Annotated in this window: 53 protein-coding genes, 1 tRNA gene and 2 pseudogenes (2 of these 56 running past the window's edge); 25 read left to right on the top strand and 31 right to left on the bottom strand. The window is 67.3% G+C overall.

Translation table 11 applies throughout. The features are described 5' to 3' along the window. Window positions 1-106, bottom strand: partial view of a hypothetical protein gene (locus tag J0X25_RS36110; protein WP_207288702.1) — the start only. The gene continues 476 nt to the left of window position 1, outside the view; only the first 106 of its 582 coding nucleotides appear in the window; it begins with the start codon at window positions 104-106; its stop codon lies beyond the left edge, outside the window. A gap of 455 nt (window positions 107-561) precedes the next feature. On the opposite strand from J0X25_RS36110, the gene J0X25_RS36105 reads away from it, so the two are divergent. Beyond that, entirely contained in the window at window positions 562-1,206 is a 645-nt protein-coding gene (locus J0X25_RS36105; protein ID WP_207288701.1) for a hypothetical protein, read from the top strand. Here the strand turns inward: J0X25_RS36105 and J0X25_RS36100 are convergent, their stop codons facing one another. Together J0X25_RS36100 and J0X25_RS36095 are read right to left on the bottom strand one after the other, a co-directional pair. Then, a complete protein-coding gene (locus J0X25_RS36100) occupies window positions 1,207-1,794 on the bottom strand; it encodes an NADPH-dependent FMN reductase (RefSeq protein ID WP_207288700.1) in 588 nt (195 codons plus the stop codon). Window positions 1,795-1,899: 105 nt separating this feature from the next. Then, the gene (locus tag J0X25_RS36095) at window positions 1,900-2,862 is read right to left on the bottom strand and encodes an HhH-GPD family protein (protein ID WP_207288699.1); all 963 of its coding nucleotides are present in this window, start codon (window positions 2,860-2,862) and stop codon (window positions 1,900-1,902) included. A gap of 387 nt (window positions 2,863-3,249) precedes the next feature. On the opposite strand from J0X25_RS36095, the gene J0X25_RS36090 reads away from it, so the two are divergent. Further along, window positions 3,250-3,573 carry a ribbon-helix-helix protein gene (locus tag J0X25_RS36090; RefSeq protein WP_207288698.1) on the top strand — a complete coding sequence of 108 codons (324 nt, stop codon included), beginning with the start codon at window positions 3,250-3,252 and terminating at the stop codon, window positions 3,571-3,573. Between the two features lie 131 nt (window positions 3,574-3,704). On the opposite strand, the gene J0X25_RS36085 is transcribed toward J0X25_RS36090, so the two are convergent. From J0X25_RS36085 to J0X25_RS36075, 3 genes are all read right to left on the bottom strand, one after another. Further along, a complete protein-coding gene (locus J0X25_RS36085; RefSeq protein WP_207288697.1) occupies window positions 3,705-4,172 on the bottom strand; it encodes a response regulator in 468 nt (155 codons plus the stop codon). A gap of 203 nt (window positions 4,173-4,375) precedes the next feature. Further along, the gene (gene han, locus J0X25_RS36080) at window positions 4,376-6,280 is read right to left on the bottom strand and encodes a Hef-associated nuclease (protein ID WP_207288696.1); all 1,905 of its coding nucleotides are present in this window, start codon (window positions 6,278-6,280) and stop codon (window positions 4,376-4,378) included. A gap of 129 nt (window positions 6,281-6,409) precedes the next feature. Beyond that, the gene (locus J0X25_RS36075; RefSeq protein ID WP_207288695.1) at window positions 6,410-8,662 is read right to left on the bottom strand and encodes an NADP-dependent malic enzyme; all 2,253 of its coding nucleotides are present in this window, start codon (window positions 8,660-8,662) and stop codon (window positions 6,410-6,412) included. Between the two features lie 211 nt (window positions 8,663-8,873). Here J0X25_RS36075 and J0X25_RS36070 point away from each other — a divergent pair, with 211 nt between their 5' ends. Genes J0X25_RS36070 through J0X25_RS36060 form a run of 3 tightly spaced genes read left to right on the top strand, consistent with a single transcriptional unit; the run spans window position 8,874 to window position 9,992 of the window. After that, a complete protein-coding gene (locus J0X25_RS36070; RefSeq protein ID WP_207288694.1) occupies window positions 8,874-9,371 on the top strand; it encodes a Mov34/MPN/PAD-1 family protein in 498 nt (165 codons plus the stop codon). 1 nt (window position 9,372) lies between these two features. Then, window positions 9,373-9,564, top strand: a complete 192-nt coding sequence (locus tag J0X25_RS36065) for a hypothetical protein (RefSeq protein ID WP_226776973.1) — start codon at window positions 9,373-9,375, stop codon at window positions 9,562-9,564. Beyond that, the gene (locus J0X25_RS36060) at window positions 9,561-9,992 is read left to right on the top strand and encodes an FAD synthase family protein (RefSeq protein WP_207288693.1); all 432 of its coding nucleotides are present in this window, start codon (window positions 9,561-9,563) and stop codon (window positions 9,990-9,992) included. The genes J0X25_RS36065 and J0X25_RS36060 overlap by 4 nt, the downstream gene beginning before the upstream one ends. Before the next feature lie 47 nt (window positions 9,993-10,039). On the opposite strand, the gene J0X25_RS36055 is transcribed toward J0X25_RS36060, so the two are convergent. Continuing rightward, entirely contained in the window at window positions 10,040-10,774 is a 735-nt protein-coding gene (locus tag J0X25_RS36055) for a cohesin domain-containing protein (protein ID WP_207288692.1), read from the bottom strand. Between the two features lie 143 nt (window positions 10,775-10,917). On the opposite strand from J0X25_RS36055, the gene J0X25_RS36050 reads away from it, so the two are divergent. Continuing rightward, on the top strand, window positions 10,918-12,126 hold the full coding sequence (locus J0X25_RS36050; protein ID WP_207288691.1) for a YncE family protein: 1,209 nt from the start codon (window positions 10,918-10,920) through the stop codon (window positions 12,124-12,126). Between the two features lie 61 nt (window positions 12,127-12,187). Here the strand turns inward: J0X25_RS36050 and J0X25_RS36045 are convergent, their stop codons facing one another. Then, complete coding sequence (locus J0X25_RS36045) at window positions 12,188-12,343, bottom strand: hypothetical protein (protein ID WP_207288690.1); 156 nt, start codon at window positions 12,341-12,343, stop codon at window positions 12,188-12,190. Between the two features lie 294 nt (window positions 12,344-12,637). Between J0X25_RS36045 and ilvD the strand changes: the two genes are divergently transcribed. Then, window positions 12,638-14,374 (top strand): dihydroxy-acid dehydratase, encoded by a 1,737-nt coding sequence (gene ilvD / locus J0X25_RS36040; RefSeq protein WP_207288689.1) that lies wholly within the window; start codon window positions 12,638-12,640, stop codon window positions 14,372-14,374. A 103-nt stretch (window positions 14,375-14,477) separates the two neighbouring features. Beyond that, window positions 14,478-14,885: a DUF2178 domain-containing protein gene (locus J0X25_RS36035; protein ID WP_207288688.1), complete on the top strand. Its 408-nt coding sequence runs from the start codon at window positions 14,478-14,480 to the stop codon at window positions 14,883-14,885. Between the two features lie 69 nt (window positions 14,886-14,954). Here J0X25_RS36035 and mobA read toward each other — a convergent pair whose 3' ends face one another. The 3 genes from mobA to J0X25_RS36020 are packed head-to-tail and all read right to left on the bottom strand — an operon-like array spanning window position 14,955 to window position 17,205. Further along, window positions 14,955-15,581: a molybdenum cofactor guanylyltransferase gene (mobA, locus tag J0X25_RS36030; RefSeq protein ID WP_207288687.1), complete on the bottom strand. Its 627-nt coding sequence runs from the start codon at window positions 15,579-15,581 to the stop codon at window positions 14,955-14,957. A gap of 50 nt (window positions 15,582-15,631) precedes the next feature. Further along, window positions 15,632-16,441 (bottom strand): selenium cofactor biosynthesis protein YqeC, encoded by an 810-nt coding sequence (gene yqeC / locus J0X25_RS36025; protein ID WP_207288686.1) that lies wholly within the window; start codon window positions 16,439-16,441, stop codon window positions 15,632-15,634. A gap of 38 nt (window positions 16,442-16,479) precedes the next feature. Continuing rightward, window positions 16,480-17,205, bottom strand: coding sequence for a glycosyltransferase family 2 protein (locus tag J0X25_RS36020; RefSeq protein ID WP_207288685.1), 726 nt, complete (start codon window positions 17,203-17,205; stop codon window positions 16,480-16,482). A gap of 95 nt (window positions 17,206-17,300) precedes the next feature. On the opposite strand from J0X25_RS36020, the gene J0X25_RS36015 reads away from it, so the two are divergent. From J0X25_RS36015 to J0X25_RS35985, 7 genes are all read left to right on the top strand, one after another. Beyond that, window positions 17,301-18,278, top strand: coding sequence for a beta-ribofuranosylaminobenzene 5'-phosphate synthase family protein (locus tag J0X25_RS36015; protein WP_207288684.1), 978 nt, complete (start codon window positions 17,301-17,303; stop codon window positions 18,276-18,278). Between the two features lie 196 nt (window positions 18,279-18,474). Further along, window positions 18,475-19,311, top strand: a complete 837-nt coding sequence (locus J0X25_RS36010; protein ID WP_207288683.1) for an RAD55 family ATPase — start codon at window positions 18,475-18,477, stop codon at window positions 19,309-19,311. A gap of 76 nt (window positions 19,312-19,387) precedes the next feature. After that, entirely contained in the window at window positions 19,388-20,281 is an 894-nt protein-coding gene (locus J0X25_RS36005) for a hypothetical protein (protein WP_207288682.1), read from the top strand. Further along, window positions 20,278-20,739: a DUF8135 domain-containing protein gene (locus J0X25_RS36000; protein ID WP_207288681.1), complete on the top strand. Its 462-nt coding sequence runs from the start codon at window positions 20,278-20,280 to the stop codon at window positions 20,737-20,739. Before J0X25_RS36005 ends, J0X25_RS36000 begins: the two co-directional genes overlap by 4 nt. Before the next feature lie 56 nt (window positions 20,740-20,795). Beyond that, on the top strand, window positions 20,796-21,125 hold the full coding sequence (locus tag J0X25_RS35995) for a transcription factor S (RefSeq protein WP_207288680.1): 330 nt from the start codon (window positions 20,796-20,798) through the stop codon (window positions 21,123-21,125). 110 nt (window positions 21,126-21,235) lie between these two features. Further along, window positions 21,236-22,708 (top strand): DNA polymerase Y family protein, encoded by a 1,473-nt coding sequence (locus J0X25_RS35990; RefSeq protein WP_207288679.1) that lies wholly within the window; start codon window positions 21,236-21,238, stop codon window positions 22,706-22,708. A 198-nt stretch (window positions 22,709-22,906) separates the two neighbouring features. Continuing rightward, entirely contained in the window at window positions 22,907-24,217 is a 1,311-nt protein-coding gene (locus J0X25_RS35985) for a J domain-containing protein (RefSeq protein ID WP_207288678.1), read from the top strand. Window positions 24,218-24,297: 80 nt separating this feature from the next. Here the strand turns inward: J0X25_RS35985 and J0X25_RS35980 are convergent, their stop codons facing one another. Together J0X25_RS35980 and J0X25_RS35975 are read right to left on the bottom strand one after the other, a co-directional pair. Continuing rightward, window positions 24,298-25,149 (bottom strand): M14 family metallopeptidase, encoded by an 852-nt coding sequence (locus tag J0X25_RS35980; protein WP_207288677.1) that lies wholly within the window; start codon window positions 25,147-25,149, stop codon window positions 24,298-24,300. A gap of 97 nt (window positions 25,150-25,246) precedes the next feature. Continuing rightward, window positions 25,247-25,879, bottom strand: a complete 633-nt coding sequence (locus J0X25_RS35975; protein WP_207288676.1) for a uracil-DNA glycosylase family protein — start codon at window positions 25,877-25,879, stop codon at window positions 25,247-25,249. 138 nt (window positions 25,880-26,017) lie between these two features. On the opposite strand from J0X25_RS35975, the gene J0X25_RS35970 reads away from it, so the two are divergent. Next, window positions 26,018-26,509: a metal-dependent hydrolase gene (locus tag J0X25_RS35970; RefSeq protein WP_207288675.1), complete on the top strand. Its 492-nt coding sequence runs from the start codon at window positions 26,018-26,020 to the stop codon at window positions 26,507-26,509. Between the two features lie 49 nt (window positions 26,510-26,558). Here the strand turns inward: J0X25_RS35970 and J0X25_RS35965 are convergent, their stop codons facing one another. Further along, window positions 26,559-27,434 carry a COX15/CtaA family protein gene (locus tag J0X25_RS35965; RefSeq protein ID WP_207288674.1) on the bottom strand — a complete coding sequence of 292 codons (876 nt, stop codon included), beginning with the start codon at window positions 27,432-27,434 and terminating at the stop codon, window positions 26,559-26,561. Window positions 27,435-27,669: 235 nt separating this feature from the next. On the opposite strand from J0X25_RS35965, the gene J0X25_RS35960 reads away from it, so the two are divergent. Then, window positions 27,670-28,773: a M24 family metallopeptidase gene (locus J0X25_RS35960; RefSeq protein ID WP_207288673.1), complete on the top strand. Its 1,104-nt coding sequence runs from the start codon at window positions 27,670-27,672 to the stop codon at window positions 28,771-28,773. A gap of 122 nt (window positions 28,774-28,895) precedes the next feature. Here J0X25_RS35960 and J0X25_RS35955 read toward each other — a convergent pair whose 3' ends face one another. The 5 genes from J0X25_RS35955 to J0X25_RS35935 all read right to left on the bottom strand — a co-directional run bounded on the left by J0X25_RS35955 (window position 28,896) and on the right by J0X25_RS35935 (window position 34,145). After that, window positions 28,896-29,588: a helix-turn-helix domain-containing protein gene (locus J0X25_RS35955; RefSeq protein WP_207288672.1), complete on the bottom strand. Its 693-nt coding sequence runs from the start codon at window positions 29,586-29,588 to the stop codon at window positions 28,896-28,898. Between the two features lie 80 nt (window positions 29,589-29,668). Beyond that, window positions 29,669-30,757, bottom strand: coding sequence for a glutamate--cysteine ligase (locus tag J0X25_RS35950; protein WP_207288671.1), 1,089 nt, complete (start codon window positions 30,755-30,757; stop codon window positions 29,669-29,671). 171 nt (window positions 30,758-30,928) lie between these two features. After that, entirely contained in the window at window positions 30,929-32,527 is a 1,599-nt protein-coding gene (locus tag J0X25_RS35945) for a fatty acid--CoA ligase (protein WP_207288670.1), read from the bottom strand. A gap of 96 nt (window positions 32,528-32,623) precedes the next feature. Continuing rightward, the gene (locus tag J0X25_RS35940) at window positions 32,624-33,259 is read right to left on the bottom strand and encodes a fibrillarin-like rRNA/tRNA 2'-O-methyltransferase (RefSeq protein WP_207288669.1); all 636 of its coding nucleotides are present in this window, start codon (window positions 33,257-33,259) and stop codon (window positions 32,624-32,626) included. Next, complete coding sequence (locus J0X25_RS35935) at window positions 33,252-34,145, bottom strand: NOP5/NOP56 family protein (RefSeq protein WP_207288668.1); 894 nt, start codon at window positions 34,143-34,145, stop codon at window positions 33,252-33,254. Before J0X25_RS35935 ends, J0X25_RS35940 begins: the two co-directional genes overlap by 8 nt. A 285-nt stretch (window positions 34,146-34,430) precedes the next feature. Here J0X25_RS35935 and J0X25_RS35930 point away from each other — a divergent pair, with 285 nt between their 5' ends. Next, a complete protein-coding gene (locus J0X25_RS35930) occupies window positions 34,431-36,635 on the top strand; it encodes a CDC48 family AAA ATPase (RefSeq protein WP_207288667.1) in 2,205 nt (734 codons plus the stop codon). A 43-nt stretch (window positions 36,636-36,678) separates the two neighbouring features. On the opposite strand, the gene J0X25_RS35925 is transcribed toward J0X25_RS35930, so the two are convergent. After that, entirely contained in the window at window positions 36,679-37,638 is a 960-nt protein-coding gene (locus J0X25_RS35925; RefSeq protein WP_207288666.1) for a mechanosensitive ion channel family protein, read from the bottom strand. A gap of 136 nt (window positions 37,639-37,774) precedes the next feature. On the opposite strand from J0X25_RS35925, the gene trkA reads away from it, so the two are divergent. Then, window positions 37,775-39,109 carry a Trk system potassium transporter TrkA gene (trkA, locus tag J0X25_RS35920; protein ID WP_207288665.1) on the top strand — a complete coding sequence of 445 codons (1,335 nt, stop codon included), beginning with the start codon at window positions 37,775-37,777 and terminating at the stop codon, window positions 39,107-39,109. A 158-nt stretch (window positions 39,110-39,267) separates the two neighbouring features. Here trkA and J0X25_RS35915 read toward each other — a convergent pair whose 3' ends face one another. Together J0X25_RS35915 and J0X25_RS35910 are read right to left on the bottom strand one after the other, a co-directional pair. Continuing rightward, window positions 39,268-41,580, bottom strand: coding sequence for an amino acid permease (locus tag J0X25_RS35915; RefSeq protein WP_207288664.1), 2,313 nt, complete (start codon window positions 41,578-41,580; stop codon window positions 39,268-39,270). A gap of 255 nt (window positions 41,581-41,835) precedes the next feature. After that, window positions 41,836-42,072 (bottom strand): hypothetical protein, encoded by a 237-nt coding sequence (locus J0X25_RS35910; protein WP_207288663.1) that lies wholly within the window; start codon window positions 42,070-42,072, stop codon window positions 41,836-41,838. 215 nt (window positions 42,073-42,287) lie between these two features. Between J0X25_RS35910 and J0X25_RS35905 the strand changes: the two genes are divergently transcribed. Beyond that, window positions 42,288-43,835, top strand: a complete 1,548-nt coding sequence (locus J0X25_RS35905; RefSeq protein WP_207288662.1) for a TrkH family potassium uptake protein — start codon at window positions 42,288-42,290, stop codon at window positions 43,833-43,835. A gap of 414 nt (window positions 43,836-44,249) precedes the next feature. On the opposite strand, the gene J0X25_RS35900 is transcribed toward J0X25_RS35905, so the two are convergent. The 3 genes from J0X25_RS35900 to J0X25_RS35890 all read right to left on the bottom strand — a co-directional run bounded on the left by J0X25_RS35900 (window position 44,250) and on the right by J0X25_RS35890 (window position 46,890). Beyond that, a complete protein-coding gene (locus J0X25_RS35900) occupies window positions 44,250-45,371 on the bottom strand; it encodes a DUF63 family protein (protein WP_207288661.1) in 1,122 nt (373 codons plus the stop codon). Window positions 45,372-45,491: 120 nt separating this feature from the next. Next, complete coding sequence (locus J0X25_RS35895) at window positions 45,492-46,304, bottom strand: inositol monophosphatase family protein (protein ID WP_207288660.1); 813 nt, start codon at window positions 46,302-46,304, stop codon at window positions 45,492-45,494. A 76-nt stretch (window positions 46,305-46,380) separates the two neighbouring features. Then, window positions 46,381-46,890, bottom strand: coding sequence for a macro domain-containing protein (locus tag J0X25_RS35890; RefSeq protein ID WP_207288659.1), 510 nt, complete (start codon window positions 46,888-46,890; stop codon window positions 46,381-46,383). 115 nt (window positions 46,891-47,005) lie between these two features. On the opposite strand from J0X25_RS35890, the pseudogene J0X25_RS35885 reads away from it, so the two are divergent. Continuing rightward, window positions 47,006-47,296: pseudogene (locus J0X25_RS35885) on the top strand (MFS transporter); the annotation flags it as partial. A 62-nt stretch (window positions 47,297-47,358) separates the two neighbouring features. Next, window positions 47,359-48,327: pseudogene (locus J0X25_RS35880) on the top strand (formate/nitrite transporter family protein); the annotation flags it as partial. Between the two features lie 372 nt (window positions 48,328-48,699). Here J0X25_RS35880 and J0X25_RS35875 read toward each other — a convergent pair. From J0X25_RS35875 to J0X25_RS35865, 3 genes are all read right to left on the bottom strand, one after another. Further along, on the bottom strand, window positions 48,700-50,049 hold the full coding sequence (locus J0X25_RS35875; RefSeq protein ID WP_207288657.1) for an RNase J family beta-CASP ribonuclease: 1,350 nt from the start codon (window positions 50,047-50,049) through the stop codon (window positions 48,700-48,702). 264 nt (window positions 50,050-50,313) lie between these two features. Next, window positions 50,314-50,724: a universal stress protein gene (locus J0X25_RS35870; RefSeq protein WP_207288656.1), complete on the bottom strand. Its 411-nt coding sequence runs from the start codon at window positions 50,722-50,724 to the stop codon at window positions 50,314-50,316. A 187-nt stretch (window positions 50,725-50,911) separates the two neighbouring features. Beyond that, window positions 50,912-50,994, bottom strand: a tRNA-Leu gene (locus J0X25_RS35865). Between the two features lie 95 nt (window positions 50,995-51,089). Here J0X25_RS35865 and J0X25_RS35860 point away from each other — a divergent pair. After that, on the top strand, window positions 51,090-51,317 hold the full coding sequence (locus J0X25_RS35860) for a DUF5795 family protein (protein ID WP_207288655.1): 228 nt from the start codon (window positions 51,090-51,092) through the stop codon (window positions 51,315-51,317). A gap of 121 nt (window positions 51,318-51,438) precedes the next feature. On the opposite strand, the gene J0X25_RS35855 is transcribed toward J0X25_RS35860, so the two are convergent. Together J0X25_RS35855 and J0X25_RS35850 are read right to left on the bottom strand one after the other, a co-directional pair. Beyond that, window positions 51,439-52,215 (bottom strand): hypothetical protein, encoded by a 777-nt coding sequence (locus J0X25_RS35855; protein ID WP_207288654.1) that lies wholly within the window; start codon window positions 52,213-52,215, stop codon window positions 51,439-51,441. 165 nt (window positions 52,216-52,380) lie between these two features. After that, entirely contained in the window at window positions 52,381-53,121 is a 741-nt protein-coding gene (locus J0X25_RS35850; protein ID WP_207288653.1) for a proteasome assembly chaperone family protein, read from the bottom strand. Between the two features lie 123 nt (window positions 53,122-53,244). On the opposite strand from J0X25_RS35850, the gene J0X25_RS35845 reads away from it, so the two are divergent. Next, a complete protein-coding gene (locus J0X25_RS35845; RefSeq protein WP_207288652.1) occupies window positions 53,245-54,153 on the top strand; it encodes an RsmB/NOP family class I SAM-dependent RNA methyltransferase in 909 nt (302 codons plus the stop codon). Beyond that, complete coding sequence (locus J0X25_RS35840) at window positions 54,153-54,785, top strand: DUF7122 family protein (protein WP_207288651.1); 633 nt, start codon at window positions 54,153-54,155, stop codon at window positions 54,783-54,785. Before J0X25_RS35845 ends, J0X25_RS35840 begins: the two co-directional genes overlap by 1 nt. 113 nt (window positions 54,786-54,898) lie before the next feature. Here the strand turns inward: J0X25_RS35840 and J0X25_RS35835 are convergent, their stop codons facing one another. Next, window positions 54,899-55,195: the end of an alpha/beta fold hydrolase gene (locus J0X25_RS35835; protein WP_207288650.1), read on the bottom strand. It continues 555 nt past the right edge of the window; only the last 297 of its 852 coding nucleotides appear in the window; the start codon falls outside the window, past its right edge; the stop codon is at window positions 54,899-54,901.

The following is a 55,195-nucleotide window of genomic DNA, read 5'->3' as shown; positions in this document are numbered from 1 at the left end:
CCGCCTCGAGGATGGAGTCTCGCAACGGGGACTTCATTCCCAGTCCGATCGCTTCTTTGACGACTGTCTCGGACAACATCTTCTCCTGTTGCTCGCTTTCGGCCATAATCGCTCCCGACCACATCCCCATAAATAACTCTGTCCAACGTTTCCGCCGTTCGAATCGAGTTCCCGGCAGTTATGTGTCGGCTACTGGCTCCCAATCCGAGATGTAACCGCTACCTACGAGCGGGTCCGCCCCCTCGAGTGCCCGGAATCCGGCGCTCGAGCGACCGCACTCGAGGTCGGAAGCAAACTGACGGAGACCGAGACCGGGAATGCGTGGTAAATAAATGGTGTAGTGTTGGTTTCACCCTCACATATATCCAGATTTAGTACATCTAACGGTTGTATCGGTGAGAAAATCCATACGAACGTTCAATAAAGCGACCGATACAGCCGCTCGAGAAATGAGATATTAGCGGCGTATAAAAGCGGTGCGAACGAACGCATCAATACGATTACCATCCTGTGGGAGGTAATGACTTCCATTACAAAAGGGGTTGCAGCCAAGACCCGGGTATGAGCGTCATCCGAGAGCCGAACGTCCTCGGACGAACGGCCCGACGACGCGTCGTCGGGATCACCGCGGCGCTCTCCGCGGCCGCCGTCGAAACGGTCGCGGTCGCCATCTGGTTCGCCCTCGTCGTCGGCTCCCGGACGGGATCGACGGCGCTCGCCGGTCTCGGAATCCTCTTCTGTGGTGCCCTACTCAGAACCAGCGTCTTCGGGGCGACCGTCAGTGAGGTCGGGGATCTCCTCCAGCCCCAGCGGCTCGGGACCGCGCTCCTGTCGACGGGGGGCTGGGTCGTCTGGTTGCTCGTCGCCGAACAGATCGGCGGCGTGGCGGGAATCGTCCTGGCGACGCTCCTGCTCACGGTTATCCTCACCGGCCAGTTCCTCTTCGAGCGGCGCGTCTTCTGTCTGCGATCGACGTACCTGACGACGCGGCTCCCGCTCGTCCCCGGGGCCTTGCTGGCCGTGGGCGCGTCGATGCTGCTCGCGTCGGCCTGGCTCACCGACTGGACGATCGCGTCCCCGCCGCTGTCTCTGGAGGTAACGACGCTCGTGATCCACATCGAGGCGCTCCAGGTCGGCATCCTCGTCTTCGGGCTGTTCGCCTTCCTCGCCCATCAGCGGCGGTTCGAACGCCTCCTCGAGCCCTGATTACTTGCCCTCGGCGCCGACGTTCTGGTCGCTCTCGAACGAGTCCGGCTCCGGTTCGATCGTGGCGTACTGGACCGCTCGCCGACCCAGCGTGGCGACGCGCTCCTCGAGTGTCGGGTCGGCGAACTCGCCGTCCTCGAACGCCGCGCGCGAGTTGGGGATCGCCGCCTCGTGGGGGATCACCCACGCGTTCAGCGACCGGCAGACCGATCGCACGTGCTCGAGTGCCGTCACGGGGAAGGCGCCGCCCGAGACCGCGAGCAGGCCGACCGTTTTCCCCCTGAACTCGTCGAACCCGCAGTAGTCGAGGGCCGTCTTCAGCGGCGAGGAGTAGGAGCCATGGTACATCGGCGAGCCGAGGACGATGGCGTCGGCTTCCCGCAGTCGAGTCGCGAGTTCCGCGGCGTCGCCCGCCTCCTCGCGGTCTCGATCCGCGTCGAAGATCGGAAGGTCGAACTCGCGCAGATCGAGCAGTTCGGTGGTCGCGCCGGCACGTTCGGCGGCCTCGAGCACGCGCTCGAGGGCGAGGTGGGTCCTACTCGCGTCGCGGAGACTGCCACAGACCGCGGCGACGTGTACGTCGGACATGAGCGTACCGAGGGTCGCGACGGTAAAATAACCGGTCCAATCGGCACGGGTTCCGACTATCGGCGTGCTAGCGGGACCGTCGTCGGATGGATAGGAGGTCGCGACCTACCGCCGCAATCGTGCGACGAGTTGGTCGTCAGAGCCGCTTCGCTCGAGGTCGACCAGTCCGTCCGACTCGAGGTCGGTAAGCAGGCCCGTGAGCCACTCGCGACCGTACTCGCCGTCGGGGGCGTAGTCGACCCGGACGCGGTGGCCGAGCGTGTTCAACTCGAGTTCGTCGTACTCGCGGAGGGTTCCGATCACGCGGCCGCGGAACTGTCGGCGACTCCCCTCGAAGGAGGGCTGGGTGGGGACGTCGGGAGCGGTGAAGTCGCCGCTGGCGTAGGCGTCACACCACTCGCGCCACGGGCAGCCGACTTCGTCACACTTCGGGGTCTGCGTGCAGGCGACGCCGCCCAGTTCCATGATCGCGTTGTTCCAGACCCGCGATCGGCCCGCGGGCATGAGGTCGCTCGCCGCGTCCTCGAAGGCCGCGTCGTCGTCTGGGATCGAGAAGGCGCGGTAGGCGACCCGTTTGACGTTCGTATCCACGACCGCGTCGCCGTTGTTGAAGGCGAAACTCGCCACGGCGTTGGCGGTGTAGGGACCGACGCCCATGAGTTCCTGCAGTTCGTCGGGCGTACGGGGGAAGTCACCGTCGTACTCCTCCTCGACCTGCCCCGCGGCCTCGTGGAGGTACTTCGCCCGGTTGTTGTAGCCGAGGCTGTGGTCCGTCCAGAAGCCGACCACGTCGGCCCGGTCGGCCGCCGCGAGATCCGTCGTCGTCGGCCAGCGCTCGAGGAATTCCTCCCAGGCCTCGACCACGCGATCCAATTGGGTCTGCTGGCTCATCACCTCGCTGACCAGGATCTCGTAGGGGTCGTCGGTCCGGCGCCACGGAAACTCGCGGTGGTCGGCCTCGTACCACGCGATCAGGGCCTCGCGGACGGCCTCGAGGTCCTCGGGCAGGGACCACTCATCGGGGCCGGTGCCCCCGTCAGTATCGGCACCATCGTCGCGCTCACTCATCGGTCGACCTAGTGACCCGGTCGTCTTACTGGTGGCGATTCCGGATCGGTTCCATTGGCGAACCGACGTACCTCACCTCGCTCGTCCGGCGATCCACGGTGCAGTGGCGCGCGCTGTCAGTCGCCCGAACAAACGTGAGGGCGACCGACGAAACCGTGCGAGGGATGAGCGAGGGAGCAACGCGACTGAGCGAATCGGCTGGGGAGGACGTGGGAATCCCAGTTGCCACGGTAGCAGCGTGTTCGTCGCTGCTCTCTCGAGTATGTATCGGCCGAGTGTCGCCATCGAAACTGTGAACGATATTCGATACTGCGATTCCGCTACCGACGATTCGAACGGCGAGTCGACCACGAAAGCCCTATCCCGTCGGCTCGAGTCCCCTCCCGTATGAGCCTCGACGATCTCAACGACGACGTGACCGATGCCTACGGCGGGCTGGACGAGGAGCTGACCCTTTCGCTCGACCGGGAGACGCGCAACGAGCTCGCCCTGCTCGAGACGGCCCTCGAGCCCGACGAGACGGACGAACTCGTCCGGCGGGCGATCCACATGCTCTTCCAGTCGACCGTCGACACCGGGAAGCTGGACTTCCAGCTCCGGTCGGCCTACGACGTCACGTACGACGAGTATCTCTCGGGGATGACCTTCGAGGAGATGACCGGCGCCGATCAGTACCCGGCGATGGACGACGAGCGCCGCTACCAGTTCTAACTGCCGGCCGTCACGGCACCCGGTCGTCACTGCACTATCGTCATCACTGCACTATCGGTTCTCAGAATAGGATCGGAAGCCGCGGCCAGCCGCAGTTCCGTCTCAAATCCGGGATACCGGGTGAAAGCCGCTCAGAGGCGATCGATTCGGTTCGGGAGCCGCGCCGTGGCGATCCAGAACCGGCTCGTTTTCTCGACCGTCTCGAGGTACGTGTCGGGGTCGCCGGGCGTCGGGACGACCGCGTTGGCGCCCAGATCGTAGGCCTCGCGGACGAGGTCGTCGGCGGGCGTATCGGCGGTCACGATGACGGGGATTCGCACCAGTTCCGTTCGGTCGGCCATCGACTCGAGTACCTCGAGACCGTCCGGCCCTGGGGCGGGAAGCTCCGCCCGGAGCACCACGAGACAGGGCGTCGGCGCGTCGGCGTACGGCTCCCGGCGCTCGAGGAACGCGAGGGCCTCGTCGCCGTCCGACACGGCGTGGACGGTCGTTTTCCCACCGCCGTCGGAGAGCCCGTCTCGCGTGAGACGGGCGAGTTCGTCGGACGGTTCGACGAGTAGCACGTCCGCCACCTCTGCGGATTTGCTTCGATCGATCATCGTCGTCGTTCCTCCGGTGACGCCCGCCGATAGCGTGTGAGTTGTTGTACCACCACCGACGGACCGCGACGCTCGAGGCGCGTGGGTGGACGCTCGAGACGCGTCGCTAAGTGGCGATCGGGAGCGCGAGCGGGACGACTCTCGTCGCTTCGAGGTGTGACGGTCATACTGGCTGCGGTCGTGCGTTCATTGTTCGTCCGTCGTTAATCGTCGATCGGCGCCGCGCTCGAGAGCGCCTCGTCGAGTTCCGCGTCCTCCATCTTCTCGACGAGCGCGTCGATCACTTCCTCGCGTTTGCCCTTGACGAACTTGATCGAGCCGACGACGAGGTGGCCGCCGCCGGAGACGCCGCCGCCGGGGACCTCGGCCTCGAGTTCCGAGACCATGTTCGGGATGTCGAGTCGAACGCCGTCGGAGCGCAGGACGGCGAAGTCCGGGCCGTAGCCGACCGTGATGACCGGATCGCCGGTCTCCTCGATCTTGCGGTCGTGGATCTCGCCGGTGGTCTTGCCCGGTGCGGGGTAGGTGAATCGGTGGGCGTAGTTCTCGACGTCGATCCGGTAGAGGTGGGCGCCGTTGTCCAGATCCTCGTGCTCGAGGTGGGGTATCGCCGCGTCGAGTTGTTCGTCGACGTCCGCGCGGGCGCGGTCGGCGAGGAACTCGACGAGTTCGCGGTGGCGCGCCTCGTCGTCCGAATCGATCTGGAGCAGGTCCTGAATCAGCTGATCGCCGGAGTTGTAGCGCAGCCAGAAGGCCGCGTAGTCCAGCGCCTCGCTGAGATTCTGCAGGCGGTCCTCGTCGTACCCCTCCTCGGCGGCGAGTTCGAGGTAGTCGTCCATCGCGTCGGCCTTCGAGCGATCCGAGAGGCCGGCGACGGCGGGGACGTGGCGGAGTTCGTCGCCGAGGTCGGGATAGATCATCCGCGCGAGTTCGACGCAGAGCATTCCCGTCGTAATCCGGTAGTCCTCCTCGTGGAGGTAGGGGTTGACGTGGGCGTCGAGTAAGTCCTCGACCGCGTCAGGGTCGGGGTGGTGGTGGTCGACGACCGCGATCGGGATATCGTAGTGGGCCAGCGTCTCGTAGGCCGGAACGTCCTCGGCCGTCGAACCGTTGTCCAGCATGAGCAGGAGCGGGAGTTGCTGGCCGTGTTTCTCCCGATCCTCGAGCGCGAAGTTCAGATCGCGCGTGGCGTCCTCCATCTCGTAGAACGGCGCCTTCGCGGGGAGGCGCTTGATGAGGTGACGCGGCGCGTCCTCGTCCTCGTGGACGTCGGCGATGAACCGCTGGAGGGCGATCTGGACGGGAACGGCGGCGCACATGCCGTCGCCGTCGGCGTGGTGGCGAACCCGGATCGGTCGCCCCTCGAGGACGGTCCGGCGGAGCAGTTTGGCGACCTCCTGCAGGTTGGGTCGCAGTTTCTCGAAGGCGGGCCAGTCGATCAGCGGCTCGACGTCGTGGGGCTCGGCGCGGGACTCGAGGGCTTCCTCGAGGCGCTCGCGGGCCTCGTCGGCGTCGTCGCCCTCGAGGTTCGAGAGCCCGTCGACCTCGATCTGGACCGATCCCTCGCGGCGCTCGGGCGTGCCGGTGACGCGGACGACGTCGCTGACCTCGACGGCGGGGTAGGCGCGGACGCCGGCTTCCTCGAACGCGGCACAGGGAACGACGCCGTACTCGTCGGCGACGTGGAAGATGGTCGGGCCGGCCGTCTGTTTGACCTGGACGACCTCGCCCTCGAGGTGGATCTGGTCGCCGATGTTGGGCTCGAGGCGGTCGGTGCCGGTCAGGGAGTAATCGTGGGCGACGGTCTCGACGGTGTACTCCTCGAGGTCGACGGGTTCGAACGCCATGTCGCCGTTGTCGCGGACGCTCTCGAGTTCGACGACGAGTTCGTCGCCGACGGCGTAGGTTCCCTCGAGCACCGATTCGTGGACGAGCCCGGAGACGGAGTCGGAGAGATCGACGAAAACGCCGTAATCGACGATGCCGTTGATTTCTGCGAGATAGGGGCGGTCCTGCTCGACGTCCTCTGCGGTACACTCGGCAGCGAGATCGTAGACGACGGAATCCCCGTCGTCTGCGCCGGGTTCCCCGGCGGACTCACGTGTCATCTTACGCCGTAGTTTGAGTCGGTCGCGTATAACCCTTGTCAAGAAGGACTGTGGGGTCAGTTCGCGTCCCCGCCGAGTCGTTTCACATCACGTCTTCGGGTCCGCTTTCACATCTCCTTTTCGCGTCCGCTACTCCTCCTGCGCGTCGACCGTCGCGACGGCCGCCAGATTGACGATGTCGCTGACCTCGTCGTCGCGCTGGAGGACGTGGACCGGCCGATCCATCCCGACCAGCATCGGTCCGATGGCCTCGGCCCCGCCCAGCCGCTGGAGCAGTTTGTAGCAGATGTTGCCCGCCTCGAGGTTCGGGAGGACGAGCACGTTCGCGGGCTCCTCGAGGTCCGAGAACTCGTAGCCGCCCGCGAGCAGGTCCTCGACGACGGCGGTGTCGGCCTGCATCTCGCCGTCGACCGGGAAGTCGACGGCCGGCTCCTCGCGGAGTCGATCTGCCGCTCGCCGGGGCTTGCGGGTCCCCTCGTTGTCGACGCTGCCGAAGTCCGAATACGAAAGGAGAGCCGCACGGGGCTCGACGTTGAACTGTCGCGCGAGTTCGGCCGTGTGACGGGTGATCTCGGCCAGCACGTCCGCGTCGGGGTCCTGATTGACCGTCGCGTCGGCGAGGAAGACGACGCGGTTCTTGAACGTCAGCATGTAGACGCCCGCGGTGTAGTCGGTGTCCGGCGCCGTGCCGATCACCTGCAGCGGCGGCCGCAGCGCGGACGGGTAGTGGTTCGTCAGCCCGGTGAGCATCGCGTCGGCGTCGCCCTGCTCGACCATCACGCTTCCGAAGTAGTCGGTATCCTGGATCAGATCCGCCGCCTCCGTACGCGTGACGCCCTTGCGCTGACGGCGTTCGTACAGCGCGTCGACGTACGCCTCGTGCTCGCCGACGGTCGGATCGACCACCTCGGGCTCGAACTCGAGGCCGAGGTCGGCGACGGTACGCCGGATCTCAGTCTCGTCGCCGAGCAACACCGGCCGCGCGAGGTCCCGGTCGGCGATCTGGGCCGCCGCGCGGACGATCCGCTCGTTCGTCCCCTCGGCCAGCGCGAGCCGTTTCGGATCGGTCTTGGCCTTGTTGAACACGGTCCGCATCATCTCGCGGGATTTCCCGAGGCGGGCCTCGAGTTCCTCGACGTACGTCTCGAGATCGATCTCGGTGCGGGCGGCCCCGCTTTCGACCGCGGCCCGGGCGACCGCCGGGGCGACCTCGAACAGCACCCGCGGATCGAGCGGCTTCGGGATGATGTACTCGGGGCCGAACTGCAGCGGCTGGTCGCCGTAGGCCTTGCGGACGGCGTCGGGAACGTCCGTCCGCGCGAGGTCGGCGATGGCCTCAGCGGCGGCCACCTTCATCGCCTCGTTGATCTCGCTGGCCCGGACGTCCAGCGCGCCCCGGAAGATGAACGGGAACCCGAGGACGTTGTTGACCTGGTTCGGGTAGTCCGAGCGGCCCGTGGCCATGATGACCGTATCGTCGCGGGCGTTCTTCGCGGTCTCGTAGTCGATCTCGGGATCGGGGTTTGCCATCGCGAAGATGATCGGATCCGCGGCCATGGACCGCACCATTGCCGAGTCGACGATGCCGCCCACGGAGAGACCGACGAAGACGTCCGCGTCGACCATCGCGTCGTCGAGTTCGCCCTCGGGGACGTCGCGGGCGAACTCGCGGCTGTAGGAGTCGAGATCGCCGGCCTCCGCCCGCTCGGTCGTCAGAATGCCGTCGATATCGACCATGGTGATGTTCTCCGTCCGGACGCCCAGGGAGACGAAAAACCGGGCCGTCGCGAGGGCCGCGGCGCCCGCCCCCGCGAACGTGACCGAGACGTCCTCGAGATCCTTGTCGGCGATATCGGCGGCGTTGAGGAGGGCGGCGCCGGAGATGATCGCGGTACCGTGCTGGTCGTCGTGGAACACCGGCACGTCCATCCGCTCGCGCAGGCGCTCCTCGATCTCGAAGCAAGCCGGCGCCGCGATGTCCTCGAGATTGACGCCGCCGAAGGTCGGTTCCATCGCCGCGACCGACTCGACGAACGGGTCGACCGCGTCGTGCTCGAGTTCGATGTCGAAGACGTCGATGTCGGCGAAGCGCTTGAAGAGGACGCCCTTCCCCTCCATGACGGGTTTGGAGGCCTGTGCGCCGATGTCGCCGAGTCCGAGCACTGCCGACCCGTTCGAGACGACGCCGACGAGGTTCCCCTTCGCCGTGTACTGATAGGCGTCGTCCTCGCGTTCGGCGATCTCGCGACACGGCGCGGCGACGCCGGGCGAGTAGGCCAGCGAGAGGTCCCGCTGCGTGGTCGTCGACTTGGTCGTCCGGATCTCGATCTTGCCGGGCGGTTCCTCGCGGTGGTACTCGAGGGCGTCCTCGTCCAGTGACATACGCCCGGAGACGAACAGGCGACGGAAAAGCGGTCCGCTAGTACGGATCGGATCCGTATACACACCTTAGTGATATCTGATAGATATCACGGACGATGAAGAGGGTGACGTCGATCCCGTCGACGGGAAGTCCTCATCGACGGTTCGACACGAACGCCCGAACGGGACGCCCATCGGAACGTTTAGCAACCGCAAGCACTCAGGACGTGACATGGGGCTGTTCGACGCGCTGTTTCGCTCGAGCGAGATTCTCGGCATCGCCGAGGAGACCCTCGAGTTCGCCCTCGAGTCCTCCGAGGCCTCCCACCCCGACGAGTACATGGGGTTCCTCCGGGGGACCGAGGCGGACCGACTCGGACTCGAGCGGGACGGCCTGATCATCACCGACATTCTCGTGATTCCGGGGACCGAGTCGAACAGCGTCAGCGCGACCGTCAAGACGAATCAGATTCCCAACGACGTGAAGGCCCTGGGCAGCGTCCACTCCCACCCCAACGGCGTGATCAGCCCGAGCGACGCGGACCTCGAGACGTTCGGGCGGGGCAGCGTCCACATCATCATCGGCGCGCCCTACCGCCGCTCGGACTGGCGGGCCTTCGACTCGCAGGGCCGGCCGACCCAGTTGAACGTGATCGACGTGAAACTCCCCGACAGCGACGACTTCTTCGATTTTACCCAGGCGGACATCGACGACGAACTCCGACGATAGTATGAGTATGCTCGAGACGACTACCGGCCAGACCCGCGGACGGACGGCGAAATCGACGACCGAGACCGATGGCCTGCGACGAGCGGACCCGAGCGCCGACGCGCGTTCGGCCGCGGCCGTGGCGGCCTCGACAGCCGCAATACCAGCCACGACGGCCGCGACCACTGCCACCACCGCTGGAGGGAACGCGTGACCCGAACGGTCATCGCCCAGGGGACGTTCGACATCCTTCACCCCGGGCACGTCCACTATCTCGAGGAGAGCGCGGCGATGGGCGACGAACTGATCGTCATCGTCGCCCGCAAGGCCAACGTCGACCACAAGGAGAAGCCGATCTGTCCCGCGACCCAGCGCCGCGACGTCGTCGGCGCCCTCGAGGCCGTCGACGAGGCCATTCTGGGCCACGAGGAGGACATCTTCGTCCCCATCGAGGAGATCGACCCGGACGTGATCGCGCTGGGCCACGACCAGCACCACGACGACGACGCCATCGAGGCCGAACTCGAGCGGCGCGGGATCGACTGTACCGTCGAACGCGCGAGCTCCCGCGGACCGAGCGCCGAGGCGGAGATCCTCTCGACGCGGCTGATCATCGATCGGATCCTCGAGCGACGCGGCTGACGGCGACGACGGGTCCTCGATTCGGCCCCGTGACGGCGCTGCCGATTTCAGGGCCGCCGCGCGACGCTCGCGAGACAGACGCCGACGAGCGTTGCGAGCGCGGTGCCGGCGACGAATCCCGGAACCGCATCGCCGATGTCGACGCTATCCCCGTCGTTCGTCTCCCCGTTCTCGCCGGCCGGTTCCGGCGCCGACGCGTCGACGACGCCGGTGCCCGCCTCGACGACCACGCTTCCGTTGTGCGTGAACGACTGTACCGGCCAGTCGTTGGCCAGTCCGGCGTCGACCGCCGTGACGTTCAGGGGCGCGGTGGTCCCGTCCGCGTCCTCGGCGACGCGGAACGTGACCGTCGCGACGCGATCCTGCCCGGTCGCGCCGCCCGCCGCGGGGTCGCGATACTGCTCGATGCGAGCCGTGCCGGCCTCGTCGTCGACGGCGTGGTCGGTGACCACGGTCGTCTCGTTGCCCTGCTCGAGCCACGGACCGTGGTGAACCTCTTCGACGGTCAGCACGTCGCTATCGTACTCGAGACCGAACGCGATCCGCTCGAGACCGATCCCGCCGTAGCCGCCGTCGCTGGTCATCACGACCGCGACGTGGATCGTCTCGCCGGGCGGCGCTTCGGCGGTCTCCGGATCGACCTCGAGGATCGTCGCGCTGTCGCCGGCGGCGGCCGTCCCGGCGGCACCCGCAATCGCCAGCGACGCGACCACCAGCAGGACGGCCGCGTACCCGACCGCGGTCGCGACCTCTCGAGCGTTCCGCGGGCCGCGAGTACGCATCGTCTCCGTGGAGGGCGTGGATCCGCAAGTATCTGACTCATCCGGCGACGGCGTGCGGATCGAGGGACCGTCGGCTCGCGAATCGATCACCCACTCGTTCCCGGAACGAAGGTGTTTTATCCACTCGATATCAGATATCGGACATGAACGCGCGACCGACGCGTCGGCGATTCCTGCAGACCGGATGCGCCGTCGGCGGTGTCGCACTCGCGGGCTGTTTCGAGGGCGACGAATCGAGCGAACCGGACGGGAACGCCGATGGAAACGGCGACGGGAACGCCGACCCGATCTTCGACGGCGCGAGCCCCATCTACCACGAGTATACGCAGGACGGACGGTACGCCTACGCCACGCTCGGCCCCGCCTACGGCGAGGGCGGCGCCTTCGTCTTCGATATCGAGACGCTCGAACTCGAGGCGACGTTCCCGGACGTCCCCGCGAACTACGCGACCATCGCCCACCCGAGCGCGCCCAAACTCTACCTCACCGGTGGCGCCGCCGATACCGAGGAGACGGCGCCGGCCGGCGAGTGGTGGGCGTTCGACACGGAGCGCCACGAACTCCTCGAGCACCGGGAGAGCAACGGGCACGAGACCCACGGCGGCGCGTTCACGCCCGACGGCGAAGAACTGTGGCTGATCAACCGCGACACTGGCGACGCGCTCGTGATCGATCCCGAGACCGACGAGGCCGTCGCGGAGGTCGACTACATCGGCGAGTCGCCGGACGTGATCACGATGTCGCCCGACGGCCGGTACGCCTACACGACGACACGCGGCGCGATGCCCCAGTCGGGGCCCCGCGCCATCCGGAGCGAGGAACCCGGACTCAACGTCGTCGACGTCCACGCGCGCGAGTACGTCGGGACGGTCCAGCCCGATCCCGAGACGCCACAGAGTGACTTCCACGGGATCGGGATGGTCCCCGGCGGGCGCGACGACGAGTTCGAGGTGTGGGCCGTCGACCAGGGGACCGCCACGCTGTACGTTCTCGAACCGACGGACGGCGGTGCTAGCCTCGAGATCGGGGACGCGGTCGATCTCGGCGACGCCGGCGCGGAGACCCCCCACGCGGTCGCGTTCGACTCCCAGTATCGGTACGCCGCGATTCCGAGCACCAGCGGCGCCGCGACGCGAATTCTCCGCGTCGACGATCGCGCGGTCGTCGACGAACTCGAGACCGGGGCGAACTCCCACTTCGCCAGTTTCACGCCCGACGACGGGCGGATTCTGGTGGACGTGATCGGCGCCGAGAAGGTCGTCGAGATCGAGGCCGACCTCGAGTCGGAATCGTTCGCGATCGACCGGGAACTCTCGCTGTCGGCGCTCGACCCGTTCCCCGGTGGCGAATAACGGGACTCGACCGGTGCTACGATCGGCTGCACCCACATCCGCTCGCTCGATGCACCGTCGTTCAGTTTTCGATGATCACCGGCGGCGGAAGCCGGAGCGAATCGACCGTGTGACCCGTCTCGACGAAGTGTTCGATCGCCTCCTTCGACACCTCCGACTCGGAGTACCCGCTGTCGGTGCTGGCCTGCCACTCGCACTCGAGACAGTACTTATACATTCGATCCTCTATCAGTCACTCTGTGACACGGGCGGGAAAGACTCGTGCAGGAAATCGAAGGGCACGAGCGTGTGCAGGGCAACGACCGCCGGCGTTTGCCTCCGGTTATACTCGAACGCGTGAATCGCGCTCCGCGCTCGTCTACCGCCGGGAACCGACCGAATCGACATCGACCGAACCGACCGGGTCGATACCGACCGAACAGCCGCCGGCCGAACCCGTTCCCGACCGCCCTTATGGGGCGCGATGACGGTATCCGAGGACTTTAAGCGCCGAGGTTGCAACTCACAGGGTATGAGCCAACAGCCCGAACAGCGGTCGCCCGCGGAGGGGAAACCCGACGACCTGCCGAGCAACGAGGTCACGGAGGGGGTCGAGCGCGCGCCCCACCGTGCGATGTTCCGCGCGATGGGGTACGACGACGAGGACTTCGACTCGCCGATGATCGGCGTCGCGAACCCGGCCGCGGACATCACGCCCTGTAACGTGCACCTGGATGACGTGGCCCAGTCGGCCTACGACGCCGTCGACGAGGCCGACGGCATGCCCATCGAGTTCGGCACCATCACCATCTCCGACGCCATCTCGATGGGGACCGAGGGAATGAAGGCCTCCCTCATCTCGCGGGAAGTGATCGCCGACTCCGTCGAACTGGTCGCCTTCGGCGAGCGCATGGACGGCCTCGTCACCATCGGCGGCTGCGACAAGAACATGCCCGGGATGATGATGGCCGCCATCCGGACGGACCTGCCCAGCGTCTTCCTCTACGGCGGATCGATCATGCCCGGCGAGCACGAGGGCCGGGAGATCACCGTCCAGAACCTCTTCGAGGGGGTCGGCGCCGTCGCCGACGGCGAGATGTCCGAGGACGAACTCGACGAGATGGAGCGCAACGCCTGCCCCGGCGCCGGCTCCTGTGGCGGGATGTTCACCGCGAACACGATGGCCTCCATCTCCGAGACCATCGGCTTCGCGCCGCTCGGCTCCTCCTCCCCGCCCGCCGAGGACGAAGAGCGCTACGAGGTCGCCCGCGAGAGCGGCGAACTGGCCGTCGAGGTCGTCCGGGAACGCCGCAGGCCCTCCGACTTCCTCTCGAGGGAGTCCTTCGAGAACGCCATCGCACTGCAGGTGGCGATCGGGGGCTCGACCAACGCCGTGCTCCACCTGCTGGCGATGGCCGCCGAGGCCGGCATCGACCTCGACATCGAGGACTTCAACGAGATCAGCGCCCGCACGCCGAAGATCGCCAAACTCCAGCCCAGCGGCGCGCGCGTGATGAACGACCTCCACGAGGTCGGCGGCGTTCCGGTCGTCCTCCGCGAACTGCTCGAGGCCGACCTGCTCCACGGCGACGCGCTGACGGTCACCGGCGAGACCATCGCCGAGGCCGTCGAGCGCGTCGATCCGCCCCGAATTTCGGACCTCGACGCCGACTTTCTCTACACCGTCGACGATCCGATCCACGAGCGGGGCGCCATCCGCATCCTCACCGGCAACCTCGCGCCCGACGGCGCCGTCATCAAGATGACCGGCGAGGACCACCTCCACCACGAGGGGCCGGTTCGCATCTTCGAGCAGGAGGAGAACGCGATGGCGTACGTCCAGGAGGGCCGCGTCGACTCCGGCGACGTCATCGGCATCCGCAACGAGGGTCCCCGCGGCGGCCCCGGCATGCGCGAGATGCTCGGCGTCACGAGCGCCGTGGCGGGACAAGGCCACGCCGAGGACGTCGCGCTGTTCACCGACGGTCGGTTCTCGGGGGCCACCCGCGGGTTCTCCATCGGCCACGTCGCGCCGGAGGCCGCTGCCGGCGGTCCGATCGCCGCCCTCGAGGACGGCGACACGATCACCATCGACATCGACGAGCTCGAACTCTCCGTTGACCTCTCCGACGAGGAGATCGAGCGGCGACTCGAGGAACGCGACGAACCCGAGCCCAACTACACGACCGGCGTGCTGGCGAAGTACGGCCGGGCGTTCGGTTCGGCGGCCAACGGTGCCGTGACGAACCCCGGCGCAAAGCAGGAGTGAGGTATCCGCTTCCGCGTACCGCGCCGAAGACGTCGTTTCCGACTTTTATCCACGCTTCCGAGAAGAACACTTATTACAGTTTGTCGTTCTCGATTTATATATAATGGCCAACTGGAAGCGATACGCGGTCGGTGCGATCGGGCTGGTCGGACTCGTCGTCGCGATCGTCGCGACGCTCGGTGGACCGGGAGTTCCCGACGAACCGAACGTGGCGCTCGCGCTGGGAAGCGGCGTCGCCGGGGCGTCGGCGCTCGGCTGGTCTCAACACGCGAAGGACGGCCTCGAGACCGACGAGCGGTACGTGGCTATCAACTATCGCGCCGGCTACGTCGCCTTCTGGGCGGTGTTCTGGTTCCTGTTCGTCTTCTCGATAGCCGGGATCGGGGAGGGCGATACCGGCGGTGTGGACTACGCGCTCCCGATCGATGCACACCTGATCGTGATGACGGCCTTCGTGCTCGGGGCTGCCACCTTGTTCGTCTCGAAGGCGTGGTACACGCGGCAGTTCTGACCAGCGGCGAACGGCCGTCGCGACGATCATCGTCACGGGATGGCGTTCGGCGTGCTCCTGTTTCGTCCGTCACTCCCCGAGTCGCCGCTCCGCGTCCGCGAGCGCCTCTCGCGTGTCGATGCTCTCGAAGGTCCGCTCGGAGACGCCCTCGAGGTCGTCCTCACTCACCGTCACCACGTCGATCCGCTCGAGCGCGGCCACGATCCGCTTGTCGTCGGACTCGAGCGTCTCCGCGCAGGCCCGAGCCATCGCGTCGGCCCGATAGACCGCCTGCGTCGTCTGATACCAGCCGTCCTCGAGGCGGACGACGGCGCCGTCGCGACCGCGGGCGCGCTCGTGGAGCGTCTCGAGGAGCGCGGGGTCGACGAACGGCATGTCGCAGGCGACGACGGCCGCGTACTCGCGGTCGACCGCCTCGAGACCGACCTGAATGCCGGCCAGCGGTCCGCGGTCGGGGACCGGATCGGTGGCGTACCGGGGTTCGAGGCCACTATCGGCTAGCGCCGAACGGATAGCCTCGAGTTGGTCCTCACGACAGTTGATCACGAGGTCGTCGGCGACCGTCGCGAGTCGGTCGACGGCCCGCCGGATCATCGGCGTGCCCGCGAGGTCGGCGACGGCCTTGTCCGCCTCGCCGAAGCGCGTGGAGTAGCCGCCGGCGAGGACGACGCCCCCGAGCGAGCGATCGGTTGTCACGACTCGAGATAGCCCCGGCCGATCCATAAACTACCCCCTCACGCCCTCGGTCACGGCGACTCGAGGACCTCGACCAGCGGTTCCTCGGCGATCATGCTCGTCAGAACGACCCGGGAGACGCGGCCGTCGGCCCCGGTTCCGGTGTCGGCGCCCGCATCGGTATCGGCGCCCGCGTCCGCGCTCCGCTCGAGGACGCGTCTCGCTATTTCCTCGGCGATCGCCCGGTCGTCGGCGTCGTCGACCATGTTGATCACCGGGACGTACATCGCGCGTTCGGGAACGCCCTTCAGCCCGCCGTCGGGACTGGTGAGGACCGCCGCGACGTCGGCCGGCCGGACCGTCTCCCCGATCGCGCGCCCGGTCACCGCCGAGACGCGCTCGGGCCGGTGGACGACAGACTCCTCGAGCGGTTGCCCGACCGCGTCGACGCTGGCGATCGCCAGCACCGTCCCGACCGAATCTGGAAGCTGGGGCTCGCGCTCGTTCGGTGCCTTCAACAGTCGCGTTCGCGCCCCATCGGCCTTGACGAGGACGTGGTCCACGCCCGGGGCCGCCGCGATCCGGTCGACCGTCGCCGGCTCGTAGCCCAGATACCGATCCTCGCGCTCTCGCGCAGGGACCAGTCCGAGCGGCCACTCGAGGTCGCCGTCTCCCGAAGCGCCCCGCTCGAGCAGGGCGACCGGCTCCTCGGTCACCCGCACGTCGGCGACCTGCCGGTCGAAGATCGGAATCCGGACTGTGGCGGTCACGACCGCTCGCTCGAGTCGTCCGGCGAGTTCGTACAGCGTCGATTTCTTGCCGCCGGCGCCGACGACGCAGGTGAGCGCGGCGTCGGCTCCGAGGGCCTCCACGAGGTCCATGCGCGTCGGTACGACGACCGGCGAAAAAGGGCCGGCGGTCAGGAGAAGTGATCCCGCGTCGGCGAGCGGCCGGGAATCGCGTACGCGAGGTAGCCCGCGAGGTACGCCAGGAAGAGCGGGAGGTACCCCTCCCGCTCCTGGCGTCGCGGCGAGGTAGCCACCGGACAGGTGTGGTCGTAGACGACCGTCCCCGCCTCGCGCAGTCGCAGGGAGAGGTCGGTGTCCTCGATGAACGACAGCGACTCGTCGAAGCCGCCGACCGCCTCGAACGCCGACCGGCGCACGCTGCAGTTGGGGCCCGGCTGCTGGACGAAGCCGACTGGCCAGCTGGCGCGGTACCACCAGTCCGAGAGGAGCCGAAAGAGGAGCCCGTGGCGAAGGCCGCCCGCCAGCGGCCGAAGCGGGCCGCCGACGCCGACGACGGCGGGCGTCGCGTAGTGCCGTCGGTGCCGTCGAACCCACGCTGGGGGAACGACGGTATCGGCGTCGGTGAACAGCAGCACGTCGCCCGTCGCAACCGCTGCGCCCCGATTCCGTGCCGCTCCCGGCCCCTCGTGGGTCCGATCGGCGACGACGCGGTCGACGATCCGGTGCGCGCGAGCGACCGCCAGCGTCGTCGTCCCGCTGGCGACGACGATCACCTCGAGTCGGCCGTCGAACGTCTGCGCCGAGAGGGCGTCCAGCGTTCGCTCGAGGCTGTCGGGCTCGTCGCGGGCGGGGACCACCACCGACGCGGTCGTCGCCGGTTCCGACGCGGCTGCCATCGGTCACGACTGTCGCGCCGACGGTCATAACCCCTGTGGCGACAGTCGTTGCCAGCGTCGAAACCCCCTTGCCGGGTGCCTCCCTACGGCCGGGCATGACGACCGCGACCGTCACCGCGGGAGCGCGACTCCACGTCGGCTTCCAGAACCTCTCGCTCGCCCGGCGGCGCCTCTACGGGGGCATCGGCGTCGGCCTCGAGGAGCCCCGCGTGACGGTCACCGCAGAACCCGCGGCCACAGTCGAGACGGACGACCCGCTGGTCGGGGAGTACGCATCCCGGGCAGTGGACGTGCTCGAGGTCCCCGGCGTCGCGCTCACCCTCGAGGAGCGGCTGCCGCGCCACGTCGGCCTCGGGAGCGGCACCCAGCTCGCGCTGTCGGTGCTCGCCGCGACGGCGCGGGCCCACGACCGCGAGGTCCGCGTCCGGGAACACGCCCCGGCGATGGGTCGGGGCGGCCGCAGCGGCGTCGGCGTCGCGACCTTCGAGGACGGCGGCTTCGTCGTCGACGCCGGCCACCCGACCAACCGGTTCACGACCGAGCCGCCGGCCGAGGGCGACTGGACGGTCCCTCCAATCGTCGCTCGCCACGAACTCCCCCGCGACTGGCGGTTCCTCGTCGTCGTCCCCGACGCCGACCCCGGCCGCAGCGGCGACGACGAGGACGCGAGCATGCGAGCGGTCGCCGAGCGAGCCGATCCCGCCGTCGCCGACGAGATCGCCGGCGTCGTCACCCGCAAACTGCTCCCCGCCGCCGCGGAGGGGCGCCTCGAGGCGTTCGGCGAGGCTATCGCCGAAATCGGCCGGAAGAACGGCGCCTGGTACGCCGATGCCCAGGGCGGCGTCTTCCGGCCGCCTGCCGGGACGCTCGTCGAGGCGCTCGAGGACTGCCCGGTGCTCACCGGGATCGGCCAGTCGTCGTGGGGTCCGGTCGTGTACGGCGTCACCGACCGCAGCCACGCCGCCGAGGCCGAAGCCGCGGCTCGAGACGCGCTGGCCGACAACGGGCTCGAGGGGCGAGTCGTGTTGTCAAAACCGGCGCGTGAGGGGGCTCGAGTTCGGACTGACGGCTAGCGATATCGACGGAAGTCTCCGCGAGCGAACAGAGTGAGCGAGCGGCTGACGACTGATGTGGAGGGTCGCGAAGCGACCCGAAACGGAAGGAGGAGTGCTTTTGATCAACCTTTTACCGAGCGAACGAGCGGAGCGAGTGAGCGCAGCGTAAAAGGTTGGCCGCAATGCGTAAGCGGTTTCGAACGAACTCGAGCACATGAATCGGCTGCCCCTCGGCATCTCGCGACTCGATCGAATGATCGGCGGCGGCGCGCCCGCAGGGAGCGTCGTCCTGCTCGCGGGCGAGGCCGGCGCCGGCGCGCGGGAGTTCTGCTACACCAGCGCGGCGATGAACGGCCTCGCCGGGTCCGATCCCGACCAGTTCGACCGCTACTACGGCGACCTCGAGTCGGGGACAACGCTCCCCGATGCCGTCCACTACGTCTCGTTTACGGACGAACGGGACGCGATCGTCGACGAGATGCGGTTCGTCCTGGACGACGACCTGGTCGACGCGGGGATGGCCGGCGTCTCGGTGGTCGAACTCGCCGAGACGTACTTTCAACTAACGCCGGTGCCGACCGACTGGTACTCCGACCGGACGACCGACATCACCGGCCTCGGCGACCGGGCCGACCGCCGGGACGTCCTCGAGGCGCTCGGGGACTACCTGACCGACCACGCCGCCGGCAATCTCGTGGTGATCGACTCGCTGACCGACCTCGTCTCGGCCGCGGAGGACCGCTTCGCCTGGGCCGACCTCACGGTGCTCCTGAAGGGGCTCAAGCGCGCCGCCCACCGCTGGGGCGGCGTCATCCTCCTGCTGGTCAACGCGGAGACCCTCGAGCCGACGGAGCTGGGGCGGCTGAAGGAGGCGACCGACGGGACGCTGCTGTTCGAATGGGAGAGCGGCGGCTCGGAGCGGGCCCGGACGCTCGTCGTCGAGCAGTTCCGGGGCGTCCTCTCCCGACTCGAGGACGAGGACATCGTCCAGTTCGAAACCGAGATCCACGACGGCGGGTTCGACATCAGTAACGTTCGGAAAATCCGTTGAGAGAGCTTCACGCCCGCGTTTCGAACGGTGAGTTGGAACCAACCCTTATGCCCGAGTCGACCCAAGAAGGCGTATCATGTCGAGCGAGGACGACGACGGCGGCATCTCGTTTGCGCCCCCGGGCGAGGTGGACGACTGGCTCGCTCGCGAGGCGAGCCGTCGCGGCGAGACGCGCGACGACGTCTGTCGCCGACTGGTGACGGCCGCCCACGCCGTCGCCACCGACGACGACCTCGAGCCGACCGATCTCGAGGACGTCGAGGCCCTGCGGACCCAGCTCGACGCCCAACGAGAGGAGTTCACGGACCTGCTCGAGGACGTCCGGAGCCGCGTCGTCCAGGTCAAACGCGAGACCGACGCAAAGGCGCCGGCCGAGCACGACCACGCCGAGTACGCCGACGCCGACGAGCAGGCGGCGCTCCGGGAGTCGGTCGCGGCCCTCGAGTCGACCGTCGACGACGGGTTCGCCAACTTCGAGACCGTCCTCGAGGGAGTCTTCGACGAGACCGACGAACTCGAGGAGCGATCGGCGCTGCTCGCCAGCGCGGTCCTCGACCTTCGGGACCACCGCGACGCGATGGCCGAACGGGAGCGGCAGCGGGCGGAGGCAGACCGCCTCAAGCGGGCGGCCAACCGCCTCGGCGTCCGGGCGGCCGTCTGCGATTCCTGCGACGAGTCGGTCGACATCGCGCTACTGACCGCCCCCGAATGCCCCCACTGCGCGAGCGCGTTCACGGACGTCGCGGCGAAGTCGTCGTTCTTCGGCTCGCCCGCGCTCGTCACCGGCGAGCCGCCGGCCCTCGAGGGTGACGTCGAAAACGCAGTCGCGCCCGAATCCGAAGACGTCTTCGAGGCCGTCGAGACGGACGTGACGACGGACGAACGGCGGGACGGCGCCGACGACGCGGATCGAGACGACTCGCGGTCGAGGGCACCCCTCGCGTTCGATCGGGAGGGGGCGACCCGATGACCGACGACGACGGGCCGGAGATGGGAGCCGATGGTCGGGAACCGAGTGTCGATGGCCCAGCAACGAGTGCCGGCGAGCAGGCGGGACCGCTCGGCGACCTGGCCGCGAGCGTCGAGGAGCGACGAGCGGCGACCGAGGCCGACGGGGCGGAGCGTGGTTCGGACGCCGCCTTCGACGACCTGTTCGACCGCGAGGACGTCCCCGAAATCGACGGCGAACGGCTCTGGGAGCGCCTCGAGGCCGACGAGCCGGACGAACCGACGCCTCCCGACGACCGCGACGTCCGAGAAATCGAGAAGGCGACGTACTGCCACCAGTGCGAACACTTCGCCGACCCGCCGGCCGTGGCGTGCACCCGCGAGGGCACCGACATCCTCGAACTGACCGACCGCGATCGGTTCCGGGTCGTCGACTGCCCGGTGGTCCTCGAGGACGAACGCCTCGAGGAGCGGTACTGACGCGCAGCCCGCGATCGAGAGGAGCGTTTTTGCGGCTCGACCCGTTACGCACGGCTATGCAATTCTGCGACGACTGCGGTTCGATGATGAAAGCCGAGGGCGACCGCATGATCTGTACGAACGACGACTGCGGCGCCTCGAGCGAGCGCGATCGCGAGCAGGAGGACGCCTTCGTCTCGACCGAATCGCAGACCGACGACGACGTGATCGAGTCCGACGAGAACGCCAACTTCGAGGGGAAGCCGAAGGCGACGGACGTGATCTGCGACGAGTGCGAGAATCAGGAGGCGTGGTACACGCTCAAGCAGACCGCGTCGGCCGACGAACCACCGACACGATTCTTCAAGTGTACCGAGTGTGGCCACCGGTGGCGCGGCTACAACTGACGACCGGATTCCGATCGATCCGAATGCGGTCTCGCGAACGGGAACCGCTCATTCGATCCGGCGCGGACACAACGTTCACAACGATTCGCGCGAACCCCATCAGTAGACGAATGTCCGAGGGGCCGCGACTGCCGGGCGTCGAGGCGGACGAGGACGACGAGGACCGAATCGTCTGCCACGTCGACGCCGACTGCTTCTACGCCTCCTGCGAGCGACTGCGTGAGCCCGAACTCCGCGGTGAACCGGTCGTCGTCGGCATGGGATACGAACCCGGCGACACCATCGGCGCCGTCGCCACCGCCAGCTACGAGGCCCGCGAGTTCGGCGTCGAGAGCGCCCAGGCCATCTCGACGGCCCTCGAGCGGCTTCCCCGGCGCGCGGCGCTGGAGGGCGAGGCGCCACGCGTTCGAGAATCGCAAAGCGGTTCTCGCAGCCCGTCAGAAGTGCAAAGCACTTCTGAGGACGCCTCGGAAAACTCGAGCGGGTCACCGCGAGAGCCCGACGCCGAGGACCACGATCCAGATCTGACACCAGAGGAGACGGGCTTCTACCGGCCCGTCGACATGGACTACTACGAGTCGGTCGCGAGCGAGGTCCGGGAGATCCTCCACGACTGCGCCGACGTGGTGCGGGAGGTGAGCATCGACGAGGCCTACCTCGACGTCACCGAGCGGACCGCCTGGGAGGTCGCCGACGGCTTCGCCCGCCACATCAAGGATCGCATCCGCCGCGAGGTCGACGTCGTCGTCAGCGTCGGCGTCGCACCGACGATGAGCGCGGCCAAGATCGCCAGCGACTTCGACAAGCCCGACGGCCTCACGGTCGTCGAACCCGGCGAGGTCCGGGACTTTTTGGCCCCGCTCGAGGTCGACCTCCTCCACGGCGTCGGTCCCGTGACCGCACGCGAGTTGCGAGAGATGGGCCTCGAGACGGCGGGCGACGTCGCCGCGGCCGATCCGGAGCCGTTGGTCGAGCGCTTCGGCGAGCGCGGCCGAGAGCTGTACGAGCGCGCCCGTGGCGACGACGACCGCCGGGTCGAGCCGAAGGGCGAACCCAAGAGTTTCTCCCGGGAGTCCGCGTTCGCCGAACCCGTCTCGGAACCCGAGCCGAAGTACGACCAGATCGAGACGCTCGCGGCGGCCGTCGCCGACCGCGCCCGGCGGGAGGGGGCGCTGTACCGAACCGTCGGCGTCAAGGCCGTGCTCCCACCGTACGACGTCAACACCCGCGAACGGTCGCTATCGGGACCGGTCGACGATCCCGACCTCGTCGACCGAATCGCCCGCGACCTGTTCACCGAGTTCGAGACCGAATCGGTCCGCAAGGTCGGCGTTCGGGTGGCCAACCTCGAGTTCGCCGCGGCCGATCAGACCAGCCTCGACGGCTGGGAGGGTACAGCGGGTCACCGAGCCGACGGCGGCGCAACTGACGGTGAGACGGGAGACGGTGGGACGACCGCCGGAGAGACAGCCGACGACGCAATCGACGAGAGCGACGCGATCAACGACGATACCACAACGCCGTCGGCCGATCCGCGGGGACCCGACGCGGACGGGCAATCGTCACTGACGGACTTCTCGTGAGACGCCGGGGCTCGGGTCCCGGGTTGCGGGCGAACGTCCGGCGCGGGTAACCGTCAGTCATTGTTTGCAGTCGCGACTGTCGTCGCGGCCGAAATACCCAACTGTCTCGAGTGACGAGAGGAACTACCCGAACCGTCACAAACACTGTAATTATAATCCCTCGATTACAACAGGTACCTGACGATCCCCGACTCTCACATGACTGAGGACTTCTACGATCTACTCGACATCCCTCCCGACGCCTCCCAGGACGAGATCAAGGACGCCTACCGCGACCAGGTTCGCGTCTACCATCCCGACCTGAACGACGACGACCGCGCCCAGGCGCAGTTCACGGCGGTGAAAAAGGCCTACGACATCCTCGGCGATCCGGTCGAACGGCAGGCCTACGACCGCCTCGGCCACGAGGACTACGTGGCGAAGCGAACCAGCGGCCTCCCCTCGCCGGACGTCTGGAAGAGCAACAGCGATTCGGATGGCTCCGGCGAGTCGTCCGAAACGGCGACGGCGACCGCGTCCGCGACCGCCTCCGGTTCGTCCACGACGACCTCGAGCGGGTCGTCGTCGGGGACCACGGCCTCGAGCGGGTCGACCGCGACGGGGGCCTCGACGGGCGCCGGTAGCGGGAACGCGGCATCCGGTACCGGAAACGCGACGTCCGGAGCCGGGAACGCGACCGCGAGCGGATCGACGACGTCGGCGAGCGGGACCACAGCGACGAGCGGGACCGCCGGATCCGGACAGACCAGTTCGACCGACGGCGGGACGGCCCACGGCGCGGCCCGATCGTCGACCGCGGCGACGGGCTCCGGCTCCGCCGCGGGCGGCTTCGGCGACAACGCCGTCGTCCGCTGGTGGCGCCGACAGAACTTCTCGCTGCCGCTGATCTGGCTCTCGGTGCTCGTCTACCTCGGCGGCTTCGGCCACTTCGCGAGCGCGAACGCCGCCGGCCTCGAGGCGCTCCGTGCCGAACTGACCGCCGTCGGCGCCGATCCGGCCGGGCTCTGGGAGGTCCTCTCGACCGGCCGCTACGGCGTCGACTCGACGTACGACTATCTGCTCTCGTTCGCACTCGTCTCACCGCCGTTCGAGGCGCCCCTGTGGGACGCCGCGTTGGCCGGCGTCGTCGCCCTGACGCTGCTGGCGCTGCTCGGCGTGCGCGTCTACCGGGATCGGGAGACGTGGGGAGCGGTGTCGATCGACGAGACGATCGTCGTCGCGTTCGCGCTGACCGCGACAACCCTCATCGTCGGCGGCCCGCTGCTCGCCGGCGCGGTGTTGATGCCGTTCCTCTTCGGCGTCATCGTCCGTCACACGCGGCGCGGACCCGGCTGGAAACCGTCGTACCTGTACGTCCTGCCGGTGCTGGCGCCGCTGGTCGGCTTCGGTCTGGCGGCCGCCGGCGCGGCGACGCTGGCGACCGATCTCCTCGCGTTCGGGATCTTCCCGATCGTCGGGGGACTGGGACTGCCCCTGCGGGCGACGATCCGGAAGCGTTTCGGCCGGTAGGAGCGGCGGGCTGGGGGAGTTCGTTTCTCGGCAGCGGACCGGTGCGTCCGCTCGAGGCGTTTCGCACCGCTCCGCCTCTGTTACTCGCCGTCTCGCGGCTCTCGATCCGCGCCGATCCACGTCTCCGTGACCTCCTCGAGCGACGCGCCGATCTTCTCCCCTCGATAGCCGAAGATGTCCGCGGACCCGTCCGCGGAGAGCATGATCGGCCAGAACGACTCGTCCGCGGTCAGTTCCTCCCCGTCGACGCTCGCGTAAACGGCCCCCTCGGGGACGCGTTCGAAGTTCTCGGCGTGGACCTCGTACGACTCCCCCTCGGGCTTCGGAACGGACTCGCCCATGTGGAAGAAGTCCGGGTCGGCGTCGGGCGGCTCGTCCGGGAGCGCGTTCACCCGCTCGAGGAACGCGCGAGCCTGGTGTTCGGCGGCCGCAGCGACGTCGTCCGAGTTTTTCGCGGCGAGTTCGATCTCGACGGTGAAGCCACACGTCGTGATCGTGTGCTCGTTGACCCCCCAGTGATCGACGACGTGGGGCACGGGTAACTCTGCCGCCAGTTCGAACTCCCGCTCCTGGGCGCTGTGGACGAGCGCGAACGGAGTGGGTTCGGCGTTAGTTCCGTGCAGCGAAAGCGAGGTCCGGCCCTCGACCAGCTCGCAGAGTCGAGCGGCGATCCGTTCCTCCCGGTCGCCGTCGGGATCGCCGGGGAACACGCGGTTGAGGTCCGAGTCGAGGTACCGTTCGCCGGCCTCGATGGCGGCCGGATTGGCGAGGACGAACGCGACGCCTCGCTGGAGGTCGAGGTCGGCCTCGCGCAGGCGCTCGACCGCGCGGATGCCGCTCCGCTCGTCGCCGTGAACGCCGGCGATGACCAGGACCTCGGGCTCCCCGGGACCCCGTAGCGTCACGTCGAGCGGACCGAAATCAGTGTCCATGATCGTGTCGTGACTGAGTGGTGACGTGTGATGAGATACCGGCCGGCACATCCCGGTTCCGCCAGCGGACGGCCGACTCGAGTTCGGCGACTCGGGCTCAGCCGACCCGCGTCGCGACGCCCTTCGTCTGGCGGTAATCCCTGCCCAGGATCGCCTCGAGTCGCGCCACGAGCGCCTCTCGATCCGTGTCCTCCCACTCGGTGGGCTCTCGGATCGGGACCACGAGGAAGCCCCGACCGCGGATCTCGCTGGCGTGGAGCGCGGCCATGTCGAGGTCGAGGCGGCCCCGCTGGGTGGTGTACTCCCGGAGGACGTGATCGGTCGCGCGCTCGCCGACCGGCAGCAGGATGTGGGCGTTGATCGCCCGGAGTTCGGCGTCGAAGAACCGCTCGAGGATTGCGTACTCCTCCTCTGTCGGCGTTTCGCCTTCGGGCGGACAGCACATGTGGACGTAACTGCAATACAGGTTCTCGAGGGTGGGTCGATCGGTCGGCCCCTCCGCGAACCCGACCGCGCGAGCGACCTCACCGATGGCCACGCCGGACTCGGTTTCGGTGAACGGCACGCCACTCCGGCGGCCGCCGTGGACGCCGGGGTGGTCACCGATCAGGTGGAAATCGGCGTTGGCGTCGCCGTAGCCGAAGACGGCGGTCCGTTCGTCGGGACCGGTTCGATCGAACGGCGGCCGCAGTCCGAACGGGTTGCTCGTTCGCTCCGTGACGTTCTTCACGGGCGTGGTGAGACCGTCGAGAGAGATAACGACCACGATTATCCGTCCGTCGGCCGGTCCGCATCCGATGGTCGATTCGCTCGGCGCCGGCAAGAATTACAGCGTGTTTATAATTCGGGAGCAAATTGCGTCGGGTAGATGTATCACGTCGGCCACTACGGGGCTGCGCTGATCGCCTACGTGCCGCTCGGAACGGCCATCGCCCTCGCCGGTCACGAGACGACGGCCGTCGTCGGCGCCCTCGCCTGCGTCGCCCTCTCGACGCTGCCCGACTGCGATTATCGACTCCCCGCCGTCGAACACCGCGGGGCGACGCACTCGCTGGCGTTCGCGCTGCTCGTCGGCGCCGGACTGGCCGCCGTGACCGCGATCGTCGTCGACGCGTCCTCTCCCCTCGTCGACGTCGGCGTCGTGACCTTCGCCTTCGTCGTCGGGAGTCTCGCGATCGGCTCTCACCTCGTCGCAGACGCGCTGACTCCGGCCGGAATCCGCCCCTTCTGGCCGGTTTCCCAGCGCCACTACACGCTCGAGGTGACGACCACGTCGAACCCGCTGGCGAACTACGCGCTGCTCGGAATCGGCGTCGGCGTGACCGTCGCGGGCACCGGAGCAATCGTCGCGCTCGGCTGATCGGAGCGCACGCTCGGGAGAATGCGACTTCCGCGAGAAAATTGTGCGGTTACGACGTGAGCGCGTCTCGCGGTCCCCTCGAGGCGCGGCGAGTCAGGCCGATGCCCGCGAGGAACGCGACGAGGAGAAGCCCGGTGAAGACGACGTAGAGCGCGTCGAAGGCGGGATCGACCGCCTCGCGACCGAGGTACGCGACGACGAACGCGAGCACCGTCGTCGCGCTCAACAGGGTGGTCAGGCGGGCGGAGTCGAACCGTCGACGGCCGATCACGGCGGCGACGATGACGGCCGCCAGCAGGACGAGCGTGACGGCGTACTGGGCCATCTGCATCGACGGGCCGTACGTCGAGATGCCGCCGCCAACGAGCGGGCTGAGCGCGACGTGGAACGGGAGCGCCGCGGCGCCCAGCGCGAGCGCGCCGGTGACGTGGGTCCGCGTCAGCCGCGACGACCAGACGAGGACGGTCGCGACGGTGAACACGACGAAGATCGAAATCGCCGTCCAGAAGTGCAACGCCAGGATCTCCATGGTGTACGTCGTGACGGTCTCGCGGCCGAGGACGACCTGAATCGGCGTCAGGATCAGGCCCGCGACGACGAGTCCGGCGACGCGACGGTCGACGTCCGGCAGTCGGACGGCCGCGACGGCCGTCCCGACGATGGCGAAGCCGGCGAACATGGCGACGAAGCGGTGGAACCACTCGTAGAAACTCGGCAGGTTCGCCGGGAGCAGATTGTACGGCCCGGCGTCGCACTGCGGCCAGTTCTGCTGACAGGCCAGCCCCGACCCGGTCGCCTTGGCGGCGATCCCGAGCAGTATCGTCGCCGCGACTAACACGAGCGTCGCCGCGAGCAGGTGCGGAAACCCGAACCGTTCGACGAGCGGGCGAACTACCGGACGAGAGGTCTGACTATCGGTCGACACGGGCGTTCGGACGGGGGTTAGGACGGCCCGTACTTAGGTTACCCGAGTCGTTCTTACCGCGCTGGAATCGGGCCTTTCGGTGGTCGAATGCTTGGCCGACGGCAGGGTCCCGACGGTCACTGCGGTCGGCAGGTCGCCCCGCGTTCACCGCTGTCGGCGATTCACCCTCGACGTTCACTGGAGGCGATGGATTCGCGTTCGCCGCATTCAAGAGTCGGCCACGCCAGCACCCGGCATGGAAAAACGCGAGCGACTCGAGTCGTTCCTCGAGTCGAACGGCCTCGATTCGGTCTGGTTCGCGCGGCCGAATTCGTTCGCCTGGCTGACGGGCGGGACCAACGTCGTCGACCGGGAGACGGACGCCGGCGTCGCGGCCGTCGGCTACGACGGGACGGACGTCCGTATCGTGACGAACAACATCGAAGCGGATCGGATCGCCGCCGAAGAACTCCCCGATCTCGACGCCGAGGACGTCTCGCTCGAGCAGTATCCGTGGCACGACGCCTCGCTCGAGGAGGCCATCGCGGCCCGGATCGGAACCGGCGAACGGGCCGCCGCCGACGTCGACGTGCCGGGTGCGGACCGCGTCGAGCCGACGTCGCTTCGCCAGCCGCTGACCGACCGCGACCGCGACCGATATCGGACGCTGGGGCGCGAGACGGCCGCCGCCGTCGAATCGGTCTGTCGGGAACTCCGTAGCGAGGACACCGAACACGAGGTCGCCTCGGCCCTGCGCGTCGCCCTCTCGGCCCGCGACATCGAAGCGCCCGTCGTTCTCGTCGGCGGAGCCGAACGCGCCCAGCAGTACCGCCACTACACGCCGACCGAGGCCGAACTCGGCGACTACGCGCTGGTCTCGGTGACGAGCCAGCGCGCGGGGCTCCACGCGAGTTGTACCCGGACCGTCGCCTTCGATCCGCCGTCGTGGCTCGAGGACCGACACGCGAGCGCGGCCCGCGTCGAGGCTACCGCGCTCGCGGCGACGCAGGTCGCAGCAGGCGACGACGGGACGGCAGGAGACGTCTTCGACGCGATTCAGGACGCCTACGACGCGGTGGGCTACGCCGGCGAGTGGGAACGCCACCACCAGGGCGGTGCCGCCGGCTTCGCGGGTCGAGAGTGGATCGCCACGCCCGATCACGACGCGCCGGTCGCGGCGCCGATGGCCTACGCGTGGAATCCGACCGTCGAGGGCGCGAAGAGCGAGGATACCCATCTCGTCACGGACGACGACGTCGAGTCGCTGACCGAGACCGAAAACTGGCCGACGACGACCGCACAAGCCGTCGGGTTCGATCTGGAACTCGAGCGGCCGACGGTGCTGGGACTCGAGGACTGAGGGTCTCGAGGACGGAGAATCGGCGCGTCTCGAGGACCGAGACCCGGCTGTCGGGACGGCCGTCCCGACGGGAGCGAAGAAATCGAGGATCGAGCGAACGGGTGGTCGGCGACTCGGCGGCGCTACCGGTCGGAGTCGCGCGATTCGGCGTCGTCCTCGTCGACGGGTTCGACGTCGGTGCCGTCCGAGTCGGCCGCTCCGTCGTCGAACGTGATGGCGCTCTCGTCCGCATCCGCCGGCTCGCCCGCGTCGGGACCGGGGGCGCGGGCGCGACCGACGGAACCGGTGTCGTCGACGGTGATCGTGACCGGTTCCGAGTCTCCCTCGAGGGCCGGTCCGGACTCGCCGCGCCGGTCGAGGATGCGATCGAGCGTGAAGATGGTGTTCAGTTCCTGCTGGACCTGATCCACGACGCCGCCGACGAGTTCGCTCGGCTGGATCGCCGTGTACTCGTAGGGGTTGTTTCCCGCACCCTCGCTGGCGCGTTTCTCCCGCGTCACGCGCTCCTCGTCGTGGAGTTCCGCCAGCGCCTCGCGGACCGTGCTCGGATAGAGGCCGGTGCCCGTGGCGACCTCTTCGGAGGTACTGCCGGGGTTGGCCAGCAGGTGAACGTAGATCTTCGCCCGCGTCTCCGTGTCGAGGATCCACGAGAGCAGGTCGACGATCCGTCCGTCGACTTCCTCGACGGCACCCGTTCGACTATTCTCGTCGTCCTCGAGGGACTCGATCTCCTCCTCGAGGGACGTGTCGGTTTCGTCCCGATACTCGCCCCGCCCGTCGTCGATCCGATGCTCGTCAGTGTCGTCTGGAACCATGTCCTTTCGTCACACACGATGGGTCGCACGGAAGTAAACCTTTGCAGCCCCCCGAAACGGCCGGTAGAGCGCCCCTAGCCTCACTCAGTGCCGAGACGAAGCGAGTCACAGAGGGCGGTTTCGCCCGCCTCTTTCAACAGTCGCCGCTGGCGACGGGCACCGCTGTCGCGCTCGTAGACGCGCTTGATTCCGTCGACGCCCAGCCGCTCGCACTCGCGGTCGACGAGTTCGCCCAGGTCGATCGCCTCCTCCATCTCTCGGTCGAGGAAACTCGCCTCGTGGCCGTAGCGGATCGCTCGCCACTTGTTCTCGTCGAGCAGTTCTCGCCGGTGGTCCCGGCCGTAGCCGTCGGCGCCGTCCTCGTACTCCTCGGCGAGGGCCTCCACGAGCGCGTGGGCGTACTCGACGAACGCGAGGACGATTTCGGGATCGGCCTGCCCGTCCGGCGTTCGGAGTTCGACCGTCCCGTGGGCGGTGTGGGGCCGGACGTCGTACCAGAGTTCGCCTCGATCGCGGATCGAGTCGGTCTCGAGCATCCGCCGCTCGAACCGGTCGAAGGCCTCGTAGTCCTCGAAGTAGGTCGGCATGCCGGTGTTGGGCAGGGCCTCGAAGATCTTCGCGCGGGCCGACTGGAGGCCGGTGTCGAACCCGTTCCAGTACGGCGAGTTGGCCGACAGCGCGAGGATGATCGGAACGTACCAGCGCAGTTCGTTGGCGATCCAGACCGCCTTGTCAGCGTCGTCGACGCCGACGTGGACGTGGACGCCGGCGGTCGTGTTCCGATGTTGCGGGTACTGGATCCGATCGAGTTGCGATCGGTAGCGGGGTTTCTCGGCGTGCTCGAGTTCGCGCCACTTCGCCAGCGGGTGGAGCCCCGCGGCGGCGATGCCGTAGCCGTGGGCGGCGGCGTGGTCGACCAGCGCCTGCCGGATCTCGAGCAGCGTCTCGCGGGCGTCCGCGGGGTCCTCGATCAGCGGCGTCTGGGTCTCGATGACGAACTTGAACAGTTCGTGATCGAGGCGGTCCTGCAGGATCTCGGGCGGGTCGTGTTCGTAGACGAGTTCGTCGGTACCGCTCGTCGGACGGCCCTCGGCGTCGACCACGAAACACTCCTCTTCGATCCCCAGCGTGCCCATGCGCGTAAACGATTCCCGGGACCCGCGTTCCATCGTCTCCCGTTTCTGGCCGCGATGATAAATACCGTACGGACTCGGCAGTACCGTTCCGTCTTCGGCGTTCGAACCGAGTTCGATCGCGCTCGAGTCGCCGCCGATGGACGGGGTCGTTCCGAGCGGTGACGGAGCGATGACGGCCACCCGTACATCGGGATGTGGCGTCGCTCAGGACGCGACGGTCTCGCGCTCGGGGTCGACGTCCGCCTCGTCCTCGCGGAGTTTGAACTTCTGGATCTTGCCGCTGGGGTTCTTGGGGAGTTCGTCGACGAAGTAGTACGCCCGCGGCCGCTTGAAGTCGGCGAGTCGGTCGCTCTCGAGGACGAACTCGTCGAGGGCGGTCGCGTCGACGTTTTCGGCGACGACGTAGGCGACGACCCGTTCGCCCCACTCCTCGTCGGGTTCGCCGACGACGGCCGCCTCATCGACGGCGTCGTGGGCGAACAGCACGTCCTCGACCTCGGCCGGATAGACGTTCTCGCCGCCCGAGACGATCATGTCGTCCTTCCGGTCGACCACGTAGAGGTAGCCGTCGTCGTCCCGATAGCCCAGATCGCCGGTGTAGTACCACGTCGTTCCGTCGGCCTCGCGCAGGGACTGGGCGGTCGCCTCGGGTCGGTTCCAGTACTCGCGCATGACGCAGGGACTGGAGATGAGGATCTCGCCGATCTCGCCCGCCTCGACCTCGTCGTCCGGGTCGGCGTCGGGTTCGACCACGCGCACGCGGTGGTTGAGCGCGGGCAGGCCGGCCGACCCCTGTTTCGAGCGCTGGTCCTCGGGCGGCTGGAAGACCCCCGCCGGGCCGATCTCGGTCATCCCGTAGGCCTGCACGTAGTCCTCGCAGAGCTGTTCCATGCAGTTCTCGAGCACGCGCTCGGGCATCGGCGCCGCGCCGTAGAGGCCGAGCCGCAGCGACGAGACGTCGGCGTTCAGTTCGGCGGCGGCCATCGAGAGCGCGTTCCACGCCGTCGGCGCGGCGAAGAGGATCGTCACGCCGTGGTCCTCGATCGCCTCGAGAGCCCGCTCCGGGTCGAACTCGTGGTGGATGACGTTCGTCGCACCGCGGTGGATCCGCGCGAACAGGTTACAGTGGAGTTCGGCGCAGTGGTACAGCGGCAGGATCGAGAGGCCGACGTCGTCGCGGGTGAGGTTCATCTCCGCGATACACAACAGGTTGTGCTCGACCATGTTCCGGTGCTCGTGGACGACGCCCTTCGGCCGGCCCGTCGTCCCAGAGGTGTAGATGAAGGCGTAGACGTCGTCCTCGTCGACGCGGACGTCCGGCCGTTCGGGGGTGCCCGACTCGAGCAGGTCGTAGAACCCGCGTGCGTACTCCGGAACGGCCGCGTCCTCGCGGTCGTCGTCGATGAACACGTACTCCGAGACGGTCTCGAGACTCGGCCGCGCCCCTTCGACCGCCTCCCGCGTCGCGGACTCGAACAGTACCATCTCGGCTTCGGCGTCGTTGACGATGTACTCGATCTCCCCCGCCGGGAGTCGGAAGTTCAGCGGGGTGAAGACGGCGCCGATCTTGGCGCAGGCGTAGACGGTCAGCGCCATCTCCGAGCCGTTGTAGAGGACCGTCGCGACCCGATCTCCCTTCTCGATCCCGCGGTCGCGCAGGGCGTTCGCCAGTCGGTTCACCCGCTCGTCGAACTCGGCGTAGGTCCACCGCTGCTCCTTGCGCGGATAGACGATCGCGTCGCGGTCTGGATGCCGGTCGACCGTCCCCTCGAGCGTGTCGGCTATCGTGGGATGTGCAGACATACCACGACGAACTACCACGAACGATCATATATGCGTTCCCGAGCGATCGATCGCCGACCGATCGAAAGAAAGACCGAGTGACGCTCCCCGCGTCGATCACCGCGGTCGCGCGACGATTCCGAGGTGGTCCGCGTGGTAGTCGTCGAGGCGCCGCGACTCGAGCACCTCGTACCCGTCCTCGAGGGCCTCGCGAACGTCGGCGAAGACGTCGTCGGGGTCGCGCGTGACGTCTTCGCTCCGAGCCTTGACCGCCAGCAGGAGTCGGCCGTCGTCGGCCAGAAAGCGCCGATTCTCGAGGGCCACCCGGGCCTGTCCCCGCGTCGCGACGTCCTGGACGAGGACGTCGACGTCCGACTCGACGACGTGGGCGTAGGTCTCTGGCTTCCGGGCGTCCTTCAGCAGCGGGAAGAGCCGCGGCCGCGACTCGGCGGCCTCGAGCAGGTCCCGCGCCGGTCGCGCGGCGAACTCGACGGCGTAGGTGGGCCCGGCGACGTCCGCGACGTGGCTCACCGTCGTTCCGCTGGCCGCGCCGAGGTAGAGGACGGTTTCGCCGCCTGCGAGGCCGGTGTCCATCCCTAACTCGAGCATCGCCCCCAGTTTCGAGCGGTTCGGGTTCCACGCGCGCCACTCCCCTTCGGTCGGTTCCCCGTAGACCGGTTCGCCGCGGGTGGCGAGGCGCTCGGTGCCGTCGAACGCGCGGCGCTCGACGCCGGCGGGGAGGTCGTCACTCATCGTCGGCACCCCCGTCAGTCGCGGTATCCCCGTCGTCCGCGTTTCGCGCCTGAATCGTCTCGATGCGCTCGGCGAGTTCGGCCTCGAGTTCCGGCTTCGGGTCGCCGGAGTAGTGATCGACCCGGGCGGCGATGGCGAGTTTGCCGGCGACGGCCCGCGCCGCCGATCCGCGGTTCTCGGGGTGGGTGCCCCGAACCGCGTCGTGCGTGTAGATGATGCCGTGTTTGGGCGACGGAGCGTGGCCCCGTAGATGGGCGAACAGCGCTTCCTCGGCGCCCAGCACCTGCACCGTGCCGCTGGGTTTCTTCGCCAGCGCCTCGAGGCCGCCGGCCAGCGAGATCAGCCGCGCCGCGAGGACCGGATCGGCCAGCGCCGAGAGGTTGGGTGCGACGGTCGGAGTCTGGCGCTCGACGTACTCGCGCAACGAATCGGCCTCGTCGGCCAGCACGACGACCTGCTCGGCCAGCGATCGGATCGCGTCGGGGACGGCGTCGGGCGTCTCGTCTCGAGTCGCGAGGTCGCGGGCGTAGTCGACGCCCGTGCCGGCGTCGGGATCGACGGTCCCGCCCCACTCGGCGAGCCGTTCGGCGAGCTCGTTCGCCGTCCGGGTGCAGTCGTCCATGGCACGAATACCGTGTTTCAACTGCTGGTCGTCGGCCTGTTCGCGCTCGGCGACTTCCCGGCGCGTCGCGTGCATCGTCGCCTCGTGAAGCTGATCGTAATACTCCCCCGCCGAATCGGCGTACCCGGTTTCGACGGCGAGTTGTGGCCAGTCCTCGGAGTGGTCGACAGCCCCCTCGATAATCGCGCTGCTGGCGCCCTCGATATCCCCCGGCTCCAGATCCGAAAACCAGCCCGCGTTTGCGGTGTCGGCTTCGTCAGTCATTGGTGCTCGATAGACCCTGTGGTTGTAAATGCGTTCCCGAAACGATGAGCGAACGATCGCTGCAACTCGGGTTGATAGCGCGCCACTCTCGAGGCGATTGTCTCCGAAAATAATTACCACAGCCGATTGCCAACTGGACGTTATTTCTGGCTGTTATTTTGAAGCACATACCTATTTCAGCCGTGCCAACCTAGAGATAGTACGTCCAGCGCTGTATTTGTCTCGGTAATCTGGAATGACGAGCGTTCCCGTTCGGGCACAGTTTGGACAGAGAGATACCATTTTATGAAACTAATTGTGAAACCGCTCGATCGAAAGAGTGCAGGGAAGGGTATCGCCGCGATCGATCGCGAGGCGATGAAAGAACTCGGCGTTTCCGATGGGGACTTCGTGACCATCCGAAGCGATGCTGGAGCTGCGGTCGTCCGTGTCCGTTCGGGACGGGCGGGCGACCGACTCCGTGGTGTCGTCGGCATCGATGGCCAGACGCGCAAAACTATCGGAACGCGAATCGATCAGTTCGTCCAGGTCGAACAGGCCGACGTGGCACCGGCAAACGAGCTATCGATCGCACTGCCGGGCGGGCTGCAGATCAGTGGGAATCTCGCTTCGTATCTGCGTCAGAAGCTCGCCAACCGCGCGGTTCAGGCGGGACAGACCGTCCCGCTCGCGCTCGGCTTCGGCTCGCTGATGGGACGATCCAGTCGCCGGATTCCGATCCGGATCGTCGATACCGAGCCGGACGGTCCCGTCGTCGTTACGCAGTCGACGAGCATCGACGTGGTCGAGCAGTCCGTCGAGGAAGTCGACGTCGAACGCGGAGACGAAGCGACTGGTAGTTCAGCGGGCCCAGGAATCGCCTACGAGGACGTCGGTGGCCTCGACGAGGAACTGGATCAGGTTCGGGAGATGATCGAGCTGCCGATGACCCATCCCGAGCTCTTCCAGGCACTCGGCATCGAACCACCGCAGGGCGTTTTGCTCCACGGACCGCCCGGAACCGGCAAGACGCTGATCGCGAAAGCGGTCGCCAACGAAATCGACGCCGACTTCTCGACGATCTCCGGCCCGGAGATCATGTCGAAGTATCACGGCGAGAGCGAGGAGCGCCTGCGCGAGGTCTTCGAGGAGGCTGGCGAGAACGAGCCGGCGATCATCTTCATCGACGAGATCGACTCCATCGCCCCGAAGCGAGACGACACGCAGGGTGACGTCGAACGACGCGTCGTCGCACAGTTGCTCTCCCTGATGGACGGCCTCGAGGACCGCGGGCAGGTAACCGTCATCGGGACGACGAACCGGGTCGACTCGATCGACAACGCGCTTCGCCGCGGCGGTCGCTTCGACCGCGAGATCGAGATCGGCGCGCCGGACACCGAGGGTCGGACGGAAATCCTCCAGATCCACACGCGCGAGATGCCGATCGCCGAGTCGGTCGATCTCGAGCAGTACGCCGAGAACACCCACGGCTTCGTCGGCGCGGACCTCGAGAGCCTCGTCCGCGAGGCGGCGATGAACGCGCTCCGACGCGTTCGGCCGGACCTCGATCTCGAGGGCGACGAGATCGACGCCGAGACGCTCGAATCGCTCGAGGTAACCGAGAAAGACATGCGGACGGCGCTCCGGGAAATTTCGCCCAGCGCGCTCCGAGAGGTCTTCATCGAGACGCCCGACGTCACCTGGGACGACGTCGGCGGGCTCGCGGAGACCAAGGCCCGACTGCAGGAAGCCATCCAGTGGCCACTGGAGTATCCCGACGCGTACAAACAGGTGGACCTCCAGTCGCCGAAGGGGATCATGCTCCACGGGCCGCCGGGCACCGGGAAGACGCTGCTCGCCAAGGCCGTCGCGAACGAAGCCAATTCGAACTTCATCTCGATCAAGGGGCCCGAACTGTTCGACAAGTACGTCGGCGAGTCCGAGAAGGGCGTCCGGGAGATCTTCGAGAAGGCCCGATCGAACGCGCCGACCGTGATCTTCTTCGACGAGATCGACTCCATCGCGACGAAACGCGGGAGCGGCGGTAGCGATTCGAACGTCGGCGAACGCGTCGTCTCACAGCTGTTGACCGAACTCGACGGGTTAGAGGAACTCGAGGACGTGATCGTGATCGCGGCCACGAACCGGCCGGACCTCATCGACGACGCCCTGACGCGTGCGGGTCGGATCGAGCGCAAGATCGAGGTCGGCGAGCCGGACGAGGAGACCAGACGCGAGATTCTGAAGATCCACACCCGGAACCGACCAGTGGCCGACGACGTCGATATCGATCACCTCGCAGCCGAAACCGACGGCTTCGTGGGTGCCGATCTGGCAGCGCTGTGTCGTGAAGCGGCGACGACGGCCGTTCGTGAACACGTCCAGTCGCAGTCCGAGGAGACGCCGACGGCTGTCGAGGACATCGTGCTTACGAAGGCCCACTTCGAGGCGGCACTCGAGGAACGCAGACAGGAAATCGACGACTCCAGTGATGGAGTGGACCAGCTCTAATCATCCGGTGTCTTGAGAGACGGCCGACGCTGTGCTTGCCGGCTCACCGACTCCGACTGACCGGAAACGCGACCCGGTCGGGGTTGTCGTTCATCCGCTCGAGGATCCGTTCGTACAGCTCGTTCCGGACGCGCTGGCCCTGTCGCGGGTGGACGAGATACCGGAGGCGGAGGTCGATCCAGGACTCCTCCTGGACGACGTTGACCGACGGTCGATCCCGGACCTCGAGTTCGACCGGGGTCTCCGCGAGTCGCTCGCGGTACTGCTCGATCGCCCGCCGCATGTCCGCGCCCAGGTAGTCGCTGGCCTCCTCGATCATCAGCGCGCGGGCGAACTCGAGGTCGGTCTCGTAGGCGACCTGGATCGAGAGCTCGTTCCAGACGTGGGGAAATTCACGGAAGGAGTAGTTGTGGACGTGCGAGGAGAGGACCACGCTGTTGGGCAGCGTGATCACGCGTCCGGAGGGCTGGTGGGAGGAGACGAGTTCGCCGTTGATCTCCCACAGCGTCGTGACGAAGAAGTCCACTTCGACGACGTCGCCTTTCGATCCCTCGATGGCGACGCGGTCGCCGACGCTGTAGGGGCGGTTCACCATGATGTAGATCCAGCCGATCAGCGAAAAGAGGGGCTGTTGCAGGGCGAAGGTGATCGCGAAGCCGACGATGCCGAGCGAGAACACCACGCCCACGTACTGCTGGGTGAGCACCCCGAGGACGCCGACGATTCCGAGCACGACGAAGACCAACCGGACGAGATTCCGGAGGTCGTGTTTCCACCGTTTGTCGACGGTTCGCGTGAGAAGCACGTCGAGCACGACGACGTAGCTCCCGGAGACCGCCAGTCCGACGGCCGCGACGAGCAGCGCCTGCGTGAGGAGCCCCGTCGCCGGGACGCCGACGACGTCGCCAGGAATCGGTTCGAAGTCGAACCGCCTGATGGCGCCCGCCGCCGCGCTCAGCCCGACGGCACCCACCAGAAACGCGTAGCCGAGACGACGATTCACATCCGTCGGTTACGCGCCGGATACAAAAACCTGCCTTCGCGACCGCGCGGGCCACTCCTCGCGACTCGTCGTAACGCCTTTCGCCTCGCCTCCGAAACACCCAGAGAAGAATGCGCTCGCGGAGAATGATTCACCAATGTACGTACTGATCGTCGGGGCGGGACAGGTCGGGCAGATGATCGCCTCGAACCTCGCCGATTCGCACGACGTCGCGGTCGTCGAACGCGACCCCGAACTCGCCGACGAGATGACGTACGCGTACGACGTGCTCTCGGTTCAGGGCGACGGCACGGAGATCGAGACGCTCCGCGAGGCCGGCCTCGAGAAGGCGGATCTGGTCGTCGCGTGTACGGACAGCGACGAGACGAACATCGTGGTCTGTGGCACCGCGAAGACCGGCAGCGACGCGTTCACGATCGCCCGCGTCCGGCGGCGCACGCTGTTGAACACGTGGGAGGGCTCGCAGGGAGCCTTCGGCGTGGACTTCATGGTCTGTACCGACCTGCTGGTCGCCCAGACGATCTTCCGCATCTCCGGCTTCCCGCGGGCCCAGGACGTCGAGTCGTTCGCCGGCGGCCTCGTCAGGATGGCCGAGTTCGAGATCGGCCCGGAGAGCCCCCTGGTCGGCAAGCGCGTCAGCGAGGCCGATCAGTACGACTCGTTGACCTTCGCCGCCGTCTTCCGGGACCAGGAACTGATCGTCGCCCGCGGTGACACCGAGTTCCTCGCCGGCGACCGGATCGTCGTCATCGGGAGCCCCAGTTCCGTCAAGGAGTTCGCGATGGCGATGGTCCCCGATACGACCTCGAGCACCGACGACGTCGTCATCGTCGGCGGCAGCGAGATCGGCTATCAGGCCGCCCGCGAGTTCGAGGCCCACGGCTTCGAGCCGCGATTGATCGAACGGGATCACGATCGCGCGCGGGAGATCGCCGAGGACCTCCCGGATACGTTCGTCATGGAGTACGACGCGACGGACACGGACTTCCTCAAGCGCGAACACGTCGACGAGGCCGACATCGTGATCGCAGCCCTCGAGAGCGACGAGAAGAACCTGCTGGTCTCCCTGCTGGCCAAGCGGGTCGGCGTCGATCGGACGGTCGCGATCATCGAGAACACCGAGTACACCGACCTCTTCGAGACCGTCGGGATCGACGTCGCGATCAATCCCCGCGAGGAGACCGCCGAGGAGATCGTCCGCTTCACCCGGACCAACCAGACGGAGAAGATCGCGATGCTGGAACACGACCGCGCCGAGGTCATCGAGGTCGAACTCGACGAAGACAGCGCCCTGACGGGCCGCGAGATCGCCGACTCGATGGCCGATCTGCCCGACTGCGTCGTCATCGGTGCGATCTCCCGCGGCGGCGACCTCGTGACGCCCCGCGGGACGACGGTCCCTCGGCCCGGCGACCACGTCGTGCTCTTCGTCGACGCGTCCGCCCTCGACGAAGTGTCCACGGCGCTGTGATCGCGCGGGATCCGCTCCCCCCGTACTGACGGCAAACCACCACCGCAATCGGGACCGGAATTATAGTGCCGAGCGTGACGGAGCCGCTGGCGGGGCGCGAAGCGATCCCGGCGCGACGAGGCGCGGAACTGCCACCGACGCGGCCTCGCGTGAGGCCGTCAGTCGGTTTCCGTCGTTTCGGTCTCGGGGTTCGGCGTCGACGGGTCCGGCGTCACGCCCGTCTCCTCGTCGTCCCGCGCGTCTCTGCGGGCCCCGAAGATCCGCTCGCGAATGGTGCGTTTGTGGCGCTTCTCGGCGAGCAGCACCGAACACTCGACCTCCTCGAGGACGTCCAGGACGAGCGAGCCGCGAACGACCCGCGAGAGCAGGCCCTTCTCCGTCGCGCCGATGACCAGCAGCGTCGCGTCCGCAGCCGCCTCGGCGATCCTGCGCTGGACGTCGCCCGTCTCCACGCTGAGGGTCGCCCCCGAGAGGTCGTGGTCGACCGCCCACGACTCGAGGAAGGCCTGCCCCCGCTGGTCGTCCTCCGCGACGTGGAGCAGCGTCACGCCGGCGTCGTACTGGTCGCGCAGACAGCGGGCGACGGCCGCCGCGAGGTCGGAGTCCGGACCGCCGGCGGTCGGGAGGAGGATCCGGGACGGGTCGAACCCGCGGTCGCGGAACACGAGGAAATCACACGGCAGCGATTGCGCGAGTTCGTCGGTCCTGCTCTCGATGCGACCGGGCGATCCCAGCGAGTCCGGCCCCCAGCCCATCACGCAGACGTCGGCGCCGTAGCGCTTCGCCGCGTCGAACACCTCCTCGACGCCGCGGTGGGAGAGCACCACGTGGGTCTCGACGTCGACGCCGTACGTTTCGGCGTCGGTTCGGGCCTGCTCGAGCAGGTGGGCGGCCGCCTCGTGGTCCTTCTGTTCGCGAGCGGCCGCCAGCGAGGTCTGGTCGGGCACTTTCTCGATGTTGACGGCGACGACCGTCCCGTCGTTCTGGTCCGCGATGGCGGAGGCGAGCGTGATGAGGTGTTTCTCGTGGGCGGGGTTCGCCAGCGGGACCATCACCCGGTAGTCGCCGCCCTCCGGCTGGACCGCCGTCGTCGCAGTCACCGCCGCGTCGGGCATCTCCTCGGAGCGCTCGAGGACGTAGTCGGCGAGGACGCCCTGTGATTCGATCTCCGACCGAGCGTAGCCGAGGTACCAGACGAGGCCGAGCACGACGAACGCGATCGACAGGCCGATCACCATCGGGCTGAAGAATACGATCAGCGCGAGCGAGAGTACCGCGCCGAGGATCGGCGTGAAGGGGTAGAACGGCACTTCGAAGTCGGGATCGTAGCCCGCGGGTTCGGCCTCGCGGAAGACGATCAGCGCGAGATTGAGCAGACCGTAGACGATGAGGTGGAGGACGCTCCCGGCGTTCGCGAGTAGTTCCAGATCGCCGAACACGATGAACAGCAGGATGAGTCCGCCCGTGATCGCGATCGCGCGGTATGGAGTCGCGAACCGCGGGTGGATCTCGTTGATCTTGGGCGAGACGAGTTTGTCACGGCCCATCGCGAAGTTGATCCGGGAGGAGGCGAGGATCGACGCGTTCGCGGACGAGGCGGTCGCCAGCAGGCCACCGAACAGCAGCGCCGCGGCCCCCGCCGGCCCCATCAGCATCCGCGCGACGTCGACGACGGCCGTCTCGTTGTTCGCGACGACTTCGGTTTCGACGGCCGCCAGTATCGTCAGGAGGATCAGCGCGTACATCGTGGTCACGATGACGACGCTCCCGATGACCGCCCGCGGCAGGTTGCGGCCCGGATTCTGGATTTCCTCGCCGACGGACGTGATCTGGACGAATCCGAGGTACGACACGAACACGAGCCCCGTCACCGGGAGCAGGGGCGACCAGCCGAAGGGATCGATCGGACGGAGCGTCTCGAGGTCGGCGTTCAGGAGGCCGAACAGCGTGAAGACGCTCAGAATCCCGACCAGCGTGATGACGATGATGTTCTGTAATCGCCCGGTCTCCTTCGCGCCGACGTAGTTGACGACGATGAAGAAGGCGGCGCCGATCAGACCGATCACCTGGCCCGACTCGAGGCCGACGGGCCCGAGGCTCAGCGGTGCGACGCTCACGAACTGGTTGACGTACTCGCCGAACCCGTACATGTAGAACGCGGAGGCGAAGGCGAGGCCCATCCAGTTGCCCCAGCCGGCGATCGAGCCGAACAGCGGCCCGAGCCCCTGGTTGACGTAGTAGTACGCGCCGCCGGAGACGGGCATCGCCGTCCCGAGTTCGGACGCCGAGAGCGCCGTGAACAGGGCGATCACGCCGCCGATGACGAACGCGAGCGCCGCTAACGGACCGAGGTCGGCGACGGCCGCGCCGGGGAGCACGAAGATGCCCGCACCGATCATCGTCCCGATACCGATCGTTAGCGCGGCGAGCGGGCCGAGGTCCTTCGCGAGTTCTTCGTCGCTTCCGTTCATCGGTCCCTCCTCGTCGTTCGGCCGGTGAAAACCGTCAGTGGCCGTCGGTTTCGTAGCATTCGTTGTGAGCAGTGGTGACGCGTTTCGCCGACTCCCTCACCGATCGCGAACGCAGTCAAAACGCACGTTCGACGATGGCCTCGTCCGGGTGGGGAGGTACTTGGACATACTGATGCGATATAGGACCCGCGTCTTAACAGGTTCGTTTGCCGCCGCCGAAACGGGCGTTGACGGTTTTCGTGACCACTCGCGAGGTCACCGCCTCGAGTCCCCTCGCGTTCGCTCCTCCTCTCGAACCGATTCCCTGAGGATGCGATTGACGGCCCAGGCGACCCAGACGAACAGGAGGAGGGTGAACACACCCATCTCTATGCGGGCGAACGAGCCGTGCCAGATCGCGAGGACGAGCGCGACGAGCGCGATCGACCCGGCGGTTACCATGAAGACGTCGAAAAACGACGTCGGTCGGCGGACGCTAGGTACGCGAGTCATCCCGATCGGGGTTCGGTACGCGACGAGCGTACAAAGACCACCGGTCGACACGTCGGGTTCCCTGACAGTCGCTACGGCCGGTGTGCTGACCCCGAACCGATACCGGTCCAGTTCGAGTGCGGTCCTCGTACTCGGGTCGCTTTCAACGGTCTTATGTGGGGATGTCGAGTTTGCTCGACGTAGATTCCGGTTCGCGCCGAGCCGGACGTGAAACGATGAGTATACGCGTTGATTGGCGAACGAGCGTCGCACTAACGGGAACCGTTCTCAAGTATCTCTCCCTCGCGGTACTCGTCCCGCTGGTCGTCGCGCTCGCCTACGAAGAGGACGTCCTGGTGTTCGGCGCGACGCTCGCGATCATCGTCACGTTCGGGGTGCTCCTCGAGCGTATCGAGCCGGAGCCGATGGAACCCGACCTCCTACCGCGAGAGGCGATGTTGTTCGTCGCCCTCTCGTGGCTCGCGGTCGCGGTCGTCGGCGCGATCCCGTACGTGCTCGCGGGGTACGGAACCGAATCGGCCCTCGCCCACCCGGTGAACGCGCTGTTCGAGTCGATGTCCGGGTTCACGACGACCGGAGCGACGGTGATGGAGGTGATCTCCGTCGAGCGCCACTCCCACGCCCTCATGATGTGGCGCCAGCTCACCCAGTGGCTCGGCGGGATGGGGATCATCGTCCTGATGATCGCGATTCTGCCGGAACTGGCCGTCAACGGTGCGCAGCTGATCCGATTGGAAGCGCCGGGACCGGAACTCCAGAAGCTCACGCCGAAGATCGCCGAGACGGCCCGCATTCTGTGGCTCGTCTACTTCGGATTCACGCTCCTCCTCATCGCCCTGCTCTACGGGCTTCACCTCGTCGGGCTGGCGCCGAACATGAGCTTCTACAACGCGGTCGCCCACGGCTTCTCGACGCTCCCGACCGGCGGGTTCTCGCCCGAAGCGAACAGCGTCGCGGCGTTCTCGGCCGCCGTCCAGTGGATCATCATCCCGTTCATGGTCGTCGCGGGAACCAACTACGCGCTCTTCTGGCACGTGTTTCACGGGGAGTCGCGACGGTTCTTCCAGAACACGGAGTTGCGGACCTACGCCGGGGCGATCGCCGTGCTCGCGGGAATTCTCGGCGCGCTGCTGTACGGCGGGGCCGCGCCCGCCCTCGGCGCGCTCGGTGGCACGACCGAGGGCGCCGGCGAGCCCGCACTGCGACACGGGCTCTTTCAGATCGTCTCCCTGCTGAACTCGACGGGGTTCGCCTCGAGCGACTTCGCGCAGTGGGACGGCACCGCCAAGATCGTCCTCCTGACCGCCATGTTCATCGGGGGAAGTGCCGGGTCGACCGGCGGCGGGATCAAGATCATCCGCTGGCTGGTCGTCTGGAAGGTCGCTCGCCGAGAGCTGTTCACCGCCGCCCATCCCGAAGCGGTCCAGCCGATCCGAATCGGCGACCACGTCATCGACGAGGACGTGATCCGCGGCGTGCTCGGCTTTACGCTCCTCTACCTGGTGATCTTCGTCCTCGCGACCGTGTTCATCGCCCTCGACTCGACGCGCGGCGAGGTCACGCTCGACGCGATCGACGCCGTCAGCGCCGGCATCGCGACCATCGGGAACGTCGGACCGGGGTTCGGTGCCCTCGGACCGTTCGGTAGCTATCGCGAGTTCACCGACGCCTCGAAACTCGTGATGATCTTCCTGATGTGGATCGGCCGCCTCGAGATCATCCCGGTGCTGGTCGTCTTCACCGGCGCGTTCTGGCGGCGGTGAGCGATTCCCTGAATCGCGATCCTCGTCGGTCGTCAGTCCGACGGTAGTGAGCGATTCCCTGAATCGCGATCCTCGTCGGTCGTCAGTCCGACGGTAGTGAGCGATTCCCTGAATCGCGATCCTCGGCAGCGCATCGCGCTGGCGGCAGTGAGCGGACGGGAGCAGCCGCCTGCCTCGCCGATCGCAGCGAACCCCAATCAGTCGACCTCGAGATCGGCCACGCGATCGGACGGCGTCTCGAGGGACAGTGGGATCTCTTCGAAGAGGCGTTCGTCGGTCGACGCCGCACAATCGTCGGAACCCGTCGTCAAAACGTGTCCCTCAGCCGAATGGATACGTCCGACCCAGGCAGTTTCGTGTCGCTGTTTCGGCAGGGGGAGCCGTCGATAGAGCCGAGCCGAAAACGGTGGGGCCTCAGACGCCGATGGTCGCCCGGAGCATGTCCCGCGTCCCGGGACCGAGGCCGACGGCGACGACGGTGATCATCATCAGGATGGCGAAGCGCGGCTCTTCGTCGAAGATCTCCTCGTTGAAGACCCAGACGACGAAGGTGGCGGCGGCGAGTTTCACGAGCAGGAACGGCCAGGCCGCGCCGGTCACCGCGACGACGTTCGCCGGGAGCGCGGAGCCGGTGATGTCGACGATCGCTCCGTTGATGGGGTGTTTCGGAACCAGATTGGAACTGTGGCCGAAGGCCGTCGCCCAGTCGAGGCCGACGACGTTCGCGACGCCGTCGATCGCGTGGGCCCAGATGACGACCAGTCCCATGTACCGGGTCCCGTTATTGATCTCGGGCGCGAACCGCTCGATAGCGAGCCACGTCAGCGCCGTGGCGACGGTCGCGCCGACGAGGATCGTCAGGAGCAGCAGCGGATAGAACTCGGCGTACTCCTCGGTCGTCGCGTAGCCGAGGTAGGCCAGCGTGATCGTGAGGTAGGTGGTCCCGATCGCCGCGAGGGGGTACTCGTATCCCGAGACGCGGCCGGTCCGGTCGAGCCAGACCGACACGAGGACGGCGACGAGCGTGAGGACGAAGACGGTGAAGTAGATCAGCGGGCTGATCAGGAAGCCGATCCACGGCAACTCCATCGCGAGTTCGCCCGTCACCCGGTAGGCGGCGACGCTCGTGTCCTCGACGACCCGCAGGGCGCCGCCGAACAGCATGTACGGGAACAGCGCGAAGAAGCCCGCTCGGTAGCGTTCGATCTCGAGACGCCGAACGAGGAACAGGATCCCGACCACCAGGAGGATCAGCGTCGGGATGTAGCCGGCGTAGGAGACGACCGTGTAGCCGGGTTCGGCGGTCGGTCCGGTGGCGCCGGATTCGCTGCAGGGGATCTGTTCGCCGCCGGCCCAGGCGACGCAGTTCCAGCCGTGGGCGTCGGCGACGACGGGGCCCCAGTAGTACTGCCAGATGATGTCGACGTAGACCCGCTGTGGGAAGACGGTGGCGGCGAGGACCACTGCGGCGGCGAGGAGGACGACGGTCGCGGCCCAGACGCGCTCGGCCCCGTACCGTTCGATGTACTCGTCCATGCGCCATACCCAACGGGGTGGGCGCTTACCGTTTCCGATTTTCCCCGAGGAGTGACAGTCCGGATTCGCCGATCGGTCCCGACGGCGGACGGCCGGCGGTCGCGGTCGTTTGCAGCCGAGTTACGGCTCCGTGGCGTCGATCTCTCGAGCGGCTGCGCGAAGGTCGTCGTGGAGCGGTCCGTTCGAGGCCACCAGCCCCTCGCTGTCGTGGCGCCAGCGGTTCCCCTCGAGATCCGTGACGCGCCCGCCGGCCGCCCGCACCAGCGCCACCCCGGCGACGGTGTCCCAGACGTTGGCTCGCCGGTTCGTGAACGTCCCCTCGAGCGCGCCGGCGGCGACCAGCGCGAGTTCGAGTTGCGCGCAGCCGAAGCGGCGCATGTCGCCGAATCGCTCGACCACGGCCCGCGTGGCCGCGGCGTACTGGTCGCGCTGGTCGAAGTCCCACCAGTAGGTCGGACAGACCGTCGCGGCCTCGGGGTCGGCGACGTCGCTGACCGAGAGCGCCTCCTCGTTGCGAAAGCCGCCGTCGGGCCCGACGCGGTAGGCGTCGCCCAGTGCGGGGCAGACGGTCGCCGCGCCGACCGGTTCCCCGTCGCGGACCGCGGCGACGGCCGTCCCGAACGCGCGGATCCCGTTGACGTAGTTGTTCGTCCCGTCGATGGGGTCGACGATCCAGGCCGGTCCCGTCTCGGGGACCGCCTTTAGCGCGTCCTCCTCCTCGCCGACGACCGGCTCGTCCGGGTACGCCGCCTCGAGGACCTCGATGACGCGCCGCTGGGCGTCGCGATCGACCTGCGTCACGACGTCTGTCTTCTCTCCTTTGCGCTCGACCTCGAGGTCGGTTCGGAACGACGCCGCGGCGACGTCGGCGCCCGCGCGGGCCGCTCGGAGCGCGACGCTCGCCCGGCGGGCGTCCGCTTCGCGTTCGGTCATGCCCCGCTTTCGGTGGCCGGGGCTCAAAAGGAATCGTGAACCGGCACGCGAGGCGGTCGACCCGACGACGGGTCGCTCACCCCGAGCGGACGTCCGCGGCGATCGACTCGAGGTCCCCGTACTCCCGTTCCGAATACGCGATCACCCGCGCGTCGGTCAGCGACGACGGCTCGTAGCCGCGGACTTCCTCGCAGACGAGTCGCGCGCCGCGGCCGAACTCGAAGCCGGCAGCCCCCGTACCGAGGACCGGGATTACGACCGACTCACAGCCCAGTTCGTCGGCCTCCTCGAGGGCGTTTCGGGTAGCGTCTCGGATGCTCTCCTCCGTCGCGCGTCCGTCTCCGTAGTGGGGCATCGCGGCCGCGTGGATCACGTACTCGGCCGGGAGATCGTAGGCGTCGGTGACCGCGGCCGCGCCGAGGTCGACCGGTCCCCGTTCCATCGCTTCGTCGTTGATCGGGCCGTTCGCGTTTCGGCGCAGCGATCCCGCGACGCCGCTGCCCATCCGCAGCGACGTGCCGGCGGCGTTGACGAGCGCGTCGGCGGACTGTACGGCGATGTCGCCCTGTACGACCGTGAACTCCATGCGGGTCGGTACGTCGCCCGATCCCTAAAATCCGTTCGGGGGAGGCCACCGGCGGCTCGCCCGCCTCCCCTCGTCGATTCGAAACCGCGTTTGGAACGCCTCGGAAACGTGCGCCGTGAGCGAGGATCGGCTGCAGTTCTGGTCGCTGTGTCTCGCCCGGTTCGCCGAGGGGTCCGGCTTCGTCACCCTGATCACGCTCTTGCCGTACTACATCGACGCGCTCGAGCCGACCGACACGACGGTCCTCTGGCGGACGCTCACCGTCATCCCGATCGCGTGGGCCGGCGACCGATTCGACGAGCGGACCGTCTTGCTCGCCGTGCTCGAGGTCGGTGTTGCGGTCTCCGCCCTGTTCCCGTTCGTCGACTCGAGCGCCTCGTTCATCGCGATCGCGGGGAAGGATGGACGGACAGGGACACTCCACCGAGATGACGACAGGTTTATTCGGACCATCGCGCACTCGCCACCATGAGCGCCGATGCGCAGTTCTCCGACGAGCGGGATCGCGACGGACGGCAGTCCGAGGACGTCACCGACGACGAGGCGCTCCGAGACGCCGTCGAGCGGTCCGAACACGGCGTTCCGGCGGCCGGTGCCGTCGTCCGGGACCGCTTCTCGGCCGACGAGATCTTCCACCGGATCGTCGCCGCGGCCGACGACGAGATCACGACCGGAACCCGGGAACTGTTCTTCAGCGCGCTGGCGGCGGGCTTCGCGATCACGCTCACGTTCATGCTCTACGCCTCGCTGACCGAGGCGACCGGGGGCGCCCCGATTGCGGGCGCGCTGCTCTATCCGCTCGGGTTCGTCTACATCATCATCGGCGACTACCAACTGTACACCGAGAACACGCTCCCGCCGGTCGCGCTCGTCCTCGAGCGGCTGGCGAGCGTTCCCGCCTTGCTCTCCGTCTGGACGATCGTGCTATTCGGGAACCTCGCCGGCGGAACGCTGGGCGCGTACGTGCTGGCGAACACGGGCGTCTTCTCCCCGGACACGATGGCGGTCGCGGTCGAAATCGCCGAGAGCGCCGCCGCCACGCCGTGGTGGGACCTGTTCTTCAAGGGGATCTTCGCGGGGCTGATCGTCGCTGGCGTCGTCTGGCTCGATTACGCGTCCCAGGACACGACGTCGCGACTGGTGCTGGTGTACATCGCCTTCCTCGCGATTCCGCTCGGCAACCTCTTCCACGGCGTGGTCTCGGCCACCGAAGCGACGTTCCTCGTCTTTCGGGGTCAACTCCCGCTCGCGACCGGAGCGTTCGACTTCGTGCTCCCCGTCCTCCTCGGGAACACGCTCGGCGGCATCGTGCTCGTGACCGTCGTCAACTACTTTCAGGCGGTCGAGCGCGAGTACCAGTCCCAGAACTACCAGCTCTCGACTCGAGAACTCCTGTTCGGCAAGTACGGCGGGAGCGACTACGCACCGTCCGCGGACGCCGACGACTGACGCCCCAGCGCGCTCGGCGGAGTCCACGCCGGTAACTCACGCGTTCGGGGAGGCGTCGTCCCCGAGTGCAGTGAGCGTCTGCTCGGGGTAGTGTCGCTCCCCCGCAGGCCCGAGGACTGTGACCAACGGTGTGCGGATGGCCCACACGCCGCTGTACACGGGTTTCTACGAGTCGTCGGGACGACGCGGCACTGCTCGCAGTCGCGACGGCGCTCGGTTCCGCGAAATCGGTAGTAAAATCGGTCTCGAGGGCCGAAATGCGAACGGCCGATCGGTCGTTCTTCGGGGTCTCCGGTGGTAACGAACCGGGGTTTACATCCGCGAGGGGGGAGAACTGATCTGACGAACGGCGCGTCGAACTCAGACGATCTGGAGGATGTTTCCGTTCGCGGTCACGTGGAGGTCTCGGCCGAGCTTGTATCCCTGCTTTCCGGCGAGGTCGACGTATCCCGAGAAGCCCTTCATGTCCTGGTGGGCGGGAATGATGTGCTGGGGCTGGAGCGCGTCGAGCATCTCGTAGTGGCCCTCCTGCTTGAGGTGGCCGGAAACGTGGATGTCGGAGTAGATTCGCGCGCCCTGCATGCCGAGCAGTTTCTCGGCCTGGTAGCGCTGGCCCTCGTTGGTCGGCTCCGGAATGATCCCGGCGGAGAAGACGACTTTGTCGCCGTCGTCCAGTTCGTAGGGCGTCTCGCCCCGTCCCATCCGAGTGAGCATCGCGCGCGGTTCACCCTGGTGGCCCGTGACGACGGGCAGGTAATCCTCCTTGCCCTCGTTCATGATCCGCTCGAACGTGCGGTCGACGGAGTTTCGGTGGCCGAACATCCCGAGGTCGTCGGGGAAGTCGGCGAAGCCCATCCGTTCGGCCGTGCCGGAGTACTGCTCCATCGAGCGACCCAGCAGGACCGGCTGGCGACCGATGTCGTCGGCGAATTCGACGAGACTCTTCACGCGGGCGATGTGACTCGAGAATGTGGTGGCGACGATGCCGCCGTCGTAGTCCTCCATGCTGTAGAGGACGTCCCGGAGGTGTTCCCGGGCGACGCGCTCCGATTGCGTCCGCCCCTTCTCGTTCGCGTTGGTACAGTCCTCGATGTAACAGAGAACGCCCTCACCTTCGCGACCGATCTCGCGGAACCGCTTCATGTCGATCGGGTCGCCGATGACGGGCGTGTGGTCCATCCGCTTGTCCAGTCCGTAGACGATCGCGCCCTCGGGGGTGTGCAGGACCGGGTTGATCGCGTCGATGATCGAGTGCGTGACGTTGACGAACTCGAGTTCGATCTTGCCGGAGTCGCCGATCGACATCGTCTCGCCGGCGTCCATCTTCACGAGGTCGTTCCCGCTGTCGAACTTCTGTTCGTCCGCGAGTTCGCCCTTGACCAGTTCGATCGTATAGGGCGTCGCGACCACCGGCGCGTCGTACCGGTGGGCCAGCTTGGAGATGGCGCCGATGTGGTCGAGGTGGCCGTGGGTCGGCACGATGGCCTTCACGTCGCCCTCGAGGTCGCTCATGACGCGGTCGTCGGGGATCGCGCCCATGTCGATCAGATCGAGGCTGTGCATCCCCTCGGTGCGGATGTTGTCGTGGATCAGTACCTTCGACAGGTTCAGCCCCATGTCGAAGATGACGATGTCGCTTCCCATGCGGACGGCAGTCATCTGCCGGCCGACTTCCTCGTAGCCGCCGATTGTTGCGATTTCGATTTCCATATGTATCGCCGATCAGAGCGGCCCGATCACACAGCGTCGCATCCGGTACCGCAGCGGGTGCATTGACGGAGGTCAACGACTCTCGCTGGCCTTCCCGATCGCTCCGTGACGGGCAGCGCGTCTTTCGGTCGTTCGGACAGTGGCCCTTGGCACGTATATACCCCCTGCTCATCAGCGCCGACGCTCGGCGGGGCGGCGTCGGCCGGCAGTCGACACCCCGGCCGCCGGTGCCGGTGGCAGGTCTCACCGCTACTTGACGGGGTGCTACTTGACGGTCGTCACCGGGGCCGAAGTCTGCCGAACGACGGTCTCGGCGACGCTCCCAACGATGATCCGCGAGATTCCCGTTCGTCCGTGGGTTCCGATAACGACGTGGTCGACATCGGTCTCCTCGGCGTACTCGCTGATCGCCTGACACGTCGGTCCGATCTCGGCGGCGCAGTGGATCGAGACGCCGTACTCCGCGGCGATCGACTTCGCGGCCTCCAACCGCTCCGTCGCGATGCGGAACACGCGCCCGTTCTCTTCCGACGGGAAGTAATCGGACGAGTAGCCGGTCTCGTCGATCACCGTCAGGACGGTGACGTCGGCCTCCGGGAAGTTCTCGAGCGTGTGCTCGAGGGCGTGCCGTGCCGGCGTGGAGCCGTCGAAGGGGACGAGGATGTGCGAGTTCATACTGTGCTATTTGTTGGCGATGACCAATGCTGTTGTGCTGGCATCTGCCGCCGTGATGGTGAGATGAGGGGTGAAACCGCTCGAGGGAGCGATGCCGACGACGATGTGGAGAGACGACTCTCGACGAGTACCGACGGCGCAGAAGTTTGCGAGGGCAAGAGGCTCGCTCTTGCCGCACTGTGGTGAGTGCGAGGGGAGGGGATCGAACCCACGAACGTCTACACGAGCGGATCTTGAGTCCGCCGCCGTTGACCGCTTGGCTACCCTCGCACGCGGTGGCTGGTTATCACCTCACGAGGTTAAATCGTCCGATTCGCGCGCGAGCGTTGGAAACGCTTAGGGTGCCACATCCGGTAGCGCGGAGTGTGAGCGAGAATCGCGTCGTTCAGGGGCGTATGGTCACGGCCGAGAAGCTCGCCGAGCTGGTCGAGGGCGACTCCGTGATGGAAGTCGACTCGATCGAAGAAGCCGACAGGGAGTGTCCGGACTGCGGCGGCAACGTCCTCGAGGTGACGTACATGCCCTCTGTCACCGAACTCGTCACCGGCTGGAAGTGCCAGGACTGCGACTGGAGCGAGACCGATCGGGACTAACACACGTCCACGCTAGGAACTATCGCTGCGTCGGCTATCTACAGGAGCGTGAAGCTGTTCGGCAGTCGAAGTAGAAATCTGTGATCGGTTTTGGCGATTTCCGCCGTGATTACTCGGTAACTCAATTCTCGAACTCGAGCGACCACTCGCCTCGAGTCTGGACGTGCGCCCACGAAACACCGTCGATATCGGCACGAGCCTCTCCTTCGAAGCCCGACTCTTCCATGAACGCGTAATCCATACCGAATAGATCACCGCTGTCTTCCTCGAAGACGAGGACGTCGAACGTACTGTCGCTGTCGGGGTCGCGGTGCTCACCAGCGAGCGTGACCCCGTTATTTGCCTCGAACGGGCCGACGATCGTCGAGTGTTCACCCGTTACGGATACCGGGAGCGATCGAACTTCTTCCTCCGGTGATTGGGGCTGTGCGACGGAGATTGCCCACTCGCCGGGCGAGCTGACGTCGAGGAGATACGCTCCACGTTCAACCGTCTCTACGCTTCCACCGGTCACGACTTCCGTATCTTCGCCGAATAGGATATCGAAAATGACCCATCCGACACTGTAATCGCCGTCGGTCTGTTCGAGATCCGCTTCGAGGCCCTCGTAGTCACCTACCTCGCTCTCGTACACGAACATCATGAGCCCGTGCTCGAGTTCGAACTCGTCCGTTACTCGACTCCCCTCTCCAGTGAACTCGGCAGCGACGTTGGGATCGAATGGGAGTGCGGCCAGTTCGTCCAAATTGCTGATCTGATAGAGTTCGTCATCAGCGATATCGTGAACGGATTCGTCCCCTCCATCTGACTCGTTACTCGAGTGGTCGTTAGCTGCGCTCACCGTACGGCTCGCAGTCGCCGCGCTTCCGACGAGTACCAGGTATTGGCGTCGGTCCATACCGTTCCCCGACTCTGTCCAAACGTATGGTACCGTAGCCAGTAAAATCAGGGAGTACTCGCATCATAGCGGACAGTTGAACTCGAACACGGCTCGATTTTCCCAGAAGAGTCGGAAGATCGGACGCCAGTGACTGCTTCCAGGAGGGGCCACGGAACCGAACCGCTACTGGTACATCCGTAGCGGCTGGGCCTGCGAACTCTCCTCCTCGCCGATCTGTTGCATCTGCTGGGCGAACTGCTCGCGCTTCTTCCGGATCTCCTCCGCGTGGTCGATCAGGTCACCGACGTCGACCGAGAGGTCCGCGATGGGGGCGATTCCCTCCTCGATGAGGACGCTCGCGGACTCGGGATCGGGGAACTTCGGATTCGACTCGACCACCAGCCCGACGCTGTCGTACTCGCGCTGTGCGGCGCGGTTGATGAGCGCGCCCGTCGGCCCGGTGACGACGCCGTCCTCGGGCGGGAGATCGATGTCGTGGTCCTCGAGCGCCTCGGCGGCGTCGCCGGTGCCGACGCCGTACATGTCCGGCGTCTCCTCGCGTTCCGCGGGGAGACCGCTGAGATACATCGGGAGCGCCTCCTGCGAGACGATCCACTCCGTCAGACAGTTCGCGACCGAGTCGACGGCCTCCGATTTGATCGGCGCGTCGCTGCGGAGCGCGAGCAGGTCGTGCGCCTCGCTGACGTAGATCCGAACCGGCGGTCTGACCGTTCGATCGCCGCCGCGGTAGATGCCGACCCGGGGGAGCCCCTCGCAGTCGACGCTCGCGTAGTAGTCCATCTCGAGTTCCTCGATCAGGTGGTCGGTCGCGATCTTCCCGACGAGCCCGAGTCCCGGAAACCCCTCGACGAGGACCGGGTCCTCGAGGTCGACTGCCGGACCCTGTAGGCGGATCTGTCCCATACACGAGACGACTGTCGGCGACGGCTTAAAATCGAGGGCAGCGGATACCGGCCGATTCGTGACGACACCACCGCGTTCGACGCTTCGAAACCCACAAGCGCGGGGGCTTCCAACGGCGTGGCAATGGAGCCACTCGAGCGGTATCGACCGATCATCGACGACTTCGACGCGTTCCTCGCAGCCTGCGAGCGGCCGCTGGGCAACGCCGCCCGCGTCAACACGATCAAGGCCTCCGTCGAGCGGACGCTCGCGACCCTCGAGGACGAGGGCCTCGCGTACGAGCAGGCCGACTGGAACCCCCGCGTCCTGCGCCTCGAGACGGGATCGCCGGGATCGACGTGGACCTCGTTCCACGGCTTCACGCACGGGCAGGAGGAGGTCTCGGCGGTGCCGCCGGTCGTCCTCGATCCCCAGCCCGGCGAGCGGGTCTGGGACTGCTGTGCCGCGCCGGGCGGGAAGGCGACACAGATCGCGGCGCTGATGGACGACGAGGGGACCGTCGTCGCCAACGACAACAACCTCGGGCGCATCTCGGCGCTCCGGTTCAACGCCGAGCGCCTCGGGGCGACCAGCCTCGCCGTCACGAACGACGACGCGCGCAACTACTCCCTGCGGCGCTTTTCCTTCGACGAGTTCGACCGCGCGCTCGTCGACGCGCCCTGTACCTGCGAGGGGACGATCCGGAAGAACCCCGACGCGCTGGACAACTGGTCGGAGGGGGCCATCGCCTCCGTCGCGGGCGTCCAGAAGGGTATTCTCCGGCGGGCGGTCCAGGCCACCCGCGAGGGCGGCACCGTCGTCTACTCGACGTGTACCTTCGCCCCCGAGGAGAACGAGGCCGTCGTCCAGCACGCGCTGGACGAGGAAGACTGCCGCGTCGTCGACTTCGATATCGGCCTCGAGCACTCGCCCGGCCTGACGGAGTGGAACGGCGAGGAGTTCGACTCGAGCCTCGAGCGGGCGATCAGGATTTACCCCCACCAGAACGACACCGGCGGCTTCTTCGTCGCGAAACTAGAGGTGACCGCCTGATGTCGGACGAATCGACCGGAGACCGCGAGCAAAACGACGGGCAGCGCTTCGACCGACTCCCCGCAACGCCGGCCGAGCGGACCGTCGAGGGCCGAGTCAGCCGCGAGGCGGTCGTCGACTACTTCGACGATCGGTTCGGCATCCCGCCCGAGACGTTCGACGACCACACCTTCTGGGAGAAGGGCGCCGGCAAGATCTGGATCTACGGCGGCGAGGCGCCGACGCCCCTCGAGATCGAGGCCATCGGGATGACCTGTCTGCGGACCCGGCAGGAACACTGGAAGCCGACGACGGACTTCGTCCAGCGCTTCGGTACTCACGCCACCGACTGCGTGATCGAACTCGACCGCGAGGAGGCGCGAGCGTTCGCGACGGGCGAAGATCAAGAGATTCCCCGCTGGGACGGCGACTGGGGGTATCTGATCGGGGCCCACGAAATCGGGGTCGGGCCGGAGGGCCGACCAGGGCGAGACGGCGATAGCGCGGAGCTTCGCTCCGCGAACCGTTCGAGCGGGCAGAGCACGCGAGAAGACGCCGTCGAGCGAGGCAATCTGGAACCGATCGGAATCGGCCTCTACGTCCACGGCGAACTGCGCTCGATGGTGCCGAAGGGCCGACAGCGCGAGCTATAATCCGGGGATCCGCTGAGACCGCGCCTCTTCGGGGTTTGAACTCTCGATGTTTCGCGAGCGGACGTCGAACGCGGCGACTGCGGTAGACTGTCGCAACCGGGCCACCGAACGCGCTATCGTTGTCGAACGCGCGCCGCGGCCTCGCCCTCGAGGAACCGTCGAACCCAGCCGTCGAAGCCCGCCTTTCGCTCGAGGAAGGCGCCGTGACGGGCCCCGGTGAACATCGCGAGTTGCGAGTCCGGCAGCCCCTCGTGGGTCTCCCGGAGGATCGTCTCGGGGAAGAAGGGATCGTCGGTGCCGCCGATGACGAGCGTTCGGGGCTCGATTTCTGCGAGGCTCTCCGTCCCGTCGTAGTCGTGGACGGCGTCGAGCGAGATCGACACGTCCCGAGGATCGGCCGGGTTCGGCGG

Origin of the sequence: Haloterrigena alkaliphila, assembly GCF_017352155.2 — an archaeon.
GTDB lineage: Archaea > Halobacteriota > Halobacteria > Halobacteriales > Natrialbaceae > Haloterrigena > Haloterrigena alkaliphila.
This window is presented reverse-complemented; position numbering and strand designations above follow the sequence as displayed.

What these genes read in the sequence shown, in the direction of transcription:
- J0X25_RS36105 (WP_207288701.1), top strand. Translation starts at nt 562, where the DNA reads ATGAGCGTCATCCGAGAGCCGAACGTCCTCGGACGAACGGCCCGACGA.
- J0X25_RS36100 (WP_207288700.1), bottom strand. Translation starts at nt 1,794, where the DNA reads ATGTCCGACGTACACGTCGCCGCGGTCTGTGGCAGTCTCCGCGACGCG.
- J0X25_RS36095 (WP_207288699.1), bottom strand. Translation starts at nt 2,862, where the DNA reads ATGAGTGAGCGCGACGATGGTGCCGATACTGACGGGGGCACCGGCCCC.
- J0X25_RS36090 (WP_207288698.1), top strand. Translation starts at nt 3,250, where the DNA reads ATGAGCCTCGACGATCTCAACGACGACGTGACCGATGCCTACGGCGGG.
- J0X25_RS36085 (WP_207288697.1), bottom strand. Translation starts at nt 4,172, where the DNA reads ATGATCGATCGAAGCAAATCCGCAGAGGTGGCGGACGTGCTACTCGTC.
- han (WP_207288696.1), bottom strand. Translation starts at nt 6,280, where the DNA reads ATGACACGTGAGTCCGCCGGGGAACCCGGCGCAGACGACGGGGATTCC.
- J0X25_RS36075 (WP_207288695.1), bottom strand. Translation starts at nt 8,662, where the DNA reads ATGTCACTGGACGAGGACGCCCTCGAGTACCACCGCGAGGAACCGCCC.
- J0X25_RS36070 (WP_207288694.1), top strand. Translation starts at nt 8,874, where the DNA reads ATGGGGCTGTTCGACGCGCTGTTTCGCTCGAGCGAGATTCTCGGCATC.
- J0X25_RS36065 (WP_226776973.1), top strand. Translation starts at nt 9,373, where the DNA reads ATGAGTATGCTCGAGACGACTACCGGCCAGACCCGCGGACGGACGGCG.
- J0X25_RS36055 (WP_207288692.1), bottom strand. Translation starts at nt 10,774, where the DNA reads ATGCGTACTCGCGGCCCGCGGAACGCTCGAGAGGTCGCGACCGCGGTC.
- J0X25_RS36050 (WP_207288691.1), top strand. Translation starts at nt 10,918, where the DNA reads ATGAACGCGCGACCGACGCGTCGGCGATTCCTGCAGACCGGATGCGCC.
- J0X25_RS36045 (WP_207288690.1), bottom strand. Translation starts at nt 12,343, where the DNA reads ATGTATAAGTACTGTCTCGAGTGCGAGTGGCAGGCCAGCACCGACAGC.
- ilvD (WP_207288689.1), top strand. Translation starts at nt 12,638, where the DNA reads ATGAGCCAACAGCCCGAACAGCGGTCGCCCGCGGAGGGGAAACCCGAC.
- J0X25_RS36035 (WP_207288688.1), top strand. Translation starts at nt 14,478, where the DNA reads ATGGCCAACTGGAAGCGATACGCGGTCGGTGCGATCGGGCTGGTCGGA.
- yqeC (WP_207288686.1), bottom strand. Translation starts at nt 16,441, where the DNA reads ATGGACCTCGTGGAGGCCCTCGGAGCCGACGCCGCGCTCACCTGCGTC.
- J0X25_RS36020 (WP_207288685.1), bottom strand. Translation starts at nt 17,205, where the DNA reads ATGGCAGCCGCGTCGGAACCGGCGACGACCGCGTCGGTGGTGGTCCCC.
- J0X25_RS36015 (WP_207288684.1), top strand. Translation starts at nt 17,301, where the DNA reads ATGACGACCGCGACCGTCACCGCGGGAGCGCGACTCCACGTCGGCTTC.
- J0X25_RS36010 (WP_207288683.1), top strand. Translation starts at nt 18,475, where the DNA reads ATGAATCGGCTGCCCCTCGGCATCTCGCGACTCGATCGAATGATCGGC.
- J0X25_RS36005 (WP_207288682.1), top strand. Translation starts at nt 19,388, where the DNA reads ATGTCGAGCGAGGACGACGACGGCGGCATCTCGTTTGCGCCCCCGGGC.
- J0X25_RS36000 (WP_207288681.1), top strand. Translation starts at nt 20,278, where the DNA reads ATGACCGACGACGACGGGCCGGAGATGGGAGCCGATGGTCGGGAACCG.
- J0X25_RS35995 (WP_207288680.1), top strand. Translation starts at nt 20,796, where the DNA reads ATGCAATTCTGCGACGACTGCGGTTCGATGATGAAAGCCGAGGGCGAC.
- J0X25_RS35990 (WP_207288679.1), top strand. Translation starts at nt 21,236, where the DNA reads ATGTCCGAGGGGCCGCGACTGCCGGGCGTCGAGGCGGACGAGGACGAC.
- J0X25_RS35985 (WP_207288678.1), top strand. Translation starts at nt 22,907, where the DNA reads ATGACTGAGGACTTCTACGATCTACTCGACATCCCTCCCGACGCCTCC.
- J0X25_RS35980 (WP_207288677.1), bottom strand. Translation starts at nt 25,149, where the DNA reads ATGGACACTGATTTCGGTCCGCTCGACGTGACGCTACGGGGTCCCGGG.
- J0X25_RS35970 (WP_207288675.1), top strand. Translation starts at nt 26,018, where the DNA reads ATGTATCACGTCGGCCACTACGGGGCTGCGCTGATCGCCTACGTGCCG.
- J0X25_RS35960 (WP_207288673.1), top strand. Translation starts at nt 27,670, where the DNA reads ATGGAAAAACGCGAGCGACTCGAGTCGTTCCTCGAGTCGAACGGCCTC.
- J0X25_RS35955 (WP_207288672.1), bottom strand. Translation starts at nt 29,588, where the DNA reads ATGGTTCCAGACGACACTGACGAGCATCGGATCGACGACGGGCGGGGC.
- J0X25_RS35950 (WP_207288671.1), bottom strand. Translation starts at nt 30,757, where the DNA reads ATGGAACGCGGGTCCCGGGAATCGTTTACGCGCATGGGCACGCTGGGG.
- J0X25_RS35945 (WP_207288670.1), bottom strand. Translation starts at nt 32,527, where the DNA reads ATGTCTGCACATCCCACGATAGCCGACACGCTCGAGGGGACGGTCGAC.
- J0X25_RS35940 (WP_207288669.1), bottom strand. Translation starts at nt 33,259, where the DNA reads ATGAGTGACGACCTCCCCGCCGGCGTCGAGCGCCGCGCGTTCGACGGC.
- J0X25_RS35935 (WP_207288668.1), bottom strand. Translation starts at nt 34,145, where the DNA reads ATGACTGACGAAGCCGACACCGCAAACGCGGGCTGGTTTTCGGATCTG.
- J0X25_RS35930 (WP_207288667.1), top strand. Translation starts at nt 34,431, where the DNA reads ATGAAACTAATTGTGAAACCGCTCGATCGAAAGAGTGCAGGGAAGGGT.
- trkA (WP_207288665.1), top strand. Translation starts at nt 37,775, where the DNA reads ATGTACGTACTGATCGTCGGGGCGGGACAGGTCGGGCAGATGATCGCC.
- J0X25_RS35915 (WP_207288664.1), bottom strand. Translation starts at nt 41,580, where the DNA reads ATGAACGGAAGCGACGAAGAACTCGCGAAGGACCTCGGCCCGCTCGCC.
- J0X25_RS35910 (WP_207288663.1), bottom strand. Translation starts at nt 42,072, where the DNA reads ATGACTCGCGTACCTAGCGTCCGCCGACCGACGTCGTTTTTCGACGTC.
- J0X25_RS35905 (WP_207288662.1), top strand. Translation starts at nt 42,288, where the DNA reads ATGAGTATACGCGTTGATTGGCGAACGAGCGTCGCACTAACGGGAACC.
- J0X25_RS35900 (WP_207288661.1), bottom strand. Translation starts at nt 45,371, where the DNA reads ATGGACGAGTACATCGAACGGTACGGGGCCGAGCGCGTCTGGGCCGCG.
- J0X25_RS35895 (WP_207288660.1), bottom strand. Translation starts at nt 46,304, where the DNA reads ATGACCGAACGCGAAGCGGACGCCCGCCGGGCGAGCGTCGCGCTCCGA.
- J0X25_RS35890 (WP_207288659.1), bottom strand. Translation starts at nt 46,890, where the DNA reads ATGGAGTTCACGGTCGTACAGGGCGACATCGCCGTACAGTCCGCCGAC.
- J0X25_RS35875 (WP_207288657.1), bottom strand. Translation starts at nt 50,049, where the DNA reads ATGGAAATCGAAATCGCAACAATCGGCGGCTACGAGGAAGTCGGCCGG.
- J0X25_RS35870 (WP_207288656.1), bottom strand. Translation starts at nt 50,724, where the DNA reads ATGAACTCGCACATCCTCGTCCCCTTCGACGGCTCCACGCCGGCACGG.
- J0X25_RS35855 (WP_207288654.1), bottom strand. Translation starts at nt 52,215, where the DNA reads ATGGACCGACGCCAATACCTGGTACTCGTCGGAAGCGCGGCGACTGCG.
- J0X25_RS35850 (WP_207288653.1), bottom strand. Translation starts at nt 53,121, where the DNA reads ATGGGACAGATCCGCCTACAGGGTCCGGCAGTCGACCTCGAGGACCCG.
- J0X25_RS35845 (WP_207288652.1), top strand. Translation starts at nt 53,245, where the DNA reads ATGGAGCCACTCGAGCGGTATCGACCGATCATCGACGACTTCGACGCG.
- J0X25_RS35840 (WP_207288651.1), top strand. Translation starts at nt 54,153, where the DNA reads ATGTCGGACGAATCGACCGGAGACCGCGAGCAAAACGACGGGCAGCGC.